Source organism: Streptomyces sp. CBMA29 (genome assembly GCF_014596445.1).
In the GTDB taxonomy this organism is placed as follows: Bacteria; Actinomycetota; Actinomycetes; order Streptomycetales; family Streptomycetaceae; genus Actinacidiphila.
This window is the reverse complement of sequence record NZ_MECL01000057.1, coordinates 1-57671: the sequence shown is the minus strand read 5'-3', so window position 1 is coordinate 57671 and position 57671 is coordinate 1. Positions and strand designations below refer to the sequence as shown.

Below are 57671 nucleotides of genomic sequence, written 5' to 3'. Positions count from 1 at the left end.
TGCGAGCAGCCCGGCGCCGATCAGCCAGTCCGCCTGGTCCGCGCTCTGCCCGAGCGTGAACTGCTTGATGAGGCTGCCGAATACATCGGAGACGGACTCGTTGAGCGCGCCGGACTGCCCGAAATAGTCCAGGTTGGCGCTGTACTGGGTGACGCCGTGCGTCAACTCGTGGCCGATCACGTCCAGCGGAAGGGTGAAGTCCAGGAAAATCTCGCCGTCGCCGTCCCCGAAGACCATCTGCTGGCCGTTCCAGAAGGCGTTGTTGTAGCCCTGGAGGTAGTGGACGCTGGCCACCAGGGGCAGGCCCGCGTCATCGATCGAGTGACGCGCGTACGCCTTCAGATACGTCTCGAAGGTCGCGCCGAGCGCGTCGTACGCCCGGTTGACGCTCGCGTCCTTGGACGGCTTGGCGCCCTCGGCGCGCACCTTGCGGCCCGGCAGCGTGTCCTGGTGCTTGGCGTCGTGAATGGTCCGTCGCGGCTGGTCGGAGGCGGCGGCCCCGGTGACGCCGGTGGCGCCGATCACCGTGGTCAGGCGGCGCCTGGTGCGTTGCAGCGCGTCCTGCTCCAGGGTGCGGCGGGCGGGTCCCGAGACCCCGGAGTCCTCGGAACGGGACAGCTTGTCGAGCACGTGCGGCGGCACGATCGTGCAGAAGACGGCGCTGGGCGCATGCGTGGCAGTCATGGCGGCAATGTGGCACGCGTCACAGTCGCTGTCACGGGTTGCGGCGATGATTGACGAAAAGGAGCGAAGGATCATGGTTTGAGTGGACAGAACCGTGCATCTTGCATACTGAGAGGATCTTCGTACCGGCTACGTGATTCCGTCCGCCTCGGTTATGGTCGTCCCATCATGCGTTTCGGGCTGCTTCTCCTTAGCTGCCGCGGCGAGGGCCTGTAGTCGTAGGCCGACCCCCTCCCCGCGGAGTTCAGGCGTGCCATCGCCGTCGGCCGACACTCAGCCGGACCCCCGAGGAGCCAGAACCCCATGACAACCCCCCATCGCGTCGGCCGTCCCACGCCCCTCACCACGGCCACCGCGCGCCAGCGCCCCAGTGCGATGCCGGTCCACAAGTACGGCCACTACGAGGCCGTGGACATCGCCGACCGCACCTGGCCGAACGCCCGCATCACCCAGGCGCCCCGCTGGCTCTCCACGGACCTGCGCGACGGCAACCAGGCGCTGATCGACCCCATGTCGCCCACCCGCAAGCGTGAGATGTTCGACCTGCTGGTCCGCATGGGCTACAAGGAGATCGAGATCGGCTTCCCGTCCTCGGGCCAGACCGACTTCGACTTCGTCCGCTCCCTCATCGAGGGCGACGCGATCCCCGAGGACGTGACGGTCTCCGTCCTGACCCAGGCGCGCGAGGAACTGATCGAGCGCACCGTCGAGGCCCTGCGCGGCGCACCCCGCGCCACCGTCCACCTGTACAACGCGACCGCGCCGGTCTTCCGCCGCGTCGTCTTCCGCGGCAGCCGTGACCAGGTCAAGGCGATCGCGGTGGACGGCACCCGGCTGGTGACGGAGTACGCCGAGAAGATCCTGGGCGACGACACGGTCTTCGGCTACCAGTACAGCCCGGAGATCTTCACCGACACCGAGCTGGACTTCGCCCTGGAGGTCTGCGAGGGCGTGATGGACGTCTGGCAGCCCGAGCCGGGCCGCGAGATCATCCTCAACCTGCCCGCCACCGTGGAGCGTTCCACCCCCTCCACGCACGCCGACCGCTTCGAGTGGATGTCGCGGAACCTGTCCCGCCGCGAGTACGTATGCCTGTCCGTGCACCCGCACAACGACCGCGGTACGGCCGTGGCCGCCGCGGAACTGGCGCTCATGGCCGGCGCCGACCGGATCGAGGGCTGCCTGTTCGGGCAGGGCGAGCGCACCGGCAACGTCGACCTGGTGACACTGGGCATGAACCTGTTCAGCCAGGGCGTCGACCCGCAGATCGACTTCTCGCAGATCGACGAGATCCGTCGCACCGCCGAGTACTGCAACCAGATGGAGGTCCACCCGCGCCACCCCTACGCGGGCGACCTGGTCTACACCTCCTTCTCCGGCTCCCACCAGGACGCCATCAAGAAGGGCTTCGAGGCGATGGAGGCCACCGCCGCCGCCGAGGGCAAGACCGTCGACGACATCGAGTGGGCGGTGCCGTACCTGCCGATCGACCCCAAGGACGTCGGCCGCTCCTACGAGGCCGTCATCCGCGTCAACTCGCAGTCCGGCAAGGGCGGCGTCGCGTACGTGCTGAAGAACGGCCACAAGCTGGACCTGCCGCGGCGGATGCAGATCGAGTTCTCCCGGATCATCCAGGCCAAGACCGACAGCGAGGGCGGCGAGGTCACGCCCGCGCAGATCTGGTCGGTCTTCCAGGACGAGTACCTGCCCACCAGCGACAACCCGTGGGGCCGGGTCGCCCTGCGCTCCGCCCAGGCGTCCGCCTCCAGCGACGGCACCGACGCCCTCACCGTCGAGGCCGTGGTCGACGGCGTCGAGACCACCCTGAGCGGTACGGGCAACGGCCCGATCTCGGCCTTCGTCGACGCGCTGGCCGGGGTGGGCATCGACGCCCGCGTCCTGGACTACTCCGAGCACACGATGAGCGAGGGCGCCTCCGCGCGGGCCGCCTCGTACATCGAGTGCGCGATCGACGGAAAGGTGCTGTGGGGGATCGGCGTCGACCCCAACACCACCCGCGCCTCGCTCCAGGCGCTGGTCTCGGCCGTCAACCGGGCCGCGCGCTGACGGGATTGACCCGGTTCACCCGGTCCGTCCGTGGGGCCCAAACCCCCGGGCGGACCGGTTCGAGCACCCTCGCAAGGCAATTGCCCCTTACGCGGTACTGACTGCGACCGCCGACTGTGGCTAACATCACGGCAGGGCGGCAGCGTTGCCGAACGGCCGGAGGGTGCAGCGTGATGAAGCTGAGGCTGTGTATCTGGGGTGTCCGCACGGCGTGGCACACCGAGGACGACGGTGAGTTCTTCTGCCCTGACTGCGGCGGCGACCGCGCCTACCACCGCAGAACCGGCACGCGCAGACTGACCGTGCTCAATGTGCCGGTCCTGCGCCGGGGCCCCGCCGGCACCGTCATCGAGTGCACCGCCTGCCACCGGCAGTACGCCTCCGACGTCCTGCTGCGGCCCACCACCACCCGCTTCTCCGCGATGCTGCGGGACGCCGTGCACACCATCGCGCTCGCCGTCCTCACCGCGGGCGGCTCCACCGGCCGCCCCGCCCGCGAGGCCGCCGTCGGCGCCGTGCGCTCGGCCGGGTTCTCGGACTGCACCGAGGACCAGTTGCTCGGGCTGCTCGCCGCCATCGTCGCCGACGAGGGCCGGTACGGCGCCTCCGGCTCGGGGGGCGCCCCACTCGGGCCCGACTCCTTCGCCGACGAGGTCGACGGGTGCGGGAGCTGGCTGTCCATCGAGCTCCACGAGGCGCTTGAGCCGCTGGCCGACCACCTCGACCCGCTCGGGCGCGAGCGGGTTCTCCTCCAGGGCGCGCACATCGCCCTCGCCGACGGGCCCTACCTTCCCGCTGAACGCGAAGTCCTCGAAGCCGTTGGTCGCTGTCTCTCCCTGCCCCTCACCGACATCGACCGCCTCCTCGCCGGAGCCGCCACGGCGTCCTGACGGACGGTTCCTCCGCCGTGGACGGCGAGCCGATCTTTTCAGGGGCGCGTGGGGGCACCTCCCGGACGAAGTCTGGGGGAGAACTGCGCGAGCAACCCCCCACCGGCCCGGTGGTCCGGCGACAACCGAACTGCCCCGCCGCAGGCGGGTGGTGGCCTGCGGGAGCGTCGTGGCCGGCCGCGCAGTTCTCCCCCGGACTCCGTCCGGGAGGTGCCCCCACGCGCCCCTGACGGGGTACAGGCCCTGCGCGAAGGGGGCGTACTCCTGGGGGAGTAGCCCCCGGATCGGTCCTGGGCGGGACGCGGAAGGCGAGCCCGGCGGAGGAGGCTGACGGTAGGAGAAGACCTCGGCTTTCGGAGGAGCCCATGAACGTCACCACACGTCCGTGGGCGGTGCCACGGCTCAGGGCCGTACCGCTGGGCCGCCTGCGCCCCGTCACAGCCCCGTGACCTATCTCGGCGCACCCCCCATCCGCCAGGATGGGTCCGTGGCGGTCACCATGGACCTTCTGCGCGCCCCGAGGGCGTCGGCGTCGGCGCCGGGACCGCGGGTCGCCGGCGCCGACGTGGCGTTCGCCGCGCTCGTGTTCGGCGTGGAGGCGCTCCTGGCGTGCTTTCTGCCGGAGGAGCCGGCCAGCGGGCGGCCGGACCTGGCGGGCTGGGCGCTGCTGGTGGGCAGCGCGCTGGTGCTGGTGTGGCGGCGGCGTTCGCCGCTGGTGTGCATGCTCGGGATGCTGGCGTTCGTGGCGCCGTACCACTATCTGGAGAACATCCAGGTGGCGCCGATCCCGTCGAGCATGGTGGCGCTGTACGCGCTGGCGGTCGCGGGGCCGCCGCTGCGTACGTTCCTGCTGCTGCCGACGGTGATCGCGCTGATGGCGGCCATCATGTCGACGATCAGCGCGCCGCACGCGGGCACCGAGATGCTCAAGAGCGCCGGCTGGATCGTGGCGGTCGCGGTGGCGGGCGAGGTGGTGCGGATGCACCGCAACTACGTGGCCGCGATCGTCGGGCGGGCCGAGCGCGCCGAGCGCACCCGCGAGGAGGAGGCGGCCCGCCGGGTCGCGGAGGAGCGGCTGCGGATCGCCCGCGACCTGCACGACCTGCTCGCGCACAGCATCACCCTGATCGGCGTGCAGACGTCGGTCGCCGCGCACATCCTGGTCGCCGACCCCGACCGGCTCGACCGTACGGCGGTGGCCGCCGCGCTCGACACGATCGCCGACACCTGCCGGGAGGCCCGCGCCGAGCTGCGGACCACGCTGCGGGTACTGCGCGCGGACGGCGACGGCCCGCTGCCCGACCTCGCGGGGATACCGGCGCTCGCCAAGGCCGCGGAGGCGGCGGGGGCCAGGGTGGACCTGAGCGACGCCGTGGGCGTCGCGCCGGTGCCGCCCGCGGTGGGCGCCGCGGCCTTCCGGATCGTCCAGGAGTCGCTCACCAACGCGGTACGGCACGCGGGGGCGCCGAGCCCGCTGATCACCGTGCGGGTGGACCGCCGGGAGACGGCCCTGCACCTGCTGATCGAGGACGACGGCTCCTGCGGCGGCCCCGCGCCCGCGAGCCGCGCCGACGGGCGTACCGAAGGGCGTAGCGAGGGCTTCGGCATCGTCGGGATGCGCGAGCGCGCCCGCAGCGTCGGCGGCACCCTCACCGCGGGACCGCGCCAGGACCGTACGGGCTTCGCGGTCAGTGCCGTGCTGCCGCTCACCGTCGATCACCAGGGAGACCCGCGATGACCTCGCAGCCCGCACCGCCGCCGTCGATCCGCGTGCTGCTCGCCGACGACCAGACGCTGGTGCGGGCCGCGTTCGCGATGCTGGTGGAGTCCGCCCGCGACATGGAGGTGGTCGGGCAGGCGGCGAACGGCCTGGAGGCGGTCGAGCAGGCCCGCGGCGCCCGCGCCGACGTCGTCGTGATGGACATCCGCATGCCGGAGCTCGACGGCATCGAGGCCACCCGGCGGATCGCCGCGGACGACGACCTGGCGGGCGTCCGCATCCTCGTACTGACCACCTACGACGACGACCAGCACGTGGTGTCGGCGCTGCGCGCGGGCGCGTCCGGCTTCCTGGTCAAGGACACCAGGCCCGCGGACCTGCTGGACGCGATCCGTACGGTGGCGGCCGGGGACTCGCTGCTGTCGCCGGGCCCCACCGCGCGGCTGATCGCCCGGGTGCTGCGGCTGCCGGACCGGCCGCTGGTCAGCGCCCCGGCCCCGGCCGGGCTCGGCGGTCTTTCCGAGCGCGAGCGCGAAGTCCTCACGCTGGTCGCGCGCGGCCTGAACAACGCGGAGACCGCCGAGGCACTGGGCCTGAGCCCGCTCACCGCCAAGACGCACGTGAGCCGGATCATGGGCAAGCTCGGCGCCCGCGACCGCGCCCAACTCGTCATCACCGCCTACGAGTCCGGCCTGGTCGCGCCCGGCGCCGACCGCTGAGCCGGGGCCCGCGACGGCTGATCGGCCGTCCGTCGCCGTACCGCTCCCGCCGTACGCGAGAATGGGCCCATGAGTCTGTTCCGCGACGACGGCATCGTGCTGCGCACCCAGAAGCTGGGTGAGGCGGACCGGATCATCACGCTGCTCACCCGGCGGCACGGCCGGGTACGGGCGGTGGCCCGGGGTGTGCGCAGGACGAAGTCGAAGTTCGGCGCGCGCCTGGAGCCGTTCAGCCACGTCGACGTGCAGTTCTTCGTCCGCGGCGGGGAACTGGTCGGCCGCGGTCTGCCGCTGTGCACGCAAGGCGAGACGATCGCGCCGTACGGCGGCTCGATCGTCACCGACTACGACCGCTACACCGCGGGCACCGCGATGCTGGAGACCGCCGAGCGCTTCACCGACCACGAGGGCGAGCCCGCCGTGCAGCAGTATCTGCTGCTGGTCGGCGCGCTGCGGACGCTCGCGGCGGGCGACCACGAGCCGCGGCTGGTGCTCGACGCCTTCCTGCTGCGGTCGCTGGCCGTCAACGGATACGCGCCCAGTTTCGACGACTGTGCCAAATGCGGTATGACCGGTCCCAACCGGTTCTTTTCGGTCGGCGCGGGAGGAGTCGTCTGCGGCGACTGCCGTGTGCCGGGAAGCGTCGTACCCTCACGGGAGTCACTGGAACTGCTCGGCGCGCTGCTGGGCGGCGACTGGGAGACCGCGGACGCCTGCGAGCCGCGCCACTGCCGTGAGGGCAGCGGGCTGGTGGCGGCCTACCTCCAGTGGCACCTGGAGCGCGGACTGCGCTCACTGCGGTTCGTCGAGAAGGCATGAGGAGAAGTACCACCATGGCACGTCACGGGATTCTGGCCCGTTCCCGAAGCTCGTACCGGACACCCGACCCGCACCCGTCGGGGGCGCGTCCGCCGAAGCTCCAGAGCGAGCTGGTGCCCAAGCACGTGGCCGTCGTCATGGACGGCAACGGCCGCTGGGCCAAGGAGCGCGGCCTGCCGCGCACCGAGGGCCACCGGGTCGGCGAGGGCGTCGTCCTGGACGTGCTGAAGGGCTGTCTGGAGATCGGCGTCAAGAACCTCTCGCTGTACGCCTTCTCGACCGAGAACTGGAAGCGCTCGCCCGAGGAGGTGCGCTTCCTGATGAACTTCAACCGGGACGTGATCCGGCGGCGCCGCGACGAGATGGACGAACTCGGCATCCGCATCCGGTGGGTCGGGCGCATGCCCAAGATGTGGAAGTCCGTCGTCCAGGAGCTCCAGGTGGCCCAGGAGCAGACCGTCGACAATGACGCGATGACGCTGTATTTCTGCGTCAACTACGGGGGGCGCGCCGAGATCGCCGATGCCGCGCAGGCCATCGCCCGCGATGTCGCCGACGGGCGGCTCGACCCGTCCAAGGTCAACGAGAAGACCTTCGCCAAGTATCTCTACTACGCCGACATGCCCGACGTGGATCTCTTCCTGCGGCCCAGTGGTGAGCAGCGCACCTCCAACTATCTGCTCTGGCAGAGCAGTTACGCCGAGATGGTCTTCCAGGACGTCCTGTGGCCCGATTTCGACCGACGCGATCTGTGGCGGGCCTGCGTCGAGTACGCCTCCCGCGATCGCCGCTTCGGCGGGGCCATCCCCAACGAGGCCCAGCTCGCCGGCGACCAACGCGCCTAGCCCTTCCAGGGGGGTGAGCCGATCCTTCGGGGCCCGCCCCCACCGGGCTGTCAGCCCGAAAACACACAGCAACTGCCCCGCTGGGGCCGGTTTTTCAGAGGCGCGCCACCGCCGTGGCTGAGCGCGCAGTTCCTCCCCCAGCTACCGCTGGGAGGTGCCCCCCGCGCCCCTGGTGGGCATCCTCCTGCGCAAGATGGACGCCCAGGGCCGTGCCCCGAAAAGATCGGCCTACCGCGATTGGGGGAGGCTAGGAGCGGGGGGGCTCGACGCAGTCGGAGCAGGTGCCGAAGATCTCCATGGTGTGGGCGACATCGGCGAAGCCGTGCTCGGCGGCGACGGCGTCGGCCCACTTCTCGACGGCGGGCCCCTCGACCTCGACGGCCTTGCCGCAGGCGCGGCAGACGAGGTGGTGGTGGTGGCCGCCGCCGGAGCAGCGGCGGTAGACGGACTCGCCCTCACCGGTCCGCAGGACATCGATCTCGCCCGCGTCGGCCAGCGACTGAAGGGTCCGGTAGACCGTGGTGAGCCCCACGGAGTCGCCGCGGTGCTTCAGGATGTCGTGCAGATCCTGCGCGCTGCGGAATTCGTCGACCTCCGCGAGAGCGGCCGACACGGCGGCCCGTTGCCGGGTGGAGCGGCCACGTACGGGATGGGTGGTCACCGGTGCCTCCTTCTGGGTCGCGTCGTGCACCTGTCCGGACGGCCCATTGTGCCAGGCCGTGCCGTTCAGGCGGGTACCTCGTCGGCGGAGCCGCGGGCGGCGGGCACCTCCACCTCAAGCGTGCACCGTTCCCGCTCCGCCGCTGCCCGCCGGGCGCGTTTCCTGGCCAGGGGAGTGGCGAGCGCGGTGAGGACGATGAAGAGCCCGATGGTGATCAGGACGATCGTCGCACCGGACGGCACGTCCACGTAGTACGAGGTGACGGTGCCGGACAGCGTCACGGTGACGCCGATGGCCACCGCGCTGACGAAGGTGACCAGGAAACTGCGGGTGACCTGCTGCGCCGCCGCGACGGGGATCACCATCAACGCGCTGACCAGCAGCAGCCCGACCACGCGCATCGCGACCGTGACGGTGAGCGCGGCCGTGACCGCGACCAGCAGATTGAGCAGCCGTACCGGCAGCCCGGTGACCCGCGCGAACTCCTCGTCCTGCGACACCGCGAAGAGCTGCCGCCGCAGGCCCACGGTCACCAGCATGACGAAGCCCGCCAGCAGGCACATCGTGGTGATGTCGGACGGCGAGACGGTGGTGATCGAGCCGAACAGATACGTCTCCAGGTTGGCGTTGGAGCCGTTCGGCGCGAGGCTGGTCAGCATCACACCGCCCGCCATGCCGCCGTAGAAGAGCATGGCCAGCGCGATGTCGCCGCGCGTCCTGCCGTACCAGCGGATCAGCTCCATCGCGACGGCGCCCGCCACCGAGACGGCGGTGGCCATCCAGACCGGGTTGGACTGGAGGAGGAAGCCGAGGCCGACGCCGGTCAGCGCGACATGGCCGATACCGTCGCCCATCAGGGCCTGCCGCCGCTGCACGAGGTAGATGCCGATGGCGGGCGCGGTGAGGCCGACCAGCGCGGCGGCGATCAGAGCCCGCTGCATGAAGGCGTAGTCGAGGAATTCCATCAGCTCAGCAGTCCCGTCCTGACCGGCGCGGCCGAGGTGTCCGCGTGCGGGTGTACGTGGTCGTGGCCCGGCAGGGCGTGCTGTCCCAGCGCCTGCGGCGGCGCGCCCTCGTACGTCACGCAGCCGTCGCGCAGGACGACCGCGCGGTCGATCAGCGGTTCCAGCGGCCCCAGTTCGTGCAGGACCAGCAGGACGGTGGTGCCCGCCGCGACCTGGGCGCGCAGGGTCGCCGCGAGGATGCGCTGGCTGTCGAGGTCCACGCCCGCCATCGGCTCGTCCATGATGAGCAGGTCCGGCTCCCCGGCCAGCGCGCGGGCGATCAACACCCGCTGGTGCTGGCCGCCGGAGAGCGCGTCCACGGAGTCGCCCGCGCGGTCGCTGAGGTCCACCACCGCGATGGCCCGGTCCACGGCCGCCCGGTCGGCACGTCGCATCGGCCGCAGCCGGGTACGGGCCAGCCGCCCGGCGGAGACCACCTCGCGTACGGTCGCGGGCACACCGCCGGCCGCCGTGGTGCGCTGCGGCACGTAACCGATCCGCGCCCACTGCCGGAAGCGGCGCAGCGGCGTACCGAACAGCTCCAGCGAGCCGCCGGTCAGCGGCACCTGGCCGATGACCGCGCGCACCGCCGTGGACTTGCCCGAGCCGTTGGCGCCCAGCAGCGCCACGACCTCGCCGCGCCCGACGGTCAGGTCGATGCCGCGCAGCACGGGGCGAGCGCCGAGGGTGGCGCTGGCGCCGCTGAGCGCGATGACCGGGTCCTCGGCCCTTTCGGCGTCCTCGGTGTCCGTGACCGCTTCGACGGCTTGCTGGTCCATGGCGGTGACCTCCGTCACTTCGCGCCGAGCGCCGCGCGCAGGGCCGTCAGATTGCTCCGCTGCACCTGGAAGTAGTCGGTGCCCTTGGACTTGCCGGTGATGCCCTCGATCGGGTCGAGGACGTCGGTGCGCAGCCTCAGGTCGCCCGCGAGGGTCTTCGCGGTGGCGTCGCTGACCAGCGTCTCGAAGAAGACGGTCGACACGTGCTTGCTCTTCACCAGGTCGTGCAGCGCCTTGACCCGCGCCGCGCTGGGCTCGCTCTCCGGGTCGATGCCGTTGACGGCCTCCTCGACCAGCCCGTACCGCTCGGCGAGGTAGCCGAAGGCGGCGTGCGTGGTGACGAAGGTGTCGGAGGCGCGGTTCTTCAGGCCGTCGCGGAATTCGGTGTCCAGGGCGGTGAGCCGGGCGACCAGCGCGTCGGTGTTCTTGCCGTACTCCGCCGCGTTCGCCGGGTCGGCCTGCTCCAGCGCCTTGCCGACGCCCTTGGCGACCTCGGCGTACTTCACCGGGTCCAGCCAGATGTGCGGGTCGGCGCCCGCGCCTTCCTCGCTGTCGCCGCCGGCGCCGTTGTCGCCGGTGGTGTGGTGCGTGCCGTCCACCTCGGTGCCGTGGGACTCCAGCGTGGTCAGCGAGGCGGCGTCGACCTTGTGCTGGACGCCGGACAGCTTCACGGCGTCGTCCACGGCGGGCTGGAGGCCCTTGAGGTAGACGATCACATCGGACTGGCCGAGCCTGCCGGTCTCCTTGGGCGTCAGCTCCAGGTCGTGCGGCTCCACGCCCGGCTTGGTGAGGTCGGTCACCGCGACGTGGTCGGCGCCGATCTGCGCCGCCAGGTACTCCAGCGGGTAGAAAGCGGCCGTGACCTTGAGCTTTCCGCCGCCCTTGGAGTCACCCGAGGTGTTCTCCGAGGCGCCGGAGCAGGCCGACAGTGCCAGCAGGCCGAGTACGGCAGCGGCGGCGACGGAGACGGCGGATATCGGGCGGCGATGGATGTTCATGACTGTCATTTTCATCTGATGTGGAAACGATTGTCAATTGCCGTAGGGCGGGGCCGCTGATCCGCGTCCGCCGACGAGTCCGCTGACGCGTCCGACCGGGTTCCTGGAGCCGGGTTCCGGAACGGATTTGATAAGGGGACCGCACCCGCCGGTAATCTGAGGCAACTGACCGCTTCGTCGTACTGAAGAGAGCACCGTGGCCGCCGACAAGATCGACACCATCGTCAGCCTGAGCAAGCGCCGTGGCTTCGTTTTCCCGAGCAGTGAGATCTACGGCGGCTCCAAGGCCGCCTGGGACTACGGGCCGCTGGGCGTCGAGCTGAAGGAGAACATCAAGCGCCAGTGGTGGCGCGCCATGGTGACCTCCCGTGAGGACGTGGTGGGAATCGACTCGTCGGTGATCCTCGCCCCCGAGGTCTGGGTGGCCTCGGGCCACGTCGCCACGTTCTCCGACCCGCTCACCGAGTGCACCTCCTGTCACAAGCGCTACCGCGCGGACCACCTGGAGGAGGCGTACGAGGCCAAGCACGGCAAGCCCCCGGCCAACGGCCTCGCCGACATCAACTGCCCGCACTGCGGCACCAAGGGCGCCTTCACCGAGCCCAAGCAGTTCTCCGGCATGCTCCAGACGCACCTCGGCCCGACCCAGGACGCGGGCTCGGTGGCGTACCTGCGGCCCGAGACCGCGCAGGGCATTTTCACCAACTTCGCCCAGGTGCAGACCACTTCGCGCAAGAAGCCGCCGTTCGGCATCGCCCAGATGGGCAAGTCGTTCCGCAACGAGATCACGCCCGGCAACTTCATCTTCCGCACCCGCGAGTTCGAGCAGATGGAGATGGAGTTCTTCGTCAAGCCGGGCGAGGACGAGAAGTGGCAGGAGTACTGGATGCAGGAGCGCTGGAACTGGTACACCGGCCTCGGCATCCGCGAGGAGAACATCCGGTGGTTCGACCACCCCAAGGAGAAGCTCTCCCACTACTCCAAGCGCACCGCCGACATCGAGTACCGCTTCAACTTCGGCGGTCAGGAGTTCAGTGAGCTGGAGGGCGTCGCCAACCGCACCGACTTCGACCTCTCCTCGCACTCCAAGGCGTCAGGCCAGGACCTCTCCTACTTCGACCAGGAGGCGGGCGAGCGCTGGTTCCCGTACGTCATCGAGCCCGCGGCCGGTGTCAACCGCGCGATGCTGGCCTTCATGCTCGACGCGTACAACGAGGACGAGGCGCCCAACGCCAAGGGCGTCATGGAGAAGCGCACCGTGATGCGGCTCGACCCGCGCCTCGCGCCGGTCAAGGTCGCCGTCCTGCCGCTCTCCCGCAACCCCGAGCTCTCCCCGAAGGCCAAGGGCCTGGCCACCGCTCTGCGCGCCCACTGGAACATCGAGTTCGACGACGCGGGCGCCATCGGCCGCCGCTACCGCCGCCAGGACGAGATCGGCACGCCGTTCTGCGTGACCGTCGACTTCGACACGCTCGAGGACAACGCGGTGACGGTCCGCGAGCGCGACACGATGAAGCAGGAGCGCGTGTCGCTCGACCAGGTGGAGACCTACCTGGGCAGCCGACTGCTGGGCTGCTGACGCCGGTACACCCCTGAGAAACGCGGGCGGGGCCGCGCGGGCCGGTCTGTCCGGCTCGCGCGGCCCCGCCCGCGTTTCTCAGGGGTGTTGCCGGGGCGTCAGTCCTTCCGCACGTCCTTCCGCAGGCCGCGCAGCACCAGTTCGCACACCGCCGTGAACTCGGCGTCGATGCCCGGCAGGGTCCACTCGGCCGCGTGCGCCGGGTCGTGGAAGCGGCAGGTGGCGTCCCAGACGGCGCGGGCGGTGGCCGCCTGGTCGCAGGGGGCGAATTCACCGCGCCCGACGCCGTCCGCGACGATCCCGGCGAGCTGGTCGATCGTCTCCTGGACGTGGCGGCTGACGGCGCCGCTGTTGTCGCGCGCCAACACCTGGAAGGTGGCGAAGAGTTCCGGGTCGAGCCCGGCCTTGCGCCGCTTGGCCGCGAAGAGTTCGGCGAGCCAGCGCGGCAGCCGCTCGGACGCGGGGCCGTCCTGCGCGGCGATGTCCGCGAGCGCCGCGTGCGCCTCGGCCAGCCACTTCTGGGTGACCGCCTCGCGCAGTTCCGCCTTGCTGCGGAAGTGCCGGTAGACGCTGCCGTGGCTGACCCCGAGCGCCCGCGCCACATCGACCACCGTGGCCTTCGCGGGGCCGTAGCGGCGCAGTACGTCCTCGGTGGCTTCGAGGACGCGGTCACGGGTCAGGGGCTCCGGCGGCATGGGAGAGGCGGCCTTTCGGCGGTCGGGACACGGCTTCTGTGACGGCGACGGCCGCCGTGATCGCCGGGGCCGTCGCCGTCCAGTGTGCGGCAGGGCGCCGCCGGCTCAGCGCTCGCTGTCCAGATGCGTCATCTGCCGGGGGTCGTAGCGGGTGCCCGCGACCTCCGCGGCCGGGACGGCCCGCTCGATGTCGGCGAGGTCGGCGGCGCCCAGCGTCAGGTCGAGCGCGGAGAGCGCCTCCGTGAGCCGGTCCCTGCGGCGGGCGCCGATCAGCGGCACGATGTCGTCGCCGCGGGACAGCACCCAGGCGATGGCGGCCTGTGCGACCGTGACGCCCTTGCCGTCCGCGACCTTGCGCAGCGCCTCGACCAGGCCGAGGTTGCGCTCCAGGTTCTCGCCGGAGAAGCGCGGGTTGTAGCCGCGGAAGTCGCCCGCCTCCGTGCCGCTGTCCCGGGTCCAGTGACCGCTGAGCAGCCCGCGCGAGAGCACGCCGTACGCCGTCACGCCGATGCCGAGATCGCGGGCGGTGGGCAGGATGCGGTCCTCGATGCCGCGCGAGAAGAGGCTGTACTCGATCTGGAGGTCGGCGATCGGGGCGACGGAGGCGGCCCTGCGCAGGGTCTCCGCGCCGACCTCGGACAGCCCGATGTGCCGGACGTGCCCGGCCTGGACCAGTTCGGCGATGGCGCCGACGGTCTCCTCGATCGGCACGTCCGGGTCGACGCGGGCGATCCGGTAGATGTCGATGTGGTCGGTGCCGAGCCGGTTCAGGGAGTACGCGAGGAAGTTGCGGATCGCGACCGGGCGGCCGTCGTAGCCGCCGAAGCCGCCCTCGACATCGCGCAGCGCGCCGAATTTGACGCTGATGACGGCCTGGTCGCGGCTGCTGGGGCGGGCCCGCAGGGCGTCGCGGATCAGCAGTTCGTTCAGGCCCATGCCGTAGAAGTCGCCGGTGTCGAGCAGGGTCACGCCCGCGTCCAGCGCGGCGTGGATGGTGGCGACGGACTCGGCGTCGTCGGAGGCGCCGTACGCGCCGGACATGCCCATACAGCCGAGGCCGAGGGCGGAGACGGCGGGTCCTGTGGTGCCGAGGGTGCGGGTGCGCATCGGTGGGGTCCCCTTCGGGGTCGTCGGCGGGACAGGTGTGCGTCTCCACCGTCACATGTGGACTGACAGATATCAACATCTGTCAGTCCACATATCGTGCCACCGTGCCCCTGGCGGGGCCGTCCTCGGCCCGGGGCCGGTTCGGGGCGCGGCCCGGGGTGGTGGGCCGGTCTTCTCGGGGGTGCTAGACGACTCTGCGCGGCAGCCGGGTGCTCAGCGCGACCGTCGCGACCACCGCCGCGAGCTGCGCGACCAGCGCCCACACCAGGGCGTCCCGTACGCCGATCGAACCGGACAGGGTCAGGAACAGGGTGCCGAGAGTGGCCACGCCCAGCGCGAGGCTGGACTGCTGGGTGGTCGCCATCGCGCCGCTGCCGACCCCGGCCTGCGCGGCCGGCACCTCGCTGAGCACGATCCGGAGCACCACCGGCAGGACGAAGCCCTGGCCGAAGCCGATCACGGCCATGCTCGGCGCCAGTTCCGCGATGCTCAGGCCCGTACCGCCGTAGTGGAAGGTCGCGGCCAGCGCCACCAGGCCGACGCCCTGGACCAGCGAGCCCGCCGTCACCACATCGCGGCCGAAACGGGCCACCATCCGCGGTCCGAGCAGCGAGGCGGCGAAGAAGGCGGCGCACAGCGGGGCCAGCGCGGCGCCCGCCTCCAGCGCCCCGAACCGCAGCCCGTCCTGCATGGCCACCGCCACGACGAACATGAAGCCGCCGAAGCCGAGACAGAAGGGCACGATGAGCAGCAGGCCGCTGCGCACGCTGTGGATACGCAGCAGCGACGGCGGGATCAGCGGGTTGCCGCCGTCGCGCTCACCGCGCCGCTCGACCGCCACGAAGGCCGCCGCCGCGAGCGGGAAGACCGCGAGCAGCACCCACGACCACAGCGGCCAGCCGGCCGCCCGGCCCTCGGTGAGCGGCAGCAGCAGAGTGATCAGCGTGACCGCGAGCAGTACGGTGCCGGGCTTGTCGATACGGGCCGGGTGCGCGGAACGCGTCTCCGGCACCGACTTCAGCGCCAGCGCCAGCGCGACGGCCGCCACCGGCACGTTGACCAGGAAGATCGCCCGCCAGCCGCTGCCCGCGATGTCCGCGGAGACCAGCACGCCGCCGAGTACCTGGCCGACGACGCTGGCGATGCCCGCGGTCGCGCCGTAGTAGCTCAGCGCCTTGCCGCGGGCGCCGCCCGAGGTCGCGGACTGGATGGTGGCCAGGGCCTGCGGGAGCAGCAGCGCGGAGGCGGCGCCCTGGGCGACGCGGGCCGCCACCAGGGTCCAGGCGGAGGGGGCGACACCGCAGGCCAGCGAGGTCACGGCGAACAGGCCGAGGCCCCACAGGAAGAGATTGCGGCGGCCGAACATGTCGCCGAGCCGCCCGCCGAGGACGAGCAGCACGGCGTAGGCGACGCCGTAGCCCGCGACGACCATCTCCAGGACCGCGGGCCCGGCGTGCAGGTCGCGGTCGATGGTGGGCAGGGCCACGTTGACGATGAAGAAGTCCACCATCGGCAGGGCCGCGCCGAGCAGCACGGTCAGCAGGCCGAGGGAGCTCAGGCCGGGGGCCGGGGCGGGGGAGTGCGAGCGGGTGGGGACGGAAGAGTTCCGGGCGGGCGCCCCGATGCGGGTCACGCGGGGGAGCACCTGAGCCCGGGAGGTCATGGTGGGTTCCATTCGGTCGGTCACATGGTCCACACTGGACCCCTTCTCAGGGTGGTACCAGAGAGCGTTTATCCAGGTATACGCACCACCTGGCAACCGGCTGCCGGATCGGGCACTCTGGGAATATGACCGCAGACGCCAGCGCTTTCACGCCGAGCACCGTGACCCCGGGCCCAGGAGCCGTTTCGCCGGGCTCGGGCGCCGTCCCGCTGGGCTCGGGCGCCGTCCCTCCGGGCTCGGGCGCCGTTTCGCCGGGTCCGGGGAACGTCTCGCTGGACGTTCCCGGGGCCGATGTGCCCGAGGCCGCCGCCGCGGAGAGCCGCCGCCAGGAGCTGGCGTCCTTTCTGCGCAGCCGCCGGGAGCGTATCTCGCCTGACCAGGTCGGGCTGCCGCCCGGACGTCGGCGCCGGACGCCCGGACTGCGCCGCGAGGAGGTCGCACAGCTCGCCGCGGTCGGCGTCACCTGGTACACGTGGCTGGAGCAGGCGCGGGAGATCCAGGTCTCGGGCCAAGTCGCCGACGCCATCGCGCGCGCCCTGATGCTCGACCACAACGAGCGCAAGCACCTGTTCACCCTCGCCGGGACCGCCGACCCGCACCCGCACCTGGACTGCCCCGGCATGTCACCCGCGCTGCTCGCCATGGTCGACCAGCTCGCGCCGCTGCCCGCAGCGGTCGTCAACAGCCGGTACGACGTGATCGCGTACAACGGCACCTACGGTCGGCTGGTCAGCGACCTGGACGCGCTGCCCGTCGAGGACCGCAACGTCATGTGGCTGTCGTTCACCGACCCGCTGTGGCGCGAGCGGATGGTCGACCGCGAGGAGAGCATCCGGCTGATGGCCGCCAAATTCCGCGTCTCGATGGCTCAGCACCTGGCGGAGCCCGCCTGGCGCGAACTGCTCAAGCGGCTCCAGCAGAGCTCGCCCGACTTCCGCGAGATGTGGGAACGGCACGAGGTGCTCCAGCCCGACGGCCACATCAAGCGCTATCTGAACCCCGAAGTCGGCCTGCTGTCCTTCGACTTCACCCACCTGTGGCTCGGCCCGCAGCAGGGCCCCCGCCTGACCACGTACACCCCGGCCGACGATCTCACCCGCGAGCGCCTCAACCGGCTGCACGCGCTGGTCTCCGCGCAGGAGCGGCAGCCGATCGCGGGCTGAACCGCGAGCCGAACCGCGGGCTGAACCCGCGGGCTGAACCCCCACCTTCCGGCCCCTCGTGCCCTTCGGCGCGGGGGGCCGGAAGCGTCTGCAGCTGTGGAATATCCACACAGCTCCATGGCGAGTGTGGCTTTTCCATAGGGAGCCTATGGGAGGCAATGCCCGCTTCGTGCTGCTGATGGTGATCAACTCGTCACTCTGTGGTCGTATTTGGTCGCTGTCCGGCCACGGAATGTCTCATTCGGACACCCTTCCCCGTGCAACCTCTTGTGGCATTGCGTGGATACAGGTATGAATTCCACATGAAGCAAAGGTGAGGTTGCTACGGAAGGGCCCGCGATGAGTGTGAACGGCACATCCGCGCACTTCGCGGAGGAACGTCGGCGAGCGCTGCTCGACCAGCTCAAGGCCAGCGGGCGGCTCGAAGTCGTCGCCGCGGCCGACCGGCTGGAGGTGACGTCGGAGACGATCCGCCGCGATCTGGTGCTGCTGGAGCGCCGCGGTCTCGTCCAGCGGGTGCACGGCGGAGCGATCCTCCTCGACCGTGAACACCTCGTCCCCGACCTTCAGTCACGCAGACGGCTGATGGCGGTGGCGAAGGACCTGATCGCCCACGCCGCGGTCAAGCACATGCCCGACGAGGGCGCGGTGATCATCGACGCCGGGACCACCACCGGCCGGATGGCCGAGATATTCCCCGGCGGCCCCTCGCTGGTGGTCATGACCAACAGCCTCCAGGCGGCGATCGCGCTCGCGGGCAAGCAAGGACTCAGCGTCCACACCCTCGGCGGGCGCGTCCGGGCCAACACCCTGGCCGAGGTCGACGCCCCCGCGCTCGGCGCCATCGCGCGCGTCCACGTCGACGTCGCCTTCATCGGCACCTACGGGGTCTCGCCCCGGCACGGCTTCTCCACCCCCGACCCGGCCGAGGCCGCGGTCAAGGAGGCGATGATCCGCGCCGCCAAGCGGACCGTCGTCCTCTGCGACAGCAGCAAGATCGGCAAGGACCACTTCGCCCGGTTCGCCGACACCTCCCAGCCCGACCTCCTGATCACCGACGCCGACGCCCCACCGGAACTGCTGCGGGCCCTGGAGACCTCCGGGCTGGCGATCGAAGTGGTTCCGGTCCCATGACAAGCCGTCCCATGACAAGCGGTCCCATGACAAGCGATCCCGCAGACACCGCCACCACGGCGACGTGTACCACCGCAAAGGAGCGAGGTATGCCTTCCACAGTCCTTACTTCAGGGGCGAGGGCAGCGGTCATCGCTGCCGCGTGCATCGGGCTCGGGTTCACCGCCGCGTGCGCACCCTCCAACGACGGCTCCGGCGGTGACAGCGGCGCGGCCGACTCCGGGCAGAGCCAGGACGTCAGCCGGTTCGTCACCGCGGTGCAGGCCGCGCAGAAGGGTCCCGAGTCCTTCGCGGGACCGACCGACAAGCCGGTCACCGTACCCGAGAACATCAAGGTCGCGATCGTCCCGTGCGGTGTCGCCATCGGCGGCTGCAACACCCCGGCGGAAGCGGTCAAGGGCATCGTCAAGACCCTCGGCTGGAAGCCCACCGTCTACGACGGCCAGTCCAGCGCCCGCACCCAGAACAACATGATCCTCAACGCCGTCTCCAACAAGGCCGACGTGATCGCCACGGTCTCCATCGACTCCAAGCTGGTCCAGCAGGGCCTGGAGGCGGCCAAGAAGGCCGGCATCCCGGTGATCTCGATGAACAACGGCACCGGCACCCCCAACCCCGAGCCCGAACTGGAGCCCGGCCAGATCGACTTCGACCTCGACGTGGCGCCCGACTACGGCGCCAACGGCCGGATGCAGGCCGACTGGGTGATCGCCGACTCCAAGGGCACCGCCGTGGTCCAGCCGGTCATCACCAGCGAGTACCTGTCCAACACGGTCACGTACAACGCCTTCGTCGCCGAGATGAAGAAGTGCGCCTCGTGCAAGGTGCTCAAGCCGGTCAACTTCACCACCGACGAGATCGCCTCGGGCGCCCTGGGCACCCGTACCGTCTCGACCCTCCAGCAGCACTCGAACGCCACCTACGTCTACACCGGCTTCGACGCCGCCGCCGCGGCGGAGGTCAACGCGATCAGGCAGGCCGGTCTCGGCGCCAAGGTCAAGCTGGTCAGCGCGGTCGGCGACCCGATCAACCGGCAGTTCATCCGCGAGGGCGACATCCAGGGCGCGACCGTCATCGAAATCCCCTCGCTGTACGGCTACGCGACCGTCGACCAGATGATCCGCACCGTGCAGAAGCAGCCCGCCATCGAACCGGCCAACGAGGGCGCGATCACGGTCCTGCTCACCAAGGACAACATGATCGGCAACAACGACCAGTGGAAGCTGCCGTTCGACGTCGCCGCCGAGTACCACAAGCTCTGGGGCATCAAGTGACCACCCCGGCACCCGATGAGGTCATGGCGGCGCGCTCGCTGTGCAAGACCTTCGGCGCCACCCAGGCCCTGTGGGACGTCTCACTCGGCCTGGTCCCCGGCGCGGTGCACGCGCTGGCCGGGGCGAACGGCTCGGGCAAGTCCACCCTGATCAAGATCATGAGCGGGGTGTTCGGCCCGGACAGCGGACACCTGCTGGTGGACGGCGCCCCGCAGGAGTGGTCGTCGCCGATGGACTCCCGCGCGGCGGGCGTCGGCGTCGTCCACCAGGAGGCGCCGCTGGTCGACACGCTCAGGGTCGCGGACTGCGTCGCGCTGCTCGGCGGCTTCGAGGGCGTCCCCGCCCTCGGGCTCAGCCACCGGGCGCTGGTACGGCGCGCGCAGCGGCTGCTCGACGAGCACGAGGTGCCGGTCGACGCCCGTACGACCTGCGCCGAACTCGGCCCCGCGGACCGGGCGATGGTGTCCCTCGCCGTCGCCACCGGGCAGGGCAGCCGGATTCTCATCCTCGACGAGGTCACCGCCTCGCTGCGGCAGGACGACGCGGAACAGGTCCTCGGCCTGGTCCGCAGGCTCGCCGACCGGGGCACGGCGGTCCTCATGGTCACCCACCGGATCGGCGAGATCACCCAGTACGCCGACCGGCTCACCGTGCTGGCGGCCGGTCGTACGCAGTACGAGGGACCGTCCGCCGAGGTCAGCGCGGCCCGGATCATCGAGTACATGCTCCCGGAGCAGCGGCCGGCCGCCGAGCAGGCGGCCGGGGCCGGGCACCGCGAGGAGCCCGCCGCCGCTTCCGGCCGGCCGACTGCTTCCGGCCGTCCCGCCGCTTCCGGCCGGCCGACTGCTTCCGGCCGTCCCGCCGCTTCCGGCCGGCCGACTGCTTCCGACCGTCCCGCCGCCCCCGACTCCCGCGGGGCGTACGGCGAAGGGGCGCCGGCCGGGGACGGCGCGGACCGGACTCTGATGGAGATCCGCGGGCTGACCGGCCACCGGCTCGACCCGCTGGACCTCGACATCCGGGCGGGCGAGATCGTCGGAGTCACCGGCCTGCCCGACTCCGGCGTGGACGAACTGCCGTATCTCCTCGCGGGCGGTGTGCCGCCCCGCTCGGGCACGGTCCGGTCGCGGGGGTTCGAACCCACCCGTGGCTGGACCGTCTCCACCGCCCGCAGGCAGGGCGTGGCGCTGCTGCCCAGGGACCGGCTCTCGCACGGCGGCGTCGCCGTCCTGAGCGTCGCCGACAACATCGCGCTCCCCTCGCTGCGCCGCTTCTGGCACCGCGGGGCCGCGCTGCGGGAGGCGATCGGCCGGGTGATCCGCGAACTCGACGTACGGCCGCGCGATCCCTCGGCCTCCCTCGGCAGCCTCAGCGGCGGCAACCAGCAGAAGGTGCTGCTCGGCAAGTGGCTGTCCACCGACCCGAAGGTCCTGGTACTCGACGAACCGACCAACGGCGTCGACCCGGGCGCGCGGCTCCTGATGTTCGAAGCGGTCAGGAAACGCGTGGACCAGGGGATGGGCGTGGTCCTGTTCTCCTCTGAGTTCGAGCAGCTCACCGCGTACTGCGACCGGATGGTGGTGCTGCGCCCCGGAGCCGGGGCGCAGGAGATCCCCGTCCCCGACAACCCCGTCAAGCTCGCCAGGATCGTGGCGAGTCCACAGGAGGACGGTCCGAGATGAGCAGAGAAGATCTCGACACAGTGCGGCCCGACGCGCTGACCGGGGGCGCCGTGACCGCCGACCCGCGACCCCCCGCCGAACCGCGACCCCCCGCCGGGCGGTCCCACGACGCCGGCCTGCTGCGTACGATCGGCGAAGCCCTCATCCAGCGCTACGCCCAGATCGTGCTGCTGGTGGTGCTGATCGTGGTGTTCAGCATGGCCACCCCGAACTTCGCCACCCGGCAGAACTGGACCTCGCTGCTGGTCAGCCAGTCCGTGATCGCGCTGATGACGCTGGCGGTGCTCTTCCCGCTGATCGTCGGCGAGTTCGACCTGTCGGTCGGCTATCTGCTCGGCTTCTGCGCGATGCTCGGCGCCTATCTGACCGGCCAGGGCTGGCCGGTGACCGCGGTGTTCCTCGCGATGGCCGGCTGCGGGGTGGTGGCCGGCGCCTGGAACGGTGTGCTCAACGTGGTGTTCGGCATCAACTCGTTCATCGCGACCCTGGGCATGGGAATCGTGCTCTCCGCGATGACCCTGATGCTCAGCAACGGCGCCATCCTCACCACCGTTCCCGGCCTGGCCAAGACCCTCGGCCGCGGCTACGCGGTGCAGGTCGCCTGGGCGGTGTGGATCGTCGCGATCGTGGCCGTCATCTGCTTCTACCTGCTCCAGCACACCCCGGTCGGCGCCCGGCTGTACGCGATCGGCGGCTCCGAGCGCGTGGCGTTCCTGGCCGGTGTGCGCACCGGCCGGTACAAGATCCTCGCCTTCGGCTGCGCCGGCGGGCTGGTCTCGCTGGCCGCCGTGCTCCAGCTCGGCCAGGCCGGTTCCGTGACCCCCAGTCTCGGCCCCGACCTGCTGCTGCCCGCCTACGCCGCCGCCTTCCTGGGCGTCACCACCTACCGTCCGGGTTTCTACAACGTGCCCGGTGTGATCGTCGCGATCCTGCTGCTCGCCGTCGGTTTCAACGGCTTGAGCCTGCTCGGCGTCCCGTTCTGGGTGCAGCCGCTGTTCAACGGCCTCGCCCTGCTGGTCGCCGTCCTCGCCGCGCGCTTCGTCGCCCGCCGCAGGACCGGTGAACGCCGGGGTCCGGCATGACCCGCCCGTCCGGCCGGCCGCTGCCCCGCCCCCTCTCGAAAGGACACACGATGACTGACGTCCCCCATCCGCTCCTGGTCCTGGCCATGGACCACCGGGCGGTGATGCGCGGGCTGTTCGGTGACGCGGTGCCGGCCGCCGAACGCCAGGAGGCGTTCGGCCGGGTGAAGGACCTGGCCTTCGACGCGCTGGTCCGCACGATCGCCGAAGGCGGCACCGACCCGGCCAACCTCGGGGTGCTGATCGACGAGGAGTACGGCGGACGGACCATCCCCCGCGTACGGGAGGCCGGTTGCTGCCTGGTGCTGCCCGTCGAGGAGAGCCGGTCCTCGGTCTTCGACATCAACACCGGCGAGTTCGTCCTCACCGGCGGCGACGACTTCGGCGCCCGTCTGGACGCGCTCGGACCGGACATGGTCAAGGCGCTCATCGTGCACAACCCCGAACTGCCCGCCGGGCGCAGGGCCCGGCAGACCGCCCGCGCCCGCCAGGTGCTCGACTGGTGCCTGGCCAACCAGCGGCCCTTCATGCTGGAGATGCTGGTTCCGCCGACCGACGCGCAGCTCGCCGCGGACGCCGGCGACAAGGAGCGCTGGCAGCGCGCGCACCACACGGAACTGCTGCTGCGGACGGTCTCGGAGTACCAGGACGCGGGCGTGTGGCCGCACGTGTGGAAGCTGGAGCCGCTGGCCACCGAGGCCGACTACGCGGTGGTCGCCGACCACTGCCGGGCCGGGGCGCCGTATCCGACCTCCCTGGTGCTGCTCGGCGGCGGCGCGGACATCGACGCGGCCGAGGAGTGGGTGCGGCAGATCCGCGGGGTGGACGGCTACATCGGCTTCGCCATCGGCCGCAGCCTGTGGATCGACGCCTTCGACGGCTATCTCCACGGGGACCTCGACGAGGAGCAGGTGGTCGCCTCGATCGCCGGCCGGCTGCGACGGCTGGTCACCGCGTACTCGCTCGGCGAGGACGTGCCGAGCGCGGCGCGCTGACCGTGGTCGTCGGCCGGGCGCGCTGATCGGTGGCGTTGGCCGGGGCGCGAGTTTTCCCCCGACCGGGCCTCGCGCCGCAGGACGGCGAAGACCTGTAGACAGGACGAACCAGCGTATTTCAGCTCCTTGAGCGATGGAGGCTGTGATGGCAAGGACGGCATGCGTCGTCGGCGTGGACATCGGCACCACCACGGTGAAGGTGTGCGCCACCGACGAGCGCGGCCACGAGCTGGCGGTGGTCAGGGCCGACACCCCGTGGCGGCTCGCCGCCGGGACGACGGTGCTCGGGCACGAGGACCTGTCCGGCACGCTGGACGGTCTCTTCCGGCAGCTCGCCGACCGGCTGCCCGGCCGCCACGCCCTCGCCGTCGGCTTCGCGGGCATGGCCGAGGCGGGGTACGCGCTCGCCGCCGACGGCGCACCCGTCGCACCGGCCGTGGCCTGGTTCGACACCAGCGGGGCGGACGAACTGGCCGCTCTCCTCGCCGAGCACGGCGACGGCTTCACCGCCACCACCGGCCTGCGGCCCACCACCCGCGCCTCGGCCGTCAAGGTGGCGTGGCTGCTGCCCCGACTGGCCCGACGGCCGGCGTCGTCCGCCGGGCCCGACACCCGTACGTCCGCCGCTCTCGGTACGAGGTCCGGCCCGGCCGGGAAGGCCGTGAGCTGGCTGAACGTACCGGAGTGGGCCGCCCATTGGGCGGGCGGCCGGGCCACGGCCGAGTGGTCGCTCGCCGCACGCAGCGGCTTTATGGACGTGACCGCCCGCGAGTGGTGGAAGCACGGCGTGGACCGGGCTGGGCTCGACCCCGCCGCGATGCCGGAACTGCTGCCCGCCGGATCGCCCACCGGCACCGCGCGGGCCGGTCTGCCGCTGGTCGGCGGCGCGGTCGTCACCGTCGCGGGCCACGACCACCTGGCGGGCGCGATCGGCGCCGGGGCCGTACACCCCGACGACTGCTTCGACAGCCTCGGCACCGGCGAGGCGCTGATCCGCTCCCGGCCCGCCGCCAAGGACCCCGGCCTGCTGACCCGGGCGGTGGCCGCCGGATTCGAGCGCGGACCGCACATCGTCCCCGGCCGCGACTACCTCTTCGGCGTCCTCGGCACCGGACGCCTGCTGCGCGCCCTGCTCGACGACCGGCTCGGCGCCGAACGGACCCTCGCCGACGTCGACGCGCTCGGCAAGGCCGCGGCCCGGCTGTCCGCGACCGGCCGCGCGGCGGAATTCGCCGTCGCCCTCGGCAGCGCGGCCCGGCCGATGGCCCCGCTCGACCCGGCCGCCCTGGTGGCCGCCCTCCACGGACTGCCGGACGCCGAGGCGTGGGCCGTCACGGTCGAACTGACCTCCTGGCGCTGCCGCGACGCGATCGGCCTGCTCGACGTGCTCGGCGGCCCCGGCAACGCGCTGATCGCCGCGGGCGGCTGGTACACGTCCGGCTACATCAGGGCCGTCCGCGCCCGGGTGCTCGGCTCGGTCCGGCTGCCCGTCGGCGCCGAGGCCGGCGCCTGCGGCGCCGCCCGGATGGCGGCGCTGGCCTGCGGACTCATCCCCGCCCTCGGCACCTGGATCGACGACTGGACGGAGTTCACCGCATCATGACGTCCCATCCCATCACCGGGAACACCCGGATCTACGCGCACTTCGCCGACCCGGTGGCCCATGTGCGCACGCCCGAGGTGATGAACCGCTTCTTCCGCCAGCGCGGCATCGACGCGGCCGTGGTGCCGTACCAGGTCGGCGTCGAGGATCTGGCGCAGGCGGTCGCCGCGGCGCGCTCCTGGAAGAACCTGGCGGGCATCGGGGTCACCATGCCGCACAAGGAGCACATCGCCGGGCTGCTCGACGACCTCACCGAGGACGCCGTCAGGGCCGGGGCGAGCAACGTCATCCGCAGGCTGCCCGACGGGCGGCTGCTCGGCGGCCAGTACGACGGCCCCGGCCTGGTCGCGGGGCTGCGCGCGCACGGGGTGCGGCTGGAGGGCGCGCGGGTGCTGCTGCTCGGCGCGGGCGGCAGCGCGCGCGCCGTCGCCATGGCGCTGGCCGCCGCGGGCGTCTCGCACCTGGCCGTCCGCAACCGGACCACCGCCCGCGCCGTCGCCCTGGCCGAGCAGGTCGGCCGCCACTACCCGGCCGTGGCTTGCGAGGTGCGCGAGCGGGACTCCGTCGCCGACGTCGACGTCCTGGTCAACACCACCTCGGTCGGCATGCGCGCCGCCGATCCGCCGCCCGTCGACCTCGCCGCGCTCAGCCCCGCCACGGCCGTCAGCGACATCATCATGAAACCCGCCAGGACCCGGCTGCTCGACCACGCGCGGCGCGCGGGATGCACGGTCGTGCCCGGCATCCACATGCTCCTCCACCAGCTCGGGCCGACCGCGGACTTCCTCGGTCTCGAACCGACCCTCGAACCCTCCGGCGAACCCGATCCGCCGGACCTCACCGATCCGCCGGACCTCACCGATCCGCTCGCGCCCGCGGGCGACGCCGCGGAGGTGGCGTGATGCGTGCTCTCACCCTGCGAGGCGCCCATGACGCGGCGATCGGCGAGACCGACGAGGAACCGCTGGGCGCCGACGACGTACGCGTCGCGGTCGCGCGGGTCGGCCTCTGCGGCTCGGACACCCACTTCTACGCGCACGGGCGGATCGGCGCCTTCCGGCTCACCGGGCCGCACGTGCTCGGCCACGAGGCGTCCGGCACCGTCCTGGAGACCGGTGACCGGGTGACCGGACTCGCCCCCGGTGACCTGGTCGCCGTCGAACCCGGCCTGTGGTGCGGCCGGTGCCGCGAGTGCCTGGCCGGTACGTACAACCTGTGCGCGCGGATGCGCTTCCTCGGGATGCCGCCGCACGCCGGGCTGGCGCGCGAGCGCGTGGTGCTGCCGCGCCGCGCGGTGCACGCCGTCCCCGCCGCGATGACCGCGACCCGGGCGGCCCTGCTCGAACCGCTGTCGGTGGCCGTATGGGCCGTCGGCCGGGCCGCCGTACTCCCCGGCGAGCAGGTGCTGATCGCGGGCGCGGGCCCGATCGGCACCCTGGTGGCGCGGGTCGCCCTGGCCGAGAAGGCGGCCCGGGTGATCGTCGCGGACGTCGACGAGCGCCGACTGGCCCGGCTCGCGCACTCCACGCCCGGCGTGGAGACCGCTCACGTCGGCGCCGACCCGGGCACCGCCTTCCAGGACGTGGCCGCCGGCCTGGACTGCTACCTGGAGTGCTCGGGCGCGCCCACCGCGCTGGACGACGGGATGACGCGGCTGCGCCCGCGCGGCCGGGCCGTACTGGTCGGAGTGCCCGCCGCGCCGGCGATCACGCTGTCGTCCACCCTGATCCGCTACCGCGAACTCACCGTCACCACCGTCCACCGCTACGCCCACACCTGGCCGCGCGCCATCGAACTGGTCTCCAGCGGCGCGGTCGAGGTCGACGACCTGGTCTCCGACCACTACGCGCTGGAGGAGGGGCCGAAGGCCCTGGCCGACGCGGCGGCGGGCACGGTGGCGATGAAGGCCATGATCTCGGTGGACGCGTCATGAGCGGCACGCGGGGCGGGGAGCCCAACGGGGGCCGGGAGGACGGGACTTACGGTGCGGCGTCGGTTGCGGCGGCCGGGGTCTCCGGTACGCCGGCCACGTACGAGCAGGCCCTTGCCGGCGACGCCGAGGCCGTCGTCGGCGAACTGGGGGCCGTGGCGCGGCAGACGCCCGAGCGGGTCAGGGACGCCGCCGCGCTGGTGACCCGGGGCCGGGTCTTCCCGCTCAACTGGGACCTGGCCCTGCCCGACCCGCCGATCCTCGGCAGGGGCAGCCACACGCACACCCGTATCGACCTCGGCAACGGCTTCGACGACCGCCTCGACTCCTTCTACCCGCAGGGGTCCTCCCAGTGGGACGGGCTGGCGCACGTGCGCGGCCCCGACGGCGCCTATTACGGCGGCCACCGGGCCGCCGACATCGCGGCGGCGGCGGGGCCGCTGGGCATCGAGCACTGGGCGCGGCGCGGCATCGCGGGCCGCTTCGTCCTGGCCGACCTGGTCGCGCACGGGCGGCACGGCGGCGACTGCTCCCGCCGGGTCGCCTACACCGCGGCCGACGTGACGGCCGCGCTCACCGCGCAGGGCACCGAACCGCGGCCCGGAGACGTCCTGTTGCTGCACTTCGGCTGGACCCGGTGGTACGAGGGCCTGGACCGGGCGGCGCGCGGGGCGCTGGCGGCGGAGGGCTTCTTCGCCTCGCCGGGCCTGGCCGTCGATCCGGAGACCAGGCGGTGGCTGCGCGGCCTGGAGCTGTCCGCGGTCGCGGCCGACTGCCCCGCGGTGGAGGCCATGCCGTTCGACATGAGCGGGCCCGAGACCTTCCTGCACCACACGCTGATCGCCGAACTGGGCCTCGCGGTGGGCGAGTTGTTCGACCTCGCCGCCCTGGCCGAGGACTGCGCACAGGACGGCGTCCACGAGGGGCTGTTCACCGCGGCCCCGCTCCACCTCACCGGCGCGGCGGGCTCCACCGCCAACGCCCTCGCGCTGAAGTGACGCGGGGACCCCGTACGCCCCGAAGGACCTGACGACGCCGAGGACGCCGACGCCACCGACGACTCCCGACGAGACCGACGGCTTCCGACGCCACCGACAGCTTCCGACGACCCCAACGGCCTTGAGAACCAGAGGAGATGACCGACAGCATGGACGTCCTGGAGATTCAGTCCCTGGTGGGCGGGCGATGGACCGGCGCCCCGACGGCGGTACGGGACAATCCGGCCGTGCCCGGTCAGCGGGTCAGCCTCAGCGCGGACCTCGACGCCGCCACCGTGGAGCGCGCGCTGGACGCCGCCCACGCCGCCGCCCGCGACTGGGGACGCACCCCGGCCCCCGCCCGCGGCCGGATTCTGGAGCGGGCCGCCGCGCTCCTCGACGACCGCGCGGACGAGGCCGCCCGGGACATCACCCGCGAGGAGGGCAAGACCTTCGCGGAGGCGCGCGGCGAGGTCGCGCGGGCCGCCGACATCCTGCGCTTCTACGGCAGCGAGGGCTGGCGGATCGGCGGCACGACGTACCCCTCGGCGGCGGGCACCGACCTGGTCTACAGCCGCCGCGAACCGCTGGGCGCGGTCGCGGTCATCACCCCCTGGAACTTCCCGGTCGCCATCCCCGCCTGGAAGTCCGCGCCCGCCCTGGTCAGCGGCAACGCGGTGGTGCTCAAGCCCGCCCAGATAGCCCCCGCGGGCGCCTGGCACCTGGCCAGGGTGCTCCAGGAAGCCGGCCTGCCCGACGGGGTGTTCACCCTGCTGACCGGCTCGGGCGCCCGGATCGGCGCCCAACTCGTCGCGTCGCCGCGGATCGACGCGGTCACCTTCACCGGCTCGGTGGGCGTCGGCGCGGGCATCTACACCGCCGTCGCGCCGCGCCGCATCCGGGTGCAGCTCGAACTCGGCGGCAAGAACGCCGTCGTGGTCTGCGACGACGCCGACGCCGTGGTGGCCGCGCGCATCGTCGCGGCCGGCGGCTTCGGCCTCACCGGCCAGGCGTGCACCGCGACCAGCCGGGTGATCTGCCTGCCGGGCGTCAAGGACGCCTTCCTCGACGCCCTGCGCGAGGAGGCCGCGGCCTACCGGCCCGGCGACGGACTGACCGAGGGCGTACGGATGGGGCCGGTGGTCAGCGGCGCCCAACTCGCCACCGATCTCGGCTACGTGGACAAGGCCCTCGCCGAGGGCGCCAGGACCGTGGTCGGCGGCGCGGACCCGGACGGCCTGCTGCTCGGCCCCACGGTGCTGACCGGCGTGCGGCCCGCGCACACCGTCGCCCAGGAGGAGGTCTTCGGCCCGGTGGTCGCGGTGCTCGACGCCGCCGGCCTCGACCAGGCCATCGACCTGGTCAACGACTCCCGCTTCGGTCTGACGGCCGGTGTGGTCACCAACGACCTGGACACCGTGCACCGGTTCAGTTCCGAGGTGAGGGCCGGAGTGATCAAGGTGAACCGGCCGACCAGCGGGGTGGAGCTGAACGTCCCCTTCGGCGGGGTCGGCGACTCCTCCACCAACACCTACCGCGAGCAGGGACAGACCGCCGTGGACTTCTTCACCTGGACCAAGAGCGTGTACCAGGCGTCAGCGCCCGGGAACGCGTCATGACCGGCCCGCGGGCGGTCGCGGAGGGGAAGCCGCCACGCCCGCGGGCCCGGGGGGAGGCCGACCGGCCGCACCAGGGGGGAGCGGCCGGTCGGCCGAGCGTGTGGACCGCGGCGCGTGCGAGCCGGTCAGCCCGGTCGAGGCGGTCTACTACGAGGACACGACCTCGCGGTGACGACCTCGCTTCCCCGCCGTCCGGACGCGGCGGGGAAGCGACGACAGGAACGGAACGAAGGCGATGGACAAGCCGAACGCACCGCACGGGCCGGGCGACGCGGCGGGCGGTGCCCGCCGCCTGCGCGAACTGCTCGGCCCCAGCGTGCTGTTGGACGCGGGCACCCGTGCGCTGTACTCCTCCGACGCGTCCAACTACCGGGTGCCCCCGGTCGCCGTGGTGCGCGCGGAGTCGGCGGCGCACGCCGTCGACACCGTCGCCCACTGCCACCGACTCGGCCTGTCCGTGGTGGCACGCGGCGCCGGAACCTCGGTCGCGGGCAACGCGATCGGCCCCGGGGTCGTCCTCGACCTCACCGCGCTCGACGGGGTCGCCGACATCGACCCCGAGCGCCGTACCGCGACCGTGGGCGCCGGTACCGTCCAGGCCCGCCTCCAGCGCGAGGCCGCGCCGCACGGTCTGCTGCTCGGGCCCGACCCGTCGACCGCGGACCGCTGCACCATCGGCGGGATGATCGGCAACAACGCCTGCGGCGCGCACGCCGTGGCCTGGGGCAACACCCGTGACAACGTGGTGTCCGCCCGGCTGCTGCTGGCCGACGGCCGTCAGGTGACGGTTGATCAGCACGGCACGTCGGACGCGGAGTTGAACACCCGGCTGCGGCAGGTGGCCGACGCGCACCTGGCCGTCCTGCGGACCGAGTACGGCCGCTTCCCGCGCCAGGCGTCCGGCTACGCGCTGGACGCGCTGCTGCCCGAGCGCGGCTTCGACGTGATGAGCTCGCTGGTTGGCTCGGAAGGCACCCTGGCGCTGGTGCTGGACGCCACCGTACGGCTGGTGCCCAGGCCCGCCGCCCGCGCGCTCGCGGTGCTCGGCTTCCCCGACATGCCCGCCGCCGCCGACGCGACCCCGGCGCTGGTGGCCCTGGGCCCGCTGGCCGTCGAGGGCATGGACCGGCGGCTGGTGGAGGTCGTGGTCCGCCGAAAGGGAGCCGCCGCCGTGCCCGCGCTGCCGCGCGGCGCGGGCTGGCTGCTGGTGGAGACCGGCGGCGCCGACCTCGCGGAGGCGGAGCACGCGGCCCGCGCCGTACTGGCCGCGTCCGGCGCCGTGGACGGCCAGGTGGTGACCGACCCCGGCCGGATCGCCGCGCTGTGGCGGATCCGTACCGACGGGGTGGGCCTGGCGGGCCGCACACCCGGCGGAGCCGACGCCTGGCCCGGCTGGGAGGACGCCGCCGTACCGCCGGAGAGGCTCGGGGCCTACCTGCGGGACCTGGACGCGCTGCTCGGGCAGCACCACTACGACGGCCTGCTGTACGGGCACTTCGGCGACGGCTGTGTGCACGGCCGCTTCGACTTCGGTCTGCGGGACGAGGGCGGCGCGGCCCGGATGCGGGCGTTCCTCGAGGACGCCGCCGACCTGGTGGCCGCGCACGGCGGCTCGATGTCCGGCGAGCACGGCGACGGCCGGGCCCGCGGCGAACTCCTCTCCCGGATGTACTCTCCCGCCGCGCTGGGCGCCGCCGCCGCGGTCAAGGCGGTCTGGGACCCCGGCGCCCTGCTCAACCCCGGCGTGCTGGTCGACCCGGCGCCGCTCGACGCCGACCTGCGGGTCCGGCCGCGACTGCCCGTCGTCACCGGCGCGTTCGCCTACCCGCACGACTCCGGCGACCTCACCCGCGCGGTCCACCGCTGCGTCGGAGTCGGCAAGTGCCGCGCCGACCTCACGACGTCGGGCGGTGCGATGTGCCCCTCGTACCTCGCGACGGGGGAGGAGCGGCACTCCACCCGCGGCCGGGCCCGGCTGCTCCAGGAGATGCTCAGGGGCGACCTGGTGGACGGCGGCTGGGCCGACCCCGCGGTGCACGACGCACTGGACCTGTGCCTGTCGTGCAAGGCGTGTTCGAGCGACTGCCCGGCGGGCGTCGACATGGCCACGTACAAGGCGGAGGTGCTGCACCAGCGCTACCGGCGCAGGCTCCGCCCGGTGACGCACTACTCGCTGGGCTGGCTGCCGCGCACCGCCGGGCTCGCCACCCGGCTCGCCGGTGTCGGCAACGCGCTGCTCGGCAACCGGTGGGTCGGCGCGCTGGTCAAGCGGCTCGGCGGGATCGACGGACGGCGCGGCCTGCCCCGCTTCGCCCGCCGCACCTTCCGGGCGTCCTTCCTGGCCTCCTTCCGCGCCGATCCTGACGCCCGCGACGCCCGCGACCCGCGCCCGTCCCGCCCCCGCGTGCTGCTGTGGGTGGACAGCTTCACCCAGTCGTTCTCGCCCGAGGTCGGCACGGCCGCCGTACGCGTACTGGAACAGGCCGGATACACCGTCGAATTGACGAAGCGTCAGGTCTGCTGCGGGCTGACCTGGATCTCCACCGGCCAGCTCGACGGCGCCCGCCGGCAACTGCGCCGTACGTACACGGCACTTGAACCGGCCGTCGCCGACGGTGTGCCCATCGTCGGCCTCGAACCGTCGTGCACGTCCGTGCTGCGCCGGGACGGCGTCGAGCTGCTGCCCGACGACCCCAGGGCGCGGCGGGTGGCCGATCTCACCGTCACCCTGGCCGAGTTGCTGAGCCGTACGCCCGGCTGGCGACCGCCGGACCTGTCGGGCGTCCGGACGGTCGCCCAACCGCACTGCCACCAGCGGGCCGTGATGGGCTGGCGGGCGGACGAGGAACTGCTGCGCACGGCGGGCGCCGACGTCACCGCGGTCGGCGGCTGCTGCGGACTCGCGGGCAACTTCGGTGTGGAGCGCGGCCATTACGACGTCTCGGTGGCCGTCGCGCGGACCGCGCTGCTGCCCGCGCTGGAGACGGCGGAGCGCACCGGCCCGGTACTGGCCGACGGATTCTCCTGCCGTACCCAGATCGACGACCTCGCGGCCGGCGTCGGAGCGGTCCACCTGGCCCAGCTGCTCGCGTCCGCCCTCGACGACGAGTCCGACGGCCGGGCGGTGAAGGAGGGCGAGGACGGGTAGGGGCGACGGTTAAGGCGCGACGGTCAGGGGACGACGCCGTGACGACGTCAGACCGGCTCGGCCACCTGCACCTCGAGGCCGGCGCCGCGCAGTTCCGCGAGCTGCGTGGCGCTGATCCCCGAGTCGGTGATCAGCAGGTCGGGCCCGTCGACCGGTGCGAAGCGGGAGAACAGCGCGGTGCCGATCTTCGAGTGGTCGCACAGCACCACGACCCGCCGGGCGGAGGCCATCATCGTCCGCTTGACGGCGCTCTCCGAGACGTCCGAGGTGGAGAAGCCGTGGTCCACCGTTATCCCCGAGGTGCCCAGGAACGCGACGTCGACCTTGACCTCGTCCAGTGCCCGCAGCGTCAGCATCTCGACCTCGGCCAGCGTGTCGTTGCGGACCCGCCCGCCGGTCGTGTAGACGGCCGCGCCCGGCTTGCCGGTCATCGTGACGGCGATGGGCAGGGAGTTGGTCATCACCACCAACTGCGGCCCGCCGGGGTAGAGATCGGCGAGCCGTCCGGTGCTGCTGCCCGCGTCGATGAGCACCGCGCCGCCGGTCGGCATGTGCGCGAGCGCCGCCGCGCCGATCGCCGTCTTCTCCTCGGCCATGATCCGGGTGCGCTGGGCGAGACCGGGGATGCCGTGCTCGTTGTCCAGCAGGATCGCGCCGCCGTGCACCCGGCGCAGCGCGCCGGTCTGCTCCAGCTCCACCAGGTCCCTGCGCACCGTCTCCGCGGTGACCTGGAACCGCTCCGAGATCTCGACGACGGTCAGCCTGCGCCGCTCCCTGAGCAGCTCCACCAGGGCCCGTCGGCGCTCGGTGGGGAACGCGGGCCTGGCCTCCTCGGCAGCGCGGTCCTCGGCTTCTGGCGTCACCGTCCAGACCTTAGACCATCACCCCCTCGGGGACCGGGACAGCCGACCGGTCGAGGGCGGCGGCCGAAGCGGCGGGCGAAGCGGCGGTCGGGGCGGCGGCCGAGGCGGCGGCCGGGGCGGGCTCAGTCCTGGGCCGCCAGGGCCGCCACGATGCGGTCGAGCGCCGTCAGATCGGCGGCCGACAGGGCGCTCAGCGACTCCGGCGGGGCGCCCATGATGGCGTTGGCGCGGTCCGCGGCGGCGTGGCCCTCGGCGGTGGCCGTCACGATCTTGGAGCGCCGGTCCGTGGGGTGTTCGTGCCGCTCGACCAGGCCGCGCTTGGCGAGGTCGTCCACCACCAGCGTCGTGTACGGGCGGTCGGAGGAGAGCTCGGCCGCCAACTCGCTGAGCCGGGCGGGAGAGGCGGCGACCCGGCGCAGCACCTTGATCCGGAAGAAGCTCATGCCGAGCGCTTCCGAGGTCTCCTTGCGGCGCTCGTTGCGCTCCAGTACGTAGGTGCGCAGATTGCGCCAGATCCGCTCGGCGGTGGCGTCGGGCGTGCCTGAGGCCGTACCGGCGCCCGTGCTGTCGGGCGTGCCTGAGGCCGTATCGACCGGGTCCGTATGGCCGGATTCCGTGCCGAGGGAACTCGTCGCGTCCGACGTCGTCGTCATGAGGTGCTCACCGGGATTCGGGGGGTGTCGTCATCTTCGTCTTCTTCTGGCACGAGCAGACCGGCCGCGCGTTCGGCCGTACCGCGGGCCCAGCGTCCGGTGGTGAGCGTACCGATGAGCAGGACGGAGGCGCCGCAGCCCGAGATGATCCACCAGGCGGTGGTCTGCATTCCGGCGGCCAGCGCGGCGCCGATCACGGCGACGCCCAGCGACTGGCCGATCTGGCGGCTGGTGGACGCCACGGCCGCCGCGACCCCGGCCTGGGCGCGGGGCATGCCGGACACGGCGGTGTTGGTGATTGGGGCGTTGACCAGGCCGAAGCCGATGCCGAACAGGACGTAGGAGGTGAAGAGCAGGGCGTTGGACGACTCGGCGTCCAGCACCGCGAAGATCACGCCGCTGGCCGTCATGGTGAGACCGGCGAGCACCAGCGGCAGGCGCGGGCCGCGCGAGGCGACCAGCCGTCCGGACAGCGGCGCGAAGACCAGGCACATCACGGCCATCGGCAGCATGTACAGCCCGGCGTCGAGGGCGGACAGGCCCCGGTCGTCCTGGAGGTAGAGGGTGTTGAGGAAGAGGAAGCCGCCGAGCGCGGCGAAGCCGCTGACCGCGATGAGGGTCGCGCCGCTGAAGGGCGCGCTGCGGAAGAAGCGCACGTCGATCAGCGGGTCGGTGCGCCGCTTCTCGTACCGCGTCAGGCCGAGCAGCGCGAGCACCGTGACGACGAAGCAGCCGACGATCAGCGGGGAGGTCCAGCCCGCGCCCGAGCCCTCGATGATGCCGTAGGTGAGCGAGCCGAGCAGCGCGATGACCAGCACCTGGCCGACCGGGTCGACGCGGCGCGGGCGGGGCGCGCGGGACTCGGGGATGTAGCGCGAGGTGAGGATCAGGGCGAGCACGCCCACCGGCAGGTTGATCCAGAAGATCGACCGCCAGCCGACGGTCTCCACCAGCGCGCCGCCGACGATCGGTCCGGCCGCCATGCTGATCCCGACGACACCGCCCCACACGCCGATCGCGCGGGCCCGTTCGCGGGCGTCGGTGAAGGTGTTGGTGATGATCGACATCGCCACCGGGTTGAGCATCGAGCCGCCGACCGCCTGGATCATCCGGAAGGCGATCAGCCAGCCGAGGCCGGGCGCGAGGCTGCACAGCAGCGAACCGAGCGTGAAGAAGACCAGCCCGATCCGGAAGATCTTCTTCCGGCCGAGCCGGTCGGCCGTGGAGCCGGAGAGCAGCAGCAGTGAGGCGATCACCACCAGATACGCGTCGATCGTCCACTGGAGGCCGGAGACCGAGGCGTGGAAGTCCCGCTTCATCGACGGCAGCGCCACGTTCAGGATCGTGTTGTCCAGGCTGACGATCAGCAGGCTCATGCAGCAGATCCCCAGGATGAGCATCCGACGCCGGTGCGTCAGCTCGGGCATGGGCGCGGGCTCCTCTTCTCGTGGCTGAGTGCGTAGTGCGTAGTGCGTGCCGATACCAACGATTGTACGACCAGAATCATTTTGGCCGTACAACCAATTTCGGCGGACCCCCGCTCCGTACGCGACAATGGACGGCATGACCGCTGACCCCGCCACGCTCACCCGCCCGGAAACCCTCCGGATCGGCCCGCACGCCGTGTGGCCGCCGGTCGAACTCGCCCCCATGGCGGGCATCACCAACGCGCCCTTCCGCACGCTCTGCCGGGAATTCGCCGAAGGCGAGCGGGGGTTCGGGGGCCGGCCCCCGACGGATCGCGGCAGCGGCGGCAAGGGGCTGTTCGTCAGCGAGATGATCACGACGCGGGCGCTGGTCGAGCGCAACGAGAAGACGATGCACCTCATCCACTTCGACGCGTCGGAGACACCGCGCTCCATCCAGCTCTACGGTGTCGACCCGGCGACCGTCGGCAAGGCCGTGCGGATGATCGTGGACGAGGACCTGGCCGACCACATCGACCTCAACTTCGGCTGCCCGGTGCCGAAGGTGACCCGCAAGGGCGGCGGGTCCGCGCTGCCGTTCAAGCGCAATCTGCTGCGGGCGATCCTGCGCGAGGCGGTCGGCAACGCGGGCGACCTGCCGGTCACCATCAAGATGCGCAAGGGCATCGACGACGACCACCTCACGTATCTCGACGCGGGCCGCATCGCGGTCGAGGAGGGGGTCACGGCGGTCGCGCTGCACGGCCGCACCGCCGCCCAGCACTACGGCGGCACCGCCGACTGGGACGCCATCGCGCGGCTCAAGGAGCACGTGCCCGAGATCCCGGTGCTCGGCAACGGCGACATCTGGTGCGCGGACGACGCGGTACGGATGATGCGGGAGACCGGCTGCGACGGCGTCGTGGTCGGCCGGGGGTGCCTCGGGCGGCCCTGGCTCTTCGGCGACCTGGTCGCCGCCTTCGAGGGCGGCGCCGCGCCCGCCACCCCCGGCTTCGGGCAGGTCGCGCGCGTGATGCGGCGGCACGCGGAACTGCTGGGGGAGTGGATCGGGGACGAGGCACGCGGTGTCGTCGACTTCCGCAAGCACGTGCCCTGGTACACCAAGGGCTTCTCGGTCGGCTCGGACGCGCGCCGGGCGCTGGCCACGGCCTCGTCGCTGGCCGAGATGGACGAGCACCTCGGCGGCCTCGACCTCACCCAGCCCTGGCCCGCGCACGCCGACGGCCCGCGCGGCCGTACCGCCCCCGGCAAGCGGGTCGTCCTCCCGGACGGCTGGCTCAACGACCCGTACGACTGCACCGTGCTCACGGAAGACGCCGAATCCGACACGTCGGGCGGCTAGAACGTGTCCAGAATGTGAGACGCGAGGCGTGATTCGCGCCACGGTTGATAGGGGTTGCGCTCAAACGAGCGCGAGGAGGGGTGTCGCACCTTCCGAAAGCATGGCACGCAGTGCCACCCCCGCTGCGTCCACGCGGCACGGCGCGACGTGACGCTCCGTCGACCGAATCGCCGAAGCGGCCACCGGAGTGAAACCGTCCGTTCGACTCGTGAACGGAGCGAGGACACCGGCCGGTGAGCCCCCCGCTCGGGATACACCGGCAGACGGGCGGTTACCGCCGTGTGTCGAGGTCATGGACACACTGCGGCGCCTTCGGGCTGGGTACGCTCCCCGCCGTCAGGGCATCCCGGTCGCGAGGAGTCGAGTCCCGTGTCGGCACGACAGAAGAAGCAGAAGTTCGTTTACGACTTCACTGAGGGCAACAAAGACCTCAAGGACCTACTCGGCGGCAAGGGAGCGAACCTCGCCGAGATGACCAACCTCGGCCTGCCCGTCCCTCCGGGTTTCACCATCACCACCGAGGCGTGCAGGGTCTATCTGGAAACCGGCGCGGAACCCTCCGCGCTGCGCGACGAGGTGAGTGCGCACCTCGACGCGCTGGAGCAGCGGATGGGCAAGAAGCTCGGCCAGCCGGACGATCCGCTGCTGGTCTCGGTCCGCTCGGGCGCGAAGTTCTCCATGCCCGGCATGATGGACACCGTCCTCAACATCGGCCTGTCCGACGCGTCGGTCGCGGGGCTCGCCCAGCAGGCGGGCAACGAGCGCTTCGCGTGGGACTCCTACCGGCGTCTTGTGCAGATGTTCGGCAAGACCGTGCTCGGCGTGGGCGGCGACCTCTTCGAGGACGCGCTGGAGGAGGCCAAGCGGAACAAGGGCGCGGACAGCGACCTCGGTCTGGACGCGGCCGATCTCAAACAGCTCGTGGACGACTTCAAGGCGATCGTCGCCAAGGAGGCCGGCCGGGACTTCCCGCAGGAGCCGCGCGAGCAGATGGACCTCGCCGTGCGCGCGGTCTTCGACTCCTGGAACACCGAGCGAGCCAAGCTCTACCGCCGCCAGGAACGTATCCCCGGCGACCTGGGCACCGCCGTCACCGTCTGCTCGATGGTCTTCGGCAACCTCGGCCCGGACTCCGGCACCGGCGTCGCCTTCACCCGCGACCCGGCCAGCGGCCACCAGGGCACGTACGGGGACTACCTCCAGAACGCCCAGGGCGAGGACGTCGTCGCCGGCATCCGCAACACCGTGCCGCTCGCCGACCTCGAAGGCATCGACAAGACGTCGTACGACCAGCTCATCTCGATCATGGAGACGCTGGAGACGCACTACCGCGACCTGTGCGACATCGAGTTCACCATCGAGCGCGGCAAGCTGTGGATGCTCCAGACCCGGGTCGGCAAGCGGACCGCGGCGGCGGCCTTCAGGATCGCCACCCAGCTCGTCGACCAGGGGCTGATCAACGAGGCGGAGGCGCTGCAACGGGTCAACGGCGCGCAGTTGGCGCAGCTCATGTTCCCGCGCTTCGACGACACGGTCGCCGACAGCGGGAACGTACGGCGGATCGGCTGGGGCATCGCGGCCTCGCCGGGCGCCGCCGTCGGCAAGGCGGTCTTCGACTCGTACACCGCCGTGAAGTGGTCGCGGTCCGGCGAGAAGGTCATCCTGATCCGCCGCGAGACCAACCCCGACGACCTCAACGGCATGATCGCCGCCGAGGGCATCCTCACCAGCCGCGGCGGCAAGACCTCGCACGCCGCCGTCGTCGCCCGCGGGATGGGCAAGACCTGCGTGTGCGGCGCCGAGGAGCTGGAGGTCGACACCAAGCGGCGACGGCTGACCGCCAACGGCCCGGACGGGAAGGAGGTGGTGGTGATAGAGGAGGGCGACCTCATCTCGATCGACGGCTCCTCGGGCAAGGTGTACGTCGGCGAGGTGCCCGTCGTACCGTCCCCGGTGGTCGAGTACTTCGAGGGCCGCATGCACGCGGGGGCCGACGAGGCCGACGGACTCGTCCAGGCGGTGCACCGGATCATGGCGTACGCCGACCGGGTCCGCCGCCTGCAAGTACGCGCCAACGCCGACAACGCCGAGGACGCCAACCGCGCCCGCCGCTTCGGCGCGCAGGGCATCGGCCTGTGCCGTACCGAGCACATGTTCCTCGGCGAGCGCCGCGAGCTGGTCGAGCGGCTGGTCCTCGCCGACACCGACACCGAGCGCGAGGAGGCGCTGGGCGCGCTGCTGCCGCTGCAGAAGGCCGACTTCATCGAGCTGTTCGAGTCGATGGACGGACTGCCGGTGACCGTACGGCTCTTGGACCCGCCGCTGCACGAATTCCTCCCCGACATCACGGAGTTGTCGGTACGGGTCGCGCTCGCCGAGTCCCGCAGGGACGCCAACGAGAACGATCTGCGGCTGCTCCAGGCCGTCCACAAGCTCCACGAGCAGAACCCGATGCTGGGCCTGCGCGGCGTACGCCTCGGCCTGGTCATCCCCGGTCTGTTCGCCATGCAGGTACGGGCCATCGCGGAGGCCGCGGCGCACCGCAAGTCCGTCAAGGGCGATCCGCGCCCCGAGGTGATGATCCCGCTGGTCGGCACCGTGCAGGAACTGGAGATCGTCCGCGAGGAGGCCGACCGCGTCATCGCCGAGGTCGAGGCGGCCACCGGCGCCTCGCTCGGCATGGCCATCGGCACGATGATCGAGCTGCCGCGCGCCGCGCTGACGGCCGGTCAGATCGCGGAGGCCGCCGAGTTCTTCTCCTTCGGCACCAACGACCTCACTCAGACCGTGTGGGGCTTCTCCCGCGACGACGTCGAGGCGTCCTTCTTCACCGCCTACCTGGAGAAGGGCATCTTCGGCGTCTCCCCGTTCGAGACCATCGACCGCGACGGCGTCGGCGCGCTGGTCCGCTCCGCGTGCGAGGCCGGCCGCGCCACCCGCCCCGGCCTCAAGCTCGGTATCTGCGGCGAGCACGGCGGCGACCCCGAGTCCGTCCACTTCTTCCACGACGTCGGACTCGACTACGTCTCCTGCTCGCCCTTCCGCATCCCCGTCGCCCGCCTGGAGGCCGCCCGCGCCGCCGCCGGTCGGCCTGCGACGACCACCTGACCGGGCCGGGCCCGGACCGCCGCCGGAAGCCCCTTGCCCTGGGGGCACCCTCACCGACCGGCGACCCGATCCCGACCCCGCCCCGCCGGGGGCGGCGCTTCGTGCGGAAGCGCCGCCCCCGGCACTTTCACGTCCGTGGGGTCACACCGCCGGCGGAACCACCGGCGGAACCATCGGAGGAGCCACCGGTGGAGGGGGTCAGGAGGACGTGGGGCTGGCCGTGGTGCTGGGGCTGGTGCTGCCGCTCGGGGTCGGGGTCGGGGCGGTCTTCGACGGCGGGCCGAAGGTGACGTCCACGTGGTCGAAGCCGAGCGAGGTCAGCAGGTGCTCCAGCATGAATTTGGTGTTGGTCTCGGCCCGCGCGCCCAACTCGGTCTGCTTGGCGGCGTCCTGGATCTTCTGCGCGGCCAGCTCGTTGAGCTGCTGGGCGTTGCCCGGGTTGTTGCCGAAGAAGTCGCCGATCCGGTCGAAGAAGCCGCGCTGCTGCGAGACGACGTAGGAATGCTTGGTGTCCAGCGAGGTCCGCTCAAGCGCCGCGTGCGGCAGGCGGATCGTCGCGGACTTGCGGTCGGCGGAGACCTTCACCGCGTCGTTGCCGACGGAACCGAGATCGACATACGCGTCGACGCTGCCCGCGCCGACGTACAGCGTGCGCTTGCCGCGCACCGCGGACGGCAGGAATTTGGCGTCCTTCTCCAGGTCGACGACGACCTCGAAGTTGCCGCTCGCGCCCTCGAAGCGGCTCATGTCCTGGATGGACTTCAACAGGACAGGACCGCTGCGGTCCTTGTCCTTCTCCGCGAACGGATTCGGTATACCGGGCAGCAGATTGGCCTTGCCGAGCAACAGGAACAGCAGCGCGAGTACGACCACTCCGATAGCTGTCCGCGCCCACCAGGGCATACGTCCCGCAGTACCACTGATCGCCATGACCGCGTCACCTCCTGAAGGGCCGGGTACCCGCCCTCGGCGATTCCATGAGCCGAACATGCGGTCGAGATAAGGGAGTTGATACGGCCGGTGCGCGGTGGGCAGGGCAGGCGCGCGTCACGCCCGGCGGCTCACAGCGCGTACGTGACCCCCGTCAGCCGTTCCGACGCCTCCCACAGCAGCTCACCGGTCACGTCGTCACGGGTCCTGGGCAGCCGCCAGGCGCGGGCCGGCGCGCCCCGCAGACCCGGGGCGCGCGGGCCGGTGAAGGAGTCGGGGGCGACACCGGGCGCCGTCGCCGCGTAGAGCGTGGGCAGCGCCCCGCGGTCGGCCGACTGCGCCAGCAGCCAGGTGCCGAAGACGTAGACGCGCTCCACGCCCCTGCGGCCCTCCAGCAGCGCCCCGCGCGTGTGCAGGTCGGTCGCCGCGTAGCCGGGGTGCGCCGCCGCGGCCACGATTCCCGAACCGGCCGCCGCGAGCCGCCGTGACAGCTCGTGCACGAAGAGCAGATTGGCGCTCTTCGACTGGCCGTACGCCGTCCAACGGTGGTATCCGCGGCTCGCGTTGAGGTCGCCGAGATTCACCCCCGCCAGTACGTGCGCCACGCTCGACACCACGACGACGCGGGCCCCGCGGTCCGCCGCCCGCAGCCGTGGCAGCAGCAGGCCCGTCAGCGCGAAGTGACCCAGGTGGTTCACCCCGAACTGCTTCTCGAAGCCGTCGTACGTCAGGCCGTACGGCAGTGCCATCACCCCGGCGTTGTTGACCAGCAGGTCGAGCGACGGCTCCTCGTACGCCTCCGCGAACGCCCGTACGCTTCCCAGGTCGGCCAGGTCCAGTGGCCTGAACGCCGCCTGGGCGTTGGGCACTTCGGCCTGTAGCCGCTTCAGCGCCGCCGTCGCGCGCTCCGCGTCCCGGCAGGCAAGGGTCACGCGGGCGCCGCGGCGGGCCAGTTCCCTGGCCGTGCAGTAACCGATGCCGGTGTTCGCGCCCGTCACCACGGCCGTCCTTCCGGACTGGTCCGGAACGCTCTCCGCCGTCCAGCTCATGACGTCCCCCTCCCTCTTGCCTGACTACCCGTCAGGGTAGGGCTCTTCGCGGCGTACGCGCCCCTGGCGGGCACCCACGGGCGCAAGGTGAACGTCACGCGGAGGCGAGGTCGGGGCGCCGGCGGGCGCGGAGGCGGCGGAGCATGCGGGCGTCGTGGAAACCGACGGCGCGGGCGGCGGCTTCGAGGGTGGAGCCCTGCCCGATGAGATGTTCGGCGCGCTCGATGCGCAGCTCTTGTTGGTAGCGGAGCGGCGTGAGGCCGGTGGAAGCGGTGAAGCGCCGCGTGAGGGTGCGCTCGCTGAGCCCGGTGGAGGCGGCGAGGTCGGCGAGGGCGAGGTGGTGGGCGAAGCGGGCGTCGATCAGGTCCTGGGCGCGGTGAACGGCGTCGCTGAGGTGCCCGCGGTGCCGGAGCATGGCGCTGGTCTGGAGCTCGTCGCCGTTGCGCCGGGCGTAGACGACCATCTGCCGGGCGACGCGGGCAGCGGCGCCCGGCCCGTGCCGGACGGCGACCAGGTGCAGCGCGAGGTCGATGCCGCTGGCGATCCCGGCGGAGCTGACGACGCGGTCGTCCACGACGTACAGGACGTCGCGTACGACGGTGGCCCGCGGATAGTCGCGGGCGAGTTCGTCCTGCACGTCGTGGTGGGTGGTGCAGCGGCGGCCGTCGAGCAGCCCGGCCCGGCCGAGCGCGTCCGCCCCCGCGCACACGCTGGCGACGGTGCCGCCGCCCGCGTGGTGGGCGCGCAGCCACTCCAGGGTGCCGGGAGCGAGCGCGCCGTTCTCGTGGAGCGTGTGGGCCCGCCAGCCCGGTACGACGATCAGGTCGTCGGCCGTCAGACGGGGCAGTTCGGTGGCGGCGCGCAGCGCGAGGCCCTGCGCGGTGGGGACGTCTTCCCGCTCGGCGACGTACTCCAGCCGGTACCCGAGGCCGTAGTCGGCGGCCGTCGAGAACACCTGGGCGGGCCCGGCGAGGTCGAGCAGATGCAGGTGGGGCACGAGCAGGAAGACGACCCGGGTCACGATCCGGTCAGCTCCTTGACGGTCGAGACGGTGGCGAAGCGGCCCGCGAGAGCGTACTCGGTGCGCGCGATGATGTCCGCCGGGAGCAGCGTGCGCGGGTCGGCCAGCACCTCGGCGAGCGGGCGGCCCGCCGGCGCGTCGCGGTGCTCGATCGGCTCGGTGGCGGTCGCGTCCACCACGAAGGTGACGTCGTAGCCGAGGTCGGAGGCCAGCCGCGTCGTGGTCTCCACGCACTGCTCGGTGCGGATGCCGCAGGTGATCAGCGCGCGGATGCCGCGCGCGGTGAGGATCTGCTGGAGATTCGTGGTCGTGAAGGCGTTGTGCGCCGTCTTGGTGAGCAGCGGCTCGCCCTCGGCGCGGGTCAGCCCGTCGATCAGCCGCACGTGGCCGCTCTCCGGGTCGAAGACCGTGCCGGAGCCGGGCTCGGAGTGCAGGACCCAGATCACCGGGTGCCCCTGCTCGCGGGCGTGATCGACCAGGCGGGCGACCTGGACGGCGACCTCGGGGTCGGACGCGGCCTGCCAGCTCTCCCGCTGCCGGAAGGACTCCTGGACGTCGATGACGAGGAGCGCGGTCGCGCTCGCGGGGTTCGTGTTGTCAGCCATGACTCGATCCTGCCTCCGGCGCGGCCCTGCGGGTAGACCTGATCATGCCCCGCTGCGGAACGATCCGGTCACGCGGCGGGGCTCCTGCCGGTACGGACTCACACCGCCGCCCGCCACCGGATGAGGCGGGCGTTCCCCACGGGTAATGGCGGGGATGCGGGCGGGAAACAGCACTCGCCCATCCTCGGGGCATGGACATCGTGGTGGTCGGCGGCGGAATGGCGGGGGCGCGCCTCGCCCAGCAGCTCGCGCCGTACGCGGAGGCGCACGCGGACGCGCCGGACCGTGCGGAAGCGCCGGACCGTACGGTCACGGTCACGCTCGTCGGCGAGGAGCCGCACCCGCCGTACAACAGGGTGCTGCTCGCCGAGGTGCTCGCGGGCCGGTACGAGCCAGAGAAGATCACGCTCCCGGCCGTGGGCATCCGCACGCCGCCCCGGCGGGCGGTACGGCTGGACCGCGACGCCCGGCGGGTCGTCTGCGACGACGGTACGTCGCTCCCGTACGACCGGCTGGTGCTCGCGACCGGCTCCAACCCCGTACTGCCGCCGCTGCGCGGCCTGTTCGAAGACGGCGCGGACGAACTCCCGCTCGGCGTGCGCTGCTTCCGCACGATGGACGACTGCCTCGCGCTCGCGTCGGCCGCCGGACACGGCACCCGCGTGGTCGTGGTCGGCGGCGGACTCCTGGGCGTGTCCGCCGCGCAGGCGCTCGCCGCGCGCGGCGCCCGGGTCGTGGTCGCCCAGCAGGGCGAACGCCTGATGGAACGTCATCTGGACGACACCGCTGCCGCGTTGCTGCGCCGCCACCTGGAGGCCCAGGGCGTCGAGGTGCACACCGAGTGCCGCGTGCGCGGTCTGCTCACGCAGCGGACGCCCGACGGCCGCCGCGCCGTACGGTCGGTCGAACTCTCCGACGGCTACTGCCTCGGCGCCGAACTCGTCGTGCTGGCCTGCGGGGTACGCCCCCGCGTCGGACTCGCCCGCGCGGCCGGGCTCGCCGTCGCCCAGGGCGTCGTGGTGGACGACCTGCTCCGTACCTCGGACCCCGCCGTCCACGCGATCGGCGACTGCGCCCAGCACGACGGTGTCCTCTACGGCCTCGCGGGCGCGGCCCGCGACCAGGCCGACGTCCTGGCGCGGGTGCTGGTGTACGAGGCGCGGACGGACCGGCGGGCGCGTACGGACCTGCGGGCGCCCACGGCCGGGACGCGCGCCGAGGACATCCGTAGCGATACGGCCGGCGGCGCTCCCCGTTACGGCGGCACCCGTGCCCTGACCCGGCTCACCCTCGCCCCCGGCCCGCCGGGCTCCGGCGCCGCACTGCTCGACGGCGCCGCGCCCCTCGACGTGGCTGCGCCCCTCGACATCGCCGCGTTCGGCGACCCCGAGCCCGGTCCCGGGGACGACGTCCTGCGCCTGACCGACGGCACAACTGGCGCCTACCGCAAGGTCGTTGTGCGCGAGGACCGGCTGGTCGGGGGAATTCTGCTGGGCGATCTGGCCGCAGTCGGCACGGTCGCCGGGGTCTGGGAGGGCGACGAGCCGTTGCCCTCCGCCCCACTGCTCCATCTGCTCACCGACGACGGAGGTTACTGAGCATGGCCGCACACCTTACGGCGCAGCGGACGATCGTGCTCGTCGGCCACGGCATGGTCGGCCAGCGGTTCCTGGAGGCGCTGGCCGACCGGGGCGTGACCGCGCGTGACCGCGTCGTCGTGTTCTGCGAGGAACCGCGCCCCGCGTACGACCGCGTCCACCTGACCTCGTACTTCTCCGAAGGCACCACCCCCGAGGAACTGTCCGTGGTCGAGGACGGCTTCATGGAGCGGCACGGCATCGAGCTGCGCGTCGGCGACCCGGCGGTGGCCGTGGACCGTAACGCCCGTACGGTGACGGCCCGTTCCGGCCTGACCGTCCGCTACGACACGCTCGTCCTGGCCACCGGCTCGTACCCCTTCGTGCCACCGGTGCCCGGCAAGGACGCCGAGGGCTGCTTCGTCTACCGCACGATCGAGGACCTGCTGGCCATCGAGGCGTACGCGAAGCGCCCGACGACGGTGACCGGCGCGGTCGTCGGCGGCGGGCTGCTGGGACTTGAGGCGGCGGGCGCGCTCAAGGGCCTCGGACTCGCCACGCACGTCGTGGAGTTCGCGCCGCGCCTGATGCCCGTGCAGGTGGACGACGGCGGGGGCGAGGCGTTGCGCCGTACCGTCGAAGGACTCGGCGTGAGCGTGCACACCGCCGTCGGCACCCAGCGGATCGGCACCGGGCCCGACGGGCGCGTCAACTCCATGGCGCTGTCGGACGGTTCGGCGCTCGCCACCGACCTGGTGGTGTTCTCCGCCGGGGTCAGAGCGCGCGACGACCTCGCCCGCTCCTGCGGGCTGCCGGTCGGCGAACGCGGCGGCGTCGTCGTGGACGAGCGCTGCCGTACCGCCGACGAGGCGGTCTACGCGATCGGCGAGTGCGCGCAGGCCGCCGACGGCCGGGTGTACGGACTGGTCGCGCCCGGCTACGAGATGGCCGAGACCGCCGCGCGCACCATCGCGGGCGACGCGGGCTCCTTCACCGGCGCCGACCTGTCGACCAAGCTGAAGCTGCTCGGCGTGGACGTGGCGAGCTTCGGTGACGCGCACGGCGCCGCCGCCGGCTGCCTCGACGTCCTCTACTCCGACTCGCGCTCCGGCGTCTACCGCAAGCTGGTGATGGGCGCCGACGGCACGCTGCTCGGCGGAATCCTGGTCGGAGACGCGGAGTCGTACGGCATCCTGCGCCCGCTGACCGGCTCGGTGCCGCCGGTCGCGGCAGAACACCTGGTGCTGCCCGCCGGTGCGGGAGCGCCGGTCCTGCTCGGGCCCGGCGCGCTGCCCGACGAGGCGGTGATCTGTAGCTGCCACAACGTCACGAAGGGCGTGATCAGGGGCGCGGTCACCGAACACGCCTGCGGGACGGTGCCCGAGGTCAAGAAGTGCACCAAGGCCGCTACGGGCTGCGGCAGTTGCGAGAAGGTGGTCGGCCAACTCGTCACCGCTGAACTTGAGGCGAACGGCGTCACCGTCGACAAGGGCCTGTGCCGCTGTTTCGCGCACACCCGCGCCGAGCTGTACGAGATCGTGCTCGCGCTGCGCATCGGCTCCTACCGCGAACTGCTCGACGGGCACGGCCGCGAGACGGCCAGAGGCGGCGAGGGCTGCGAGATCTGCAAGCCGGCCGTCGCCTCGGTCCTGGCCTCGCTCGCCCCGGCGATCGGCGCGTCCGTGCACGTCCTGGACGGCGAACAGGCCGCGATCCAGGACACCAACGACCGCTTCCTCGCCAACATGCAGAAGAACGGCTCCTATTCGATCGTGCCGCGCATCCCCGGGGGCGAGATCACCCCGGAGAAGCTGATCGTGATCGGCGAGGTGGCCCGCGACTTCGGCCTCTACACCAAGATCACCGGCGGCCAGCGGATCGACCTCTTCGGCGCCCGCATCGAGCAACTGCCGTTGATCTGGACCCGGTTGGTCGACGCGGGCTTCGAGTCGGGGCACGCCTACGGCAAGGCGCTGCGGACGGTGAAGTCCTGCGTCGGCGAGACCTGGTGCCGGTTCGGCGTGCAGGACAGCGTCCGGATGGCCATCGGCCTGGAGCTGCGCTACCGCGGGCTGCGCGCGCCGCACAAGCTCAAGTCGGCCGTCTCCGGCTGCGCGCGCGAGTGCGCGGAGGCGCAGAGCAAGGACTTCGGGGTGATCGCCACCGCGAGCGGCTGGAATCTCTACGTCGGCGGCAACGGCGGGGCCACCCCGCGCCACGCGGACCTGCTCGCCCAGGACCTCTCGGACGCCGAACTCGTCCGGCTCATCGACCGGTTCCTGATGTTCTACGTGCGCACCGCCGACCGGCTGGAGCGCACCAGCGTGTGGCTGGGGCGGATCGAGGGCGGCCTGGACCACGTACGCGAGGTGGTCGTCCATGACTCGCTGGGCATCTGCGACTCGCTGGAGGCGCTGATGGCCGCGCATGTCGCGCACTACCGCGACGAGTGGGCCGACACCGTCAACGACCCCGAGCGGCTGCGGCGGTTCGTGTCCTTCGTCAACGCGCCGGACACCCCGGACCCGACGGTCCGCTTCGTCCCCGAGCGCGGCCAGATCAGGCCGGAACCCGCGACCGCCCCGGCCGCCGTACCGGTGGCCCTGTCCGAGACGGTGACCGTATGACCACGCATGTGACGCGGGCCATGGTGCGGATCGGATTCGGCGAGGGGTGGGTGCCGGTGTGCGTGCCCGGACGCGTCGAGCCCGGCCGGGCGGTGGCGGTGCTGCTGCCCGACGGCTCGCAGGCCGCGGTCTTCCGGATCAGGGGCGGCGCGCTCCACGCCATCGGCAACGTCGACCCGTTCACCGGCGCGGGCGTGCTCGCGCACGGCCTGACCGGCTCGCTCGACGGCCGCCCCTACGTGGCGTCGCCGCTGCTCAAGCAGCGGTTCGACCTGGCGAGCGGGCGGTGTCTCGACGACGACGCGGTGGCGGTGCCGGTGTATCCGGTCGTCGAGGAGTAGCCGCCCGCTCGCCCGGCTCTCAACTCACCGTGCAGGCGGTGCCGTTGAGGGTAAAGCCGGTCGGTTTCGGGTTACTGCCCGACCAGTTGGCGTTGAAGCCGAAGTCCACCGTGCCGGCCGCCGCGATCGTCCCGTTGTAGGACAGATTCGTGGCCGTCGCCGCGGTGCCACTCTGGGTGACCGTCGCGTTCCACGCCTGCGTGACCGTCTGGCCCGGCGCGAAGGTCCACTTCAGCGTCCAGCCGTTGACCGGCGCGGAGCCGTTGTTCTTCACCGTCAGATTCGCGGTGAAGCCGGTGTTCCACTGGTTGACCCCGTACGTCACCGCGCAGCCGCCACCGCCGGGCGGTGTGGTGGGCGGAGTGGTCGGGGGAGTGGTCGGCGGTGTCGTCGGCGGTGTGGTGGTCGTACTGCCGCCGAGCGCCGTACGGACCGCGGTGTAGGCGGGCTTGGGCTGGTAGTTGTCGTCGTACAGCAGAGCCGCGCCCTGGCCGGGGAAGACACCCGGAATCCACGAGGTCGCGTCCGAGACCCCCCACACCGTGATGCCCACGCAACGCGACACGCCCAGGCAGGCGTTGACCACCGAGGTGTAGTCATTGGCCTGCTGCTGGAGCCTGGCGGCGTCCGACGGGGTCTGCATCCGGATGTCCAGCTCCGTGATGGCCACGTCCACGCCGAGGTCGGCGAAACGCTGGAGGTTGGCCTTGAAGGTCGACGGCACCTGACCGAGGATCAGGTGCGCCTGGAAGCCGACGCCGTCGATCGGAACGCCCTGCTGCTTCAGGGACTTGACCAGGTTGTACATGCCGTCGCTCTTCGGGCCCGTGCCCTCGACGTTGTAGTCGTTGAGGTAGAGCTTGGCGCCCGGGTCGGCGGCGCGGGCGGCCGTGAACGCGTCCGCGATGTACGACGAGCCGAGCTGGTTGTACCAGAGGTCCTGGCGGAAGGTGCCGTCCTCGTTGAACGGCTCGTTGACCACGTCCCAGTGGACGACCTTGCCCTTGTAGTGCGTCGCCTCGTCGGTCACGTGCTTGATCAGGATGCTGTGCAGTTCGGTGTTGCTGAAGCTGCCGGAGGTCAGCCAGTTGGGGAGCTGGCTGTGCCACACCAGATTGTGGCCGCGGACCTGCATGTTGTGCGCCTGCGCGAAGTTGACGATCGAGTCGCCCGGCGCCCAGTTGTACGTGCCGCGGCTCGGCTCGACGGTGTCCCACTTCATCTCGTTGCCGGGAGTGACCATGCCGAACTGGGCGCCCGCGATGGGCCCGCTGGCGCCGGTGGCCTCGCTCGCGGTCAGGGCGGTGCCCATGTAGACGCCCTTGGCCGCGGCCAGGTCGCGCAGCGGCGGGTCCGCGGCGTGTGCCGACGGCACGGTGACGGCGATCAGCGCCGCTGTCGCCGCCAGCAGGGCCGCGCCGGATCCGCCGATGGCGGATCTGAGGGCTCGCTTGGAGAACATGTGTGAATACCTCTTCCAAGTGGGGGATTGGAGCAGGCAGTTCGGTATGCGTGGTTGCGAGCGATGCGCGTGGGACGAGGGAGGAACGCATCGAATGTTTCGATACGAATTCCGACTGCGGCGCAGACCCTACGGGCACCCCACCTGGCCGTCAACACCCCCGGCAATCACCGCACTTCGGACGGGGGCGGTGCGCGTACGGCTCGTCGCGTGGGTGCGTGGGTGCGTGGGTGCGTGGGTGCGCGGGTGCGCGAGTGCGCGGGTGCGCGAGGACGCCTAGGCCGGGGACCGGGTGCTGCTGCGCTCGACCAGCCGGGTCGCCAGGTCCACCCGCAGCGTGCTCGGCTGCTTGCCGCGGCTCAGGTCGAGCACCAGCCGGGCGGCGGCCTCCGCCATCTCGGTCAGCGGCTGCCTGACCGTGGTCAGCGGCGGGCTGATCCAGCGCGACAGCGGCAGGTCGTCGAAGCCGATCACGCTCACGTCGCCCGGAATGCTCAGCCCCAGCTCGCGCGCCGCCTCGTACAGGCCGAGCGCCTGGAGGTCGTTGCCGGTGAAGACGGCGGTGGGCCGCTCCGGCAGCCGCAGCAGTTCGAGCCCCGCGGTGTAGCCGGCCTCGTGGTGGAAGTCGCCCGCCCTGACCAGCGCCGGGTCGAAGGCGACCCCCGCGGTCTCCAGCGCGGCGCGGTACCCGTCGATCCTGGCCCGGCTGCACATCATCCCCGCCGGGCCGCCGATCACGCCGATCCGCCGGTGCCCCAGCTCCAGCAGGTGCCGGGTGGCGGCCACCCCGCCCTGCCAGTTGGTCGCCCCGATCGCGGGCACGTCCTCGCCGGGGTCGCCCGCCGGGTCCATCACCACGAACGGGATGTCCCGGCTGGTGAGCTGCGCCCGCTGGGCCGGGTCGAGCCCGGACAGTACGAGGATGACGCCGGTCGGACGCCGGGCCAGCACCCCGTCCACCCACGTCTGCCCGGGGCTCAGACGGCCCGCCGACTCCGAGAGCACCACGCTCAGGCCCTCGACCCGCGCCACGTTCTCCACGCCCCGGATGACCTCCATCGCCCACGCGCTCTCCAACTCGTGGAAGACCAGGTCGAGCAGCGGCGCGGGCTGTGCGTTGCCGCGCCGCCGCTGGTAGCCGTGGAGGCGCAGCAGCTCCTCCACCCTGCTCCGCGTGGCGGGCGCGACATCACCGCGGCCGTTGAGCACCTTCGAAACAGTCGGAGCCGAGACGCCCGCGGCTCGGGCGATCTCGGCGAGGGTGGCCGCGCCGGCGCTGCCGCCCGCGTTTCCGCCCGCGCTCGCGCGGCCCGCCGCTCCCGCCGCGCCGTTCGACGGCGTGTCGGGCTGGTCGGCTGTCCTGGACGGTACGTCTGCGGCGCTCATGCCTGCGATCGTAGCCCGCCGCCGCCCTATCCGTCCGACCCCGGGGTGCGCCATTTACCCGGCAACAATCGGTAACCGACTCGAATCATTCTCCATTCGGCCCCTCACCGCGCACCAGTGCCCCGCAGGGACGCGGCAAACCGCGCGATCAGCCGGGATGCCGGCGCGGCCGGAAACGGGGGTGGCATGGCCGATTCCGGGCGGGCGGGTGGGGGAAGCGGGGTGCGACGGTGACGGGATGACCTTCTTCGAGCGGTTTCCCGAGCCACCCCTGCCGGAGACGCCCGAGCGGCGCCGCCGCGATCCGTGGGAGCAGCCGGAGCACGTGCTGCCCGCGTCCGCCCCCGGCGAGGTGATCGTGGTGCGGACCGCCGACGCGGCGGTGTGGCTCGGCTCGGTGCGGGCGTATCCGAATGGGTTCGCCTGCGCGGTACGGGTGGTGCGCAGGGAGGCGGGGGCGGGGGCGGGCCGGACGCCGGGGCCGTTCGCGGCGCGGTACCGGCATGCCGATCCCTTCGAGGCGGAGGACCGGAACACCGGACTGCGCCTCGGCATCGAGTACGCCGACGGGCGGCGCGCGGCGACGGGCCAGGGGCTGCCGATGTGGTTCCAGGGTCCGCGGGACGAGGACCTGCTGCGGATCCAGGCCGGGGGAGGCGGTGGCAACGCACTGTGCTGGGACCAGGACCTGTGGATCTCCCCGCTTCCGCCGGACGGCCCGGTGACGCTCGTCGGCACCTGGCCCGACATCGGAGTGGACGAGCAGCGCGCCGGGCTCGACGGCACGGCGATCCGCGCCGCCGCCGCGCGGGCGCTCGAACTGTGGCCGGCGGACGAGTTCGTCGACGACGGCCTGCCGGGCGCGAGCGTGTACACGGTGACCGTCAGCACGTCGGACGACGGCACCGAGGACGCCCAGGACGCTGAGGACGCGTAGCCGTCACTCGCCGGTCGGCTCCGCACCGGCAGCGGTACCCGTACCCGTACCCGGACCCGTATTCGTGTCCGCGCCGCCGGAGGCGACCGTCACCGACGGCTCGTGCCGCACCGGAAAGTTCACCGAGTTGGCGATGAAGCACAGCCGTCGGGCCTCCTCGTGGAGGGCCTGGGCGGCGGCGGCCATCGCGGGGGAGGCGATCTCGACGGCGGGCCGGAGTACGGCTTCGGCGAAGTGGCCGCCGCCGTCGCCGGTCTCCCGCATCGTGCCGGTCGCGTGGTCGGTGTAGCCGGTGACGACCACGCCGTTGACGGCGCAGACGTGGAGGTACGACAGGAGATGGCACTGGGAGAGCGCGGCGAGGAGCAGCTGCTCGGGGTTCCAGCGGTCGGCGTCACCGCGGAAGGCGCGGTCGGCGGAGCCGGAGATGGCGGGGAGCCCGGCCGCGGTGACCTCGTGCGTACGGTCGTAGTCACGGTAGGAGCTGGTGCCCGTGCCGCGGTTGCCGGTCCAGACGACCTCGGTCTCGTAGGAGTGCTGACGGGCTGACGGCATGGCTCGATGTCCCTTCGGGTCGCTCAGTCGGTGAATCGGGCGCCGCAGGTGTCCAGGACGTGGCGGCGGGCCGCCTCGGCCGCCTCGCGCGCCCGGCCCCCGGTGATCGCGGCCAGCAACTCCCGGTGCTGGGCGTTGACCTGGGCGGGCCGGTGGGGCGGGTCGAGGGAGGCGCGGGTGGAGACGAGGATCTGGTCCCACAACCGGTCGAGCGAGGCGAGCGCCACGGGGTTCGCGGCGAGTACGGCGATCCGGCCGTGGAAGCGGCGGTTGTGGGCGACGGCCTCGGCGAGGCGGCCGGCCAGCGTGGCCTCTTCCGTACGGTCCGCCTCGCGGACCAGGTCGGCCAGGTCGGCGGGGGCGATCCGGCCCTCGGCCTGGCGCCCGGCGGCCAGCTCGGCGGTGAGCGCCTCCAGGGCGGCTCGCACCTGGTAGGTGTGGCGCAGCGCCTCCGCGTCCAGCGCGACCACCCGCACACCGCGCCCCGCCGAGTGGACCAGCCCGTCGGCGACCAGCGCGTGGAACGCCTCGCGCACCGGCGTCCTGCTCATCTCCAGCGACAGCGCGACCTCGGTCTCGGTGAGCCGCTGGCCCGGCGCGTAGGCGCCGTCCATGATCAGGTCACGCAGCCGTGCACGGGCGGAATCGGTCTGCTGCACACGGCGAGGCTAGCTTCCGCATCCATTGCATGCAATGGATGCACTGGATGCACCGGTTACAGAAGGAGGGGCCCGGGGTGTACGGCTCAGGCCCGCTCCACCCGCTCCACCCGCTCCACCCGCACCGCGCACACCTTGAACTCCGGCATCCGAGACGCCGGGTCCAGCGCCGGATTGGTCAGCGTGTTGGCCCGGCCCTCGCCCGGCCAGTGGAAGGGCATGAAGACGGTGTCGGGCCGGATCGCGGGGGAGAGGCGGGCGGGCGCGACGGCCCGGCCGCGGCGGCTGGTGACGGCGATCGGCTCGCCCTCGCCGACGCCGAGCCGGGCCGCGAGCCGCGGATGGAGCTGGACGAAGGGCCCAGGCGCCGCCGCGTTCAGCTCCCGCACCCGCCGGGTCTGCGCGCCCGACTGGTACTGCGCGAGCACCCGCCCGGTGGTCAGGTAGTACGGATACTCCGGCGTCGGCTCCTCCGCCGAGGGCCGGTGTTCCACGGCCGTGAACCGGGCCCGCCCGTCCGGCGTCGCGAACCGGTCGAGGAACAGCCGTGGCGTGCCCGCGGGTTCACCCGTCTCCGTACGCTCCGCGCCGTCCCGCGGGCACGGCCAGAAGACGCCGTCCTCCGCGACGATGCGCCGGTAGCTGATGCCCGAATAGTCGGCCGGGCCGCCGGCGGAGGCGCGCCGCAACTCCTCGAAGACCTCCTCCGGGTCGGCGGGGAAACCCTTCTCGCAGCCCAGCCGGCCGGCGAGCGCGCCCAGCACCTCCAGGTCGCTCCGTACCCCCGGCGGCGGGTCGACCGCCTTGCGGCGCAGGATCACCCTGCCCTCCAGATTGGTGGTGGTGCCGGTCTCCTCCGCCCACTGCGTGACCGGCAGCACCACGTCCGCCATCGCGGCCGTCTCGGAGAGCACCACGTCGCAGACCGCGAGGAAGTCCAGCGCGGCGATCCGCTCCTCGACGTGCCGGGCGCGCGGCGCGGACACCACCGGGTTGGAGCCCATGAGCAGCAGCGCGTGCACGTCACGGCCGAGGGCGTCGAGCAGTTCGTACGCGCTGCGGCCCGGCCCCGGCAGGTCGTCGGGGTCGACGCCCCAGACGGCGGCGACGTGGGCGCGCGCCGCCGGGTCGTCCAGCTTGCGGTAACCGGGGAGCTGGTCGGCCTTCTGGCCGTGCTCGCGCCCGCCCTGGCCGTTGCCCTGCCCGGTCAGACAGCCGTAACCGGACAGCGGGCGGCCCGCACGGCCGGTCGCCAGGCACAGATTGATCCAGGCGCTGACGGTGTCGGTGCCCTTGGCCTGTTGCTCGGGGCCGCGCGCGGTCAGCACCATCGACTCCGGCGCGTCGCAGAACAGCGCGACCGCGCGCCGCAGTTGAGGCACCGGCACTCCGGTGATCCGCTCCACCAGCTCGGGCCAGTGCGCCATCACCGCGGGCAGCGTCCGCTCCCAGCCCGCGGTCCGCCCGGCGATGAAGCCGGTGTCCAGCCGTCCCTCGGCGACCACCAGGTGCAACAGGCCGAGCGCCAGCGCCAGATCCGTGCCGGGCCGCGGCTGGAGGTGCAGGTCGGCCTGCTCCGCGGTCCTGGTGCGGCGCGGGTCCACGACGATCAGCGTCCCGCCGTTCCGCTTCAGCTCGGTCAGGTAACGCAGCGCGGGCGGCATCGTGTCGGCCAGGTTGGAGCCGACGAGGATCACGCACCCGGTCGCGGACACGTCCGCCAGCGGGAACGGCAGCCCCCGGTCCAGGCCGAACGCCCGCTGGTGCGCGACCGCCGCCGACGACATGCAGAACCGGCCGTTGTAGTCGATCTGCGAGGTGCGCAGCACCACCCGGGCGAACTTCCCGAGCGCGTACGCCTTCTCGTTGGTCAGCCCGCCCCCGCCGAACACGCCCACGGCGTCCCGCCCGTGCTCCGCCCGGACCCGCAGCAGTCCCGCCGCGACCCGGTCCAGCGCCTCCTCCCAGCTCGCGGGCGCCAACGCGCCGTCCGCGCCCCGCACCAGCGGCCCGGTCAGCCGCACCGCCGTGGACAGCACCTCGGCCGAGGTGCGGCCCTTGCCGCACAGCGCCCCCCGGTTCACCGGGAACGCCGTCCGCTCCACCACCTCCGGTCCGTCCGCCCCCGCCCGCAACGTCATCCCGCACTGCAACGCGCAGTACGGACAGTGCGTGTCGACCCCACCGGCCCCGGATTCAGGCTGGGCCCCGCCCCCGGAAACGGCCCCGGACTCGCCCCCGCCCCCGGACTCGCCCCCGTGCACGGAGACACCCCCGGCCGAATCCCCCGCTCCACGTACTGGAATGCTCATTCGGCCACCCTGCGCGGCCCGTGTTTCCCCCCGCCGCCCGCGGCCGTTACGCCCCGGCCACACTCACCTCAGCGCGCGGGCCCGCCCGCTGTGAGGGCCCGTGCGACCCCCGGCTCACGCGGCCCCAGGAAGTGCGGGTTCGGGCGTATCACCACGTCCGCCGCCGCCTTGCCCGCGGCCAGCAACTCCCTTACGCCGCCCGCGTACCAGGTGGCGTCGTGCGGCTCGTCGACGGCTATTCCGTAGGCGTCGATCCCGGCGGCCTCGCAGAGCGCCAGGGCCCTGCGTATGTGGAAGTCCTGGCTGACCAGGACGGCCCGGTCGACCCCGAAGACCCGCTTGGCGCGGCTGCACGAGTCCCAGGTGTCGAAGCCCGCGTAGTCCAGGACGACCTTGTCGGCGGGAACGCCGTGCGCGGCCAGGTAGGTGCGCATGGCGCCCGGCTCGTCGTACGACGTACGGCTGTTGTCGCCGGTGACCAGCACCACGCGTATCCGGCCCGTCCGGTACAGCGTCGCCGCCGCGTCCAGCCGGTGCGCCAGATACGGCGACGGCTTCCCGTCCCAGAGCCCGGCGCCGAAGACCACGGCCACCGGCTCCTTCGGCACGTCGGCCAGCGTGCGGACGCGCCCGCCGTCGGCCAGCCGCAGCCACGTCGCGGGCAGCAGCGCCAGCACGCACACGGCCACGCTCCACCGCAGCAGCCGCCGCCACCCCCGCCGCGTGCGCGGCAACCGCGCCCATGACGGTGTCCACCCCCGGACCCGCGCCCCCCACGTCCGCGCCCACGTCATACCGTCCACCCCCTGACCCGTCATCGCACCCGCCCCTCGCCGACCCGTGCCCCCTCCGTGACCGACGCCGGACACCCCCGCCCGGTTGCGTTATGGATCACAGTAGGACCCACCACTGACAACGCCCCCCGGAGCGCCCGCGTGACCGACCCCCGCCTCCCCTTCTTCCTCTACGGCACGCTGCTGCCCGGCGGGCGCAACCACGGCGTGCTGCGCGGCCGGGCCCTGACCTGGACACCGGCCGAACTGCCCGGCGCGCTGCTCTTCCACGGCCCCGGCTACCCGTACGCCGTCCCCGACCCGGCGGGCGGGGGCGTCGTCCACGGGGCGCTGACGGCGGTCGGCCCCGAGGCGTACGCGGACGTCCTCGCCGACCTCGACCGGCTGGAGGAGTACGCGCCGGGCGATCCCGCCAACCTCTACGAGCGCCGCCGTACGCCCGTGCGCACCGCGGGCGGACCGGCCCCCGCCTGGGTGTACTTCGCGGCCGACCGTACCGCCCGTGAGCTGCTGCTCTCCGGCGAGCGCGTCTCCGGCGGCCGGTGGCCTCACAGCGGACCCGCGGCCGGGTGAGAGCACCGAAACCGGCTGTTGCGCCTGCGCGAACGACGAGGCAACCCGGGCACGTCAGGATCACGTTATGAGCCAGCCGCACACCGGAGCCCTGTCCCGTGCTCGCGCAGGGGGGTTCGCCGGTGGCCATGGAGCCGCGGAAGGGCGGCAAAGAAGGGGGGGTTCGCGGTGAACTCGCGCACGGAGCCCGCCACCCTCCACCCCGCCACCCTCCACCCCGCCACCCTCCACCCCGCCCCCCGGGAGCCGCTGCCCGTGGGCCGACCGACGCTGGTGGCCGTCGCCCACGGCAGCCGGGACCCACGCGCGCCGCGCACCGTACGGGAACTGCTGGAGCGGGTACGGGCCCGGCGGCCGGGTCTCGACGTCCGGCTCGGCCACATCGAGCTGAACGAGCCGCTGCTCACCGACGCCCTCGCCGTACTGCGCGGCGACGCCGTCCTCGTGCCACTGCTCCTCGGCCGCGGGCACCACGTCAAGCACGACCTCCCGCGGGCCCTGGCGGGAGCGCCCCGCCCGCGCGGCCTGATCGCCGCCCCCCTCGGTCCGCACCCCCTGCTCGCGACGGTCCTGCACGCACGCCTGACGGAGGCGGGCTGGCCCGCGGCGCCGG

Annotated in this window: 47 protein-coding genes and 1 pseudogene (1 of these 48 running past the window's edge); 27 read left to right on the top strand and 21 right to left on the bottom strand. The window is 72.5% G+C overall.

Annotated features, from left to right (window positions below; translation table 11 throughout):
* Nucleotides 1–684 carry the 5' portion of a M4 family metallopeptidase gene (locus BGM09_RS08205; RefSeq protein WP_188280787.1) on the bottom strand. Its footprint begins 435 nt before the window's first position, so only the first 684 of its 1119 coding nucleotides appear in the window; it begins with the start codon at nt 682–684; its stop codon lies off the left edge, out of view.
* A 303-nt stretch (nt 685–987) separates the two neighbouring features.
* Between BGM09_RS08205 and leuA the strand changes: the two genes are divergently transcribed.
* The 6 genes from leuA (at nt 988) to BGM09_RS08175 (ending at nt 7744) form a co-directional block, all read left to right on the top strand.
* Nucleotides 988–2751 carry a 2-isopropylmalate synthase gene (leuA, locus tag BGM09_RS08200; RefSeq protein WP_188280786.1) on the top strand — a complete coding sequence of 588 codons (1764 nt, stop codon included), beginning with the start codon at nt 988–990 and terminating at the stop codon, nt 2749–2751.
* A 173-nt stretch (nt 2752–2924) separates the two neighbouring features.
* Entirely contained in the window at nt 2925–3641 is a 717-nt protein-coding gene (locus BGM09_RS08195; protein WP_188280785.1) for a TerB family tellurite resistance protein, read from the top strand.
* A gap of 487 nt (nt 3642–4128) precedes the next feature.
* Nucleotides 4129–5379, top strand: coding sequence for a sensor histidine kinase (locus BGM09_RS08190; protein ID WP_317452588.1), 1251 nt, complete (start codon nt 4129–4131; stop codon nt 5377–5379).
* Complete coding sequence (locus BGM09_RS08185) at nt 5376–6080, top strand: response regulator transcription factor (protein WP_188280784.1); 705 nt, start codon at nt 5376–5378, stop codon at nt 6078–6080. The genes BGM09_RS08190 and BGM09_RS08185 overlap by 4 nt, the downstream gene beginning before the upstream one ends.
* A 69-nt stretch (nt 6081–6149) precedes the next feature.
* Nucleotides 6150–6899, top strand: a complete 750-nt coding sequence (gene recO, locus BGM09_RS08180) for a DNA repair protein RecO (RefSeq protein WP_188280783.1) — start codon at nt 6150–6152, stop codon at nt 6897–6899.
* Between the two features lie 14 nt (nt 6900–6913).
* Nucleotides 6914–7744, top strand: coding sequence for an isoprenyl transferase (locus BGM09_RS08175; protein WP_188280782.1), 831 nt, complete (start codon nt 6914–6916; stop codon nt 7742–7744).
* 247 nt (nt 7745–7991) lie between these two features.
* On the opposite strand, the gene BGM09_RS08170 is transcribed toward BGM09_RS08175, so the two are convergent.
* The 4 genes from BGM09_RS08170 to BGM09_RS08155 all read right to left on the bottom strand — a co-directional run bounded on the left by BGM09_RS08170 (nt 7992) and on the right by BGM09_RS08155 (nt 11186).
* The gene (locus tag BGM09_RS08170) at nt 7992–8405 is read right to left on the bottom strand and encodes a Fur family transcriptional regulator (protein ID WP_188280781.1); all 414 of its coding nucleotides are present in this window, start codon (nt 8403–8405) and stop codon (nt 7992–7994) included.
* A gap of 65 nt (nt 8406–8470) precedes the next feature.
* Nucleotides 8471–9370, bottom strand: a complete 900-nt coding sequence (locus BGM09_RS08165; RefSeq protein WP_188280780.1) for a metal ABC transporter permease — start codon at nt 9368–9370, stop codon at nt 8471–8473.
* Nucleotides 9370–10188 (bottom strand): metal ABC transporter ATP-binding protein, encoded by an 819-nt coding sequence (locus BGM09_RS08160; RefSeq protein WP_188280779.1) that lies wholly within the window; start codon nt 10186–10188, stop codon nt 9370–9372. The genes BGM09_RS08165 and BGM09_RS08160 overlap by 1 nt, the downstream gene beginning before the upstream one ends.
* Before the next feature lie 14 nt (nt 10189–10202).
* The gene (locus BGM09_RS08155; protein ID WP_188280778.1) at nt 10203–11186 is read right to left on the bottom strand and encodes a metal ABC transporter substrate-binding protein; all 984 of its coding nucleotides are present in this window, start codon (nt 11184–11186) and stop codon (nt 10203–10205) included.
* Nucleotides 11187–11382: 196 nt separating this feature from the next.
* On the opposite strand from BGM09_RS08155, the gene BGM09_RS08150 reads away from it, so the two are divergent.
* Nucleotides 11383–12765, top strand: coding sequence for a glycine--tRNA ligase (locus BGM09_RS08150; protein ID WP_188280777.1), 1383 nt, complete (start codon nt 11383–11385; stop codon nt 12763–12765).
* Nucleotides 12766–12863: 98 nt separating this feature from the next.
* Here the strand turns inward: BGM09_RS08150 and BGM09_RS08145 are convergent, their stop codons facing one another.
* From BGM09_RS08145 to BGM09_RS08135, 3 genes are all read right to left on the bottom strand, one after another.
* Nucleotides 12864–13460, bottom strand: a complete 597-nt coding sequence (locus BGM09_RS08145) for a TetR family transcriptional regulator (protein WP_188280776.1) — start codon at nt 13458–13460, stop codon at nt 12864–12866.
* A 105-nt stretch (nt 13461–13565) separates the two neighbouring features.
* Entirely contained in the window at nt 13566–14567 is a 1002-nt protein-coding gene (locus BGM09_RS08140) for an aldo/keto reductase (RefSeq protein ID WP_188280775.1), read from the bottom strand.
* Between the two features lie 184 nt (nt 14568–14751).
* The gene (locus tag BGM09_RS08135; RefSeq protein WP_188280774.1) at nt 14752–16230 is read right to left on the bottom strand and encodes an MFS transporter; all 1479 of its coding nucleotides are present in this window, start codon (nt 16228–16230) and stop codon (nt 14752–14754) included.
* Nucleotides 16231–16355: 125 nt separating this feature from the next.
* Here BGM09_RS08135 and BGM09_RS08130 point away from each other — a divergent pair, with 125 nt between their 5' ends.
* From BGM09_RS08130 to BGM09_RS08075, 12 genes are all read left to right on the top strand, one after another.
* Nucleotides 16356–17393, top strand: a complete 1038-nt coding sequence (locus BGM09_RS08130; protein WP_223186494.1) for a helix-turn-helix transcriptional regulator — start codon at nt 16356–16358, stop codon at nt 17391–17393.
* Between the two features lie 339 nt (nt 17394–17732).
* Complete coding sequence (locus BGM09_RS08125) at nt 17733–18527, top strand: DeoR/GlpR family DNA-binding transcription regulator (protein WP_188280773.1); 795 nt, start codon at nt 17733–17735, stop codon at nt 18525–18527.
* A gap of 89 nt (nt 18528–18616) precedes the next feature.
* A complete protein-coding gene (locus tag BGM09_RS08120; protein ID WP_188280772.1) occupies nt 18617–19801 on the top strand; it encodes a sugar ABC transporter substrate-binding protein in 1185 nt (394 codons plus the stop codon).
* A complete protein-coding gene (locus BGM09_RS08115) occupies nt 19798–21483 on the top strand; it encodes a sugar ABC transporter ATP-binding protein (protein ID WP_188280771.1) in 1686 nt (561 codons plus the stop codon). Before BGM09_RS08120 ends, BGM09_RS08115 begins: the two co-directional genes overlap by 4 nt.
* A complete protein-coding gene (locus tag BGM09_RS08110; RefSeq protein ID WP_188280770.1) occupies nt 21480–22565 on the top strand; it encodes an ABC transporter permease in 1086 nt (361 codons plus the stop codon). Before BGM09_RS08115 ends, BGM09_RS08110 begins: the two co-directional genes overlap by 4 nt.
* Nucleotides 22566–22615: 50 nt before the next feature.
* Nucleotides 22616–23560 carry a 2-deoxy-5-keto-D-gluconate 6-phosphate aldolase domain-containing protein gene (locus BGM09_RS08105; RefSeq protein WP_188280769.1) on the top strand — a complete coding sequence of 315 codons (945 nt, stop codon included), beginning with the start codon at nt 22616–22618 and terminating at the stop codon, nt 23558–23560.
* A gap of 145 nt (nt 23561–23705) precedes the next feature.
* The gene (locus tag BGM09_RS08100) at nt 23706–25163 is read left to right on the top strand and encodes an FGGY family carbohydrate kinase (RefSeq protein WP_188280768.1); all 1458 of its coding nucleotides are present in this window, start codon (nt 23706–23708) and stop codon (nt 25161–25163) included.
* Nucleotides 25160–26065, top strand: coding sequence for a shikimate dehydrogenase family protein (locus BGM09_RS08095; protein WP_188280767.1), 906 nt, complete (start codon nt 25160–25162; stop codon nt 26063–26065). Before BGM09_RS08100 ends, BGM09_RS08095 begins: the two co-directional genes overlap by 4 nt.
* A complete protein-coding gene (locus BGM09_RS08090; RefSeq protein ID WP_188280766.1) occupies nt 26065–27096 on the top strand; it encodes an alcohol dehydrogenase catalytic domain-containing protein in 1032 nt (343 codons plus the stop codon). The genes BGM09_RS08095 and BGM09_RS08090 overlap by 1 nt, the downstream gene beginning before the upstream one ends.
* Nucleotides 27093–28091 carry a cyclase family protein gene (locus BGM09_RS08085; protein WP_188280765.1) on the top strand — a complete coding sequence of 333 codons (999 nt, stop codon included), beginning with the start codon at nt 27093–27095 and terminating at the stop codon, nt 28089–28091. The genes BGM09_RS08090 and BGM09_RS08085 overlap by 4 nt, the downstream gene beginning before the upstream one ends.
* Nucleotides 28092–28228: 137 nt before the next feature.
* Nucleotides 28229–29689: an aldehyde dehydrogenase family protein gene (locus BGM09_RS08080; RefSeq protein ID WP_223186493.1), complete on the top strand. Its 1461-nt coding sequence runs from the start codon at nt 28229–28231 to the stop codon at nt 29687–29689.
* A gap of 235 nt (nt 29690–29924) precedes the next feature.
* Entirely contained in the window at nt 29925–32837 is a 2913-nt protein-coding gene (locus tag BGM09_RS08075; RefSeq protein ID WP_188280764.1) for an FAD-binding and (Fe-S)-binding domain-containing protein, read from the top strand.
* Between the two features lie 47 nt (nt 32838–32884).
* Here the strand turns inward: BGM09_RS08075 and BGM09_RS08070 are convergent, their stop codons facing one another.
* The 3 genes from BGM09_RS08070 to BGM09_RS08060 all read right to left on the bottom strand — a co-directional run bounded on the left by BGM09_RS08070 (nt 32885) and on the right by BGM09_RS08060 (nt 35780).
* Nucleotides 32885–33700 (bottom strand): DeoR/GlpR family DNA-binding transcription regulator, encoded by an 816-nt coding sequence (locus BGM09_RS08070; protein ID WP_188280763.1) that lies wholly within the window; start codon nt 33698–33700, stop codon nt 32885–32887.
* A 122-nt stretch (nt 33701–33822) separates the two neighbouring features.
* Nucleotides 33823–34353, bottom strand: a complete 531-nt coding sequence (locus BGM09_RS08065) for a MarR family winged helix-turn-helix transcriptional regulator (RefSeq protein WP_188280762.1) — start codon at nt 34351–34353, stop codon at nt 33823–33825.
* A complete protein-coding gene (locus BGM09_RS08060) occupies nt 34350–35780 on the bottom strand; it encodes an MFS transporter (protein ID WP_188280761.1) in 1431 nt (476 codons plus the stop codon). Before BGM09_RS08060 ends, BGM09_RS08065 begins: the two co-directional genes overlap by 4 nt.
* A gap of 136 nt (nt 35781–35916) precedes the next feature.
* On the opposite strand from BGM09_RS08060, the gene dusB reads away from it, so the two are divergent.
* Nucleotides 35917–37122, top strand: coding sequence for a tRNA dihydrouridine synthase DusB (dusB, locus tag BGM09_RS08055; RefSeq protein ID WP_188280760.1), 1206 nt, complete (start codon nt 35917–35919; stop codon nt 37120–37122).
* Nucleotides 37123–37491: 369 nt separating this feature from the next.
* Nucleotides 37492–40230, top strand: a complete 2739-nt coding sequence (gene ppdK / locus BGM09_RS08050) for a pyruvate, phosphate dikinase (RefSeq protein ID WP_188280759.1) — start codon at nt 37492–37494, stop codon at nt 40228–40230.
* A 198-nt stretch (nt 40231–40428) separates the two neighbouring features.
* On the opposite strand, the gene BGM09_RS08045 is transcribed toward ppdK, so the two are convergent.
* From BGM09_RS08045 to BGM09_RS08030, 4 genes are all read right to left on the bottom strand, one after another.
* Nucleotides 40429–41160 (bottom strand): DUF4230 domain-containing protein, encoded by a 732-nt coding sequence (locus BGM09_RS08045; RefSeq protein ID WP_188280758.1) that lies wholly within the window; start codon nt 41158–41160, stop codon nt 40429–40431.
* A gap of 131 nt (nt 41161–41291) precedes the next feature.
* The gene (locus tag BGM09_RS08040) at nt 41292–42209 is read right to left on the bottom strand and encodes an oxidoreductase (protein ID WP_188280757.1); all 918 of its coding nucleotides are present in this window, start codon (nt 42207–42209) and stop codon (nt 41292–41294) included.
* Between the two features lie 94 nt (nt 42210–42303).
* Complete coding sequence (locus BGM09_RS08035) at nt 42304–43230, bottom strand: GlxA family transcriptional regulator (RefSeq protein ID WP_188280756.1); 927 nt, start codon at nt 43228–43230, stop codon at nt 42304–42306.
* Nucleotides 43227–43835, bottom strand: coding sequence for an isochorismatase family protein (locus tag BGM09_RS08030; protein ID WP_188280755.1), 609 nt, complete (start codon nt 43833–43835; stop codon nt 43227–43229). Before BGM09_RS08030 ends, BGM09_RS08035 begins: the two co-directional genes overlap by 4 nt.
* A 191-nt stretch (nt 43836–44026) precedes the next feature.
* Here BGM09_RS08030 and BGM09_RS08025 point away from each other — a divergent pair, with 191 nt between their 5' ends.
* Genes BGM09_RS08025 through nirD form a run of 3 tightly spaced genes read left to right on the top strand, consistent with a single transcriptional unit; the run spans nt 44027 to nt 48380 of the window.
* Nucleotides 44027–45433: an NAD(P)/FAD-dependent oxidoreductase gene (locus tag BGM09_RS08025; RefSeq protein ID WP_188280754.1), complete on the top strand. Its 1407-nt coding sequence runs from the start codon at nt 44027–44029 to the stop codon at nt 45431–45433.
* A 2-nt stretch (nt 45434–45435) separates the two neighbouring features.
* Nucleotides 45436–48039 (top strand): nitrite reductase large subunit NirB, encoded by a 2604-nt coding sequence (nirB, locus tag BGM09_RS08020; RefSeq protein WP_188280753.1) that lies wholly within the window; start codon nt 45436–45438, stop codon nt 48037–48039.
* Nucleotides 48036–48380 carry a nitrite reductase small subunit NirD gene (gene nirD / locus BGM09_RS08015; protein WP_188280752.1) on the top strand — a complete coding sequence of 115 codons (345 nt, stop codon included), beginning with the start codon at nt 48036–48038 and terminating at the stop codon, nt 48378–48380. The genes nirB and nirD overlap by 4 nt, the downstream gene beginning before the upstream one ends.
* Nucleotides 48381–48399: 19 nt before the next feature.
* Here the strand turns inward: nirD and BGM09_RS08010 are convergent, their stop codons facing one another.
* Both BGM09_RS08010 and BGM09_RS08005 read right to left on the bottom strand, forming a co-directional pair.
* Nucleotides 48400–49842, bottom strand: a complete 1443-nt coding sequence (locus tag BGM09_RS08010) for an endo-1,4-beta-xylanase (RefSeq protein ID WP_188280751.1) — start codon at nt 49840–49842, stop codon at nt 48400–48402.
* Between the two features lie 276 nt (nt 49843–50118).
* A complete protein-coding gene (locus BGM09_RS08005) occupies nt 50119–51228 on the bottom strand; it encodes a LacI family DNA-binding transcriptional regulator (protein WP_188280750.1) in 1110 nt (369 codons plus the stop codon).
* Nucleotides 51229–51466: 238 nt separating this feature from the next.
* On the opposite strand from BGM09_RS08005, the gene BGM09_RS08000 reads away from it, so the two are divergent.
* Entirely contained in the window at nt 51467–52165 is a 699-nt protein-coding gene (locus BGM09_RS08000; RefSeq protein WP_188280749.1) for a hypothetical protein, read from the top strand.
* A gap of 3 nt (nt 52166–52168) precedes the next feature.
* On the opposite strand, the gene BGM09_RS07995 is transcribed toward BGM09_RS08000, so the two are convergent.
* From BGM09_RS07995 to BGM09_RS07980, 4 genes and pseudogenes are all read right to left on the bottom strand, one after another.
* The gene (locus BGM09_RS07995) at nt 52169–52720 is read right to left on the bottom strand and encodes an OsmC family protein (protein WP_188280748.1); all 552 of its coding nucleotides are present in this window, start codon (nt 52718–52720) and stop codon (nt 52169–52171) included.
* Between the two features lie 23 nt (nt 52721–52743).
* Nucleotides 52744–53379: a GntR family transcriptional regulator gene (locus BGM09_RS38795; protein WP_188280747.1), complete on the bottom strand. Its 636-nt coding sequence runs from the start codon at nt 53377–53379 to the stop codon at nt 52744–52746.
* An 86-nt stretch (nt 53380–53465) separates the two neighbouring features.
* Nucleotides 53466–55559: pseudogene (locus BGM09_RS07985) on the bottom strand (molybdopterin oxidoreductase family protein); the annotation flags it as partial.
* A 200-nt stretch (nt 55560–55759) separates the two neighbouring features.
* Nucleotides 55760–56485, bottom strand: coding sequence for a vancomycin high temperature exclusion protein (locus tag BGM09_RS07980; protein ID WP_188280826.1), 726 nt, complete (start codon nt 56483–56485; stop codon nt 55760–55762).
* Between the two features lie 141 nt (nt 56486–56626).
* Here BGM09_RS07980 and BGM09_RS07975 point away from each other — a divergent pair, with 141 nt between their 5' ends.
* Both BGM09_RS07975 and BGM09_RS07970 read left to right on the top strand, forming a co-directional pair.
* A complete protein-coding gene (locus BGM09_RS07975; protein WP_188280745.1) occupies nt 56627–57058 on the top strand; it encodes a gamma-glutamylcyclotransferase in 432 nt (143 codons plus the stop codon).
* Between the two features lie 249 nt (nt 57059–57307).
* Nucleotides 57308–57671 (top strand): sirohydrochlorin chelatase (locus BGM09_RS07970; RefSeq protein ID WP_223186499.1); only part of this gene is annotated, 364 nt, incomplete at its 3' end.

Bases quoted from the DNA above. Each gene is read 5' to 3' on its own strand.
- BGM09_RS08100 (WP_188280768.1), top strand. From the start codon at position 23,706: ATGGCAAGGACGGCATGCGTCGTCGGCGTGGACATCGGCACCACCACG.
- BGM09_RS08025 (WP_188280754.1), top strand. From the start codon at position 44,027: ATGGACATCGTGGTGGTCGGCGGCGGAATGGCGGGGGCGCGCCTCGCC.
- nirD (WP_188280752.1), top strand. From the start codon at position 48,036: ATGACCACGCATGTGACGCGGGCCATGGTGCGGATCGGATTCGGCGAG.
- BGM09_RS08030 (WP_188280755.1), bottom strand. From the start codon at position 43,835: ATGGCTGACAACACGAACCCCGCGAGCGCGACCGCGCTCCTCGTCATC.
- BGM09_RS08065 (WP_188280762.1), bottom strand. From the start codon at position 34,353: ATGACGACGACGTCGGACGCGACGAGTTCCCTCGGCACGGAATCCGGC.
- BGM09_RS08140 (WP_188280775.1), bottom strand. From the start codon at position 14,567: ATGCGCACCCGCACCCTCGGCACCACAGGACCCGCCGTCTCCGCCCTC.
- recO (WP_188280783.1), top strand. From the start codon at position 6,150: ATGAGTCTGTTCCGCGACGACGGCATCGTGCTGCGCACCCAGAAGCTG.
- leuA (WP_188280786.1), top strand. From the start codon at position 988: ATGACAACCCCCCATCGCGTCGGCCGTCCCACGCCCCTCACCACGGCC.
- BGM09_RS08105 (WP_188280769.1), top strand. From the start codon at position 22,616: ATGACTGACGTCCCCCATCCGCTCCTGGTCCTGGCCATGGACCACCGG.
- BGM09_RS08080 (WP_223186493.1), top strand. From the start codon at position 28,229: ATGACCGACAGCATGGACGTCCTGGAGATTCAGTCCCTGGTGGGCGGG.
- BGM09_RS08195 (WP_188280785.1), top strand. From the start codon at position 2,925: ATGAAGCTGAGGCTGTGTATCTGGGGTGTCCGCACGGCGTGGCACACC.
- BGM09_RS08130 (WP_223186494.1), top strand. From the start codon at position 16,356: ATGACCGCAGACGCCAGCGCTTTCACGCCGAGCACCGTGACCCCGGGC.
- BGM09_RS08110 (WP_188280770.1), top strand. From the start codon at position 21,480: ATGAGCAGAGAAGATCTCGACACAGTGCGGCCCGACGCGCTGACCGGG.
- BGM09_RS08095 (WP_188280767.1), top strand. From the start codon at position 25,160: ATGACGTCCCATCCCATCACCGGGAACACCCGGATCTACGCGCACTTC.
- BGM09_RS07980 (WP_188280826.1), bottom strand. From the start codon at position 56,485: ATGACGTGGGCGCGGACGTGGGGGGCGCGGGTCCGGGGGTGGACACCG.
- BGM09_RS08090 (WP_188280766.1), top strand. From the start codon at position 26,065: ATGCGTGCTCTCACCCTGCGAGGCGCCCATGACGCGGCGATCGGCGAG.
- BGM09_RS08005 (WP_188280750.1), bottom strand. From the start codon at position 51,228: ATGAGCGCCGCAGACGTACCGTCCAGGACAGCCGACCAGCCCGACACG.
- BGM09_RS08010 (WP_188280751.1), bottom strand. From the start codon at position 49,842: ATGTTCTCCAAGCGAGCCCTCAGATCCGCCATCGGCGGATCCGGCGCG.
- BGM09_RS08075 (WP_188280764.1), top strand. From the start codon at position 29,925: ATGGACAAGCCGAACGCACCGCACGGGCCGGGCGACGCGGCGGGCGGT.
- BGM09_RS08175 (WP_188280782.1), top strand. From the start codon at position 6,914: ATGGCACGTCACGGGATTCTGGCCCGTTCCCGAAGCTCGTACCGGACA.
- BGM09_RS08085 (WP_188280765.1), top strand. From the start codon at position 27,093: ATGAGCGGCACGCGGGGCGGGGAGCCCAACGGGGGCCGGGAGGACGGG.
- BGM09_RS08000 (WP_188280749.1), top strand. From the start codon at position 51,467: ATGACCTTCTTCGAGCGGTTTCCCGAGCCACCCCTGCCGGAGACGCCC.
- BGM09_RS08045 (WP_188280758.1), bottom strand. From the start codon at position 41,160: ATGGCGATCAGTGGTACTGCGGGACGTATGCCCTGGTGGGCGCGGACA.
- BGM09_RS08145 (WP_188280776.1), bottom strand. From the start codon at position 13,460: ATGCCGCCGGAGCCCCTGACCCGTGACCGCGTCCTCGAAGCCACCGAG.
- BGM09_RS08120 (WP_188280772.1), top strand. From the start codon at position 18,617: ATGCCTTCCACAGTCCTTACTTCAGGGGCGAGGGCAGCGGTCATCGCT.
- dusB (WP_188280760.1), top strand. From the start codon at position 35,917: ATGACCGCTGACCCCGCCACGCTCACCCGCCCGGAAACCCTCCGGATC.
- BGM09_RS08060 (WP_188280761.1), bottom strand. From the start codon at position 35,780: ATGCCCGAGCTGACGCACCGGCGTCGGATGCTCATCCTGGGGATCTGC.
- BGM09_RS08040 (WP_188280757.1), bottom strand. From the start codon at position 42,209: ATGAGCTGGACGGCGGAGAGCGTTCCGGACCAGTCCGGAAGGACGGCC.
- nirB (WP_188280753.1), top strand. From the start codon at position 45,436: ATGGCCGCACACCTTACGGCGCAGCGGACGATCGTGCTCGTCGGCCAC.
- BGM09_RS08165 (WP_188280780.1), bottom strand. From the start codon at position 9,370: ATGGAATTCCTCGACTACGCCTTCATGCAGCGGGCTCTGATCGCCGCC.
- BGM09_RS08160 (WP_188280779.1), bottom strand. From the start codon at position 10,188: ATGGACCAGCAAGCCGTCGAAGCGGTCACGGACACCGAGGACGCCGAA.
- BGM09_RS08185 (WP_188280784.1), top strand. From the start codon at position 5,376: ATGACCTCGCAGCCCGCACCGCCGCCGTCGATCCGCGTGCTGCTCGCC.
- BGM09_RS08155 (WP_188280778.1), bottom strand. From the start codon at position 11,186: ATGAACATCCATCGCCGCCCGATATCCGCCGTCTCCGTCGCCGCCGCT.
- BGM09_RS07995 (WP_188280748.1), bottom strand. From the start codon at position 52,720: ATGCCGTCAGCCCGTCAGCACTCCTACGAGACCGAGGTCGTCTGGACC.
- BGM09_RS08125 (WP_188280773.1), top strand. From the start codon at position 17,733: ATGAGTGTGAACGGCACATCCGCGCACTTCGCGGAGGAACGTCGGCGA.
- BGM09_RS08135 (WP_188280774.1), bottom strand. From the start codon at position 16,230: ATGACCTCCCGGGCTCAGGTGCTCCCCCGCGTGACCCGCATCGGGGCG.